This is a genomic window from Thermococcus sp. 4557, assembly GCF_000221185.1.
In the GTDB taxonomy this organism is placed as follows: domain Archaea; phylum Methanobacteriota_B; class Thermococci; order Thermococcales; family Thermococcaceae; genus Thermococcus.
Map to the genome: position 1 here is coordinate 169,343 of NC_015865.1, position 55,448 is coordinate 224,790.

Sequence of the window (55,448 nt, forward strand, 5' to 3'; positions counted from 1 at the left end):
GAGTATCTTCTTGAAGTGGTCCATGTTGATTCCGATGGTTTCCTCTTCCTCCACCTCGTACTTGGAGAAGATGCTCTCCGGGAGGTTGAGGTCGATGAGAACGACCCTGCTCGGGTCCATCGCGCGCATTCCAATTCCTTCCTCGGTTATCTTGAAAGCCGCCTCGTCGATGAGGTTGCTTGCGGTGGCTATAAGATCGGCAAAATCCTTGGCACCATCGAAAACTATTTCGAACGGCATCTTTACCCCTCCTTCAGTATATCGAGCATCAGCCTAACCCTCTCTTTTCCGCGGAATAAATAAGCTTTTCCGTTGTCGGTGTCTGGAATCCTGCGGTAGGCCTCCTCAAGCTCCTTCAGGGCCTTCTCCGCGAGCTTCCTTAGGGTTTCGCGCTCAAGCTCGGAAAGCTCCCTCACTCGTAGGCCCTCCAGACGTGGCCGCACTTGGTGCACTTGTAGAATATGGTGCTCGGCTCATCGCCGGCCCTCGTCTGCATCTCCCACCAGTACGCAGTATCGTTGCCGCACTTCGGACAGGTGACCTTGGTGGTCGGCAGGGTCGTGACGTCCTGCTCGACGACGATGATTCCCTCGTCGGGCTTGTGCTCGACCTTCTGGGTAATCTTTGTTTTCTCCCTGTCCTTCTCTTCATCAAAGGGCTCCTCATAACCGCATGAGCGGCATACCCATACCTTCCTCTTCCTGTCCGGGAGCATGAGGTTACCGCACTTTGGGCAGAACTTCATTTTTTCACCTCCTTCAGCCGAGGGTTCGGTATGTGGGAGGAGAATAAAAAGTTTTGCCAGATGATGGAGATCAGAAGGAGCCACTCATTTTCATTCTGAGAGCCTTGTGTTCTGGGCGTTGTGGGCTTCGAGCTCCTCTAGATCCCATACCAGCCAGGTTTCCTTCTTTAAAGCCTCCTTCCCTTCAACTCTCTTGGCAATCAGCCCGTAGGATTTCTCCCAGCCTTCAAGCCCAACCAGCTCTGCTTTCCGCTCCAAGTCCTTCAAAATCCCTCTAGCTTCCCTCTCCCCCAGCTCCTTCCACTTCACCTCAACGAAGAGAGCCCTCTTTTCCCGTTCGTTCAAAGCGATGAGGTCAATCTCTTCGCCCTTATGCCACCACCTGCCTATTTTCGTAAACCTGAAAGGCAGCTTTCCCTTTTTGTTAAGCCTGATTAGAAACTCCCTCCCAATCTCCTCGAAAACCCAGCCAAGGTATTCGTTCAGGTCCTCCATCACAAGCTCCACCAAAAAATCGCCCTGTCCGGTCTCTATCAAATCCACGTTCGGGTGGACGTAGCGGAACCAGAAGGCAAAGTAGGGGTCCGCTATATAGTACCGTCCCTTCCGGCTTTTCCTGCTAGCGGTAACCGGAACTTCCCTCCTCACAAAACCGAGATCCGTCAGAATGCTGAGGTACTTGGCAACAGTGCCGCGCTCAAGCCCCGTCTCGTTCATTATCTCGCCGAGCGTCGTCTTTCCACCCGCCACCGCTTCCATCACCGCGAAGTAGTTCCTCGGTTCTTCAAGCTCCTCCATGAGGACGAAGCGAGCATCGCCATACAGGAAGGAATCCGGGCGGAAATAATTCCTAAGGTTTTCCTCGATGCCTTTCGAGTCCTCGAACTCTAAGAGATAAGCTGGCGTCCCTCCGAGGATTCCGTAGGCCTTCACGAACTCCTCAAGCGAGTATCCCGGTAGAAACTCCCTCGCCTCGAAAAAGCCCAGCGGATTAATTTTAAGCTGAGCGGTTCTCCGCCCATAGAGCGGACTCTTGTAGCCGAGCAGTTTCTCCATCATTGAGACGCTTGACCCGCAGATTACGAGGAAGATTTGACTTTTGGAAAGCTTTAAATCCCAGTACTCTTGGAGGATGGAGGGCAAGGCAGGGTTGGCCTTCACGAGATATGGAAACTCGTCGATGACGACGGCAAGTCTTTCATGGCTTTTCTGAACCAAATACTCGAAAAAGGCGTCCCAGCTCTGGAAGGGATTTTTGGCAAGAAACTCGTCGTTGAAGTGCTCGGCAAGCCTCTGGGAGAAACGTTTGAGGTTTTCAGTTTCGCTAGTTTCCCTCGCGAGGAGGTAGATTCCGCTGTTCCTCCTCAGGAACTCGAGGAGGAGTGCCGTTTTTCCAACCCTTCGCCTTCCGTAAACGACTGTGAACTCGGCCTTTCCCTTTCTGAGTCTCTCTTCGAGCAGGCCAAGTTCGGCCCTCCTGTTGATGAACATAATTTACTCACCAGTAATTTACTTGCAAGTAAATTATTTAAAGGTTGTGTTGAACTGGGGGAACATGGTGGAGTGAACACGCTGATCACGTGGAAGAGTTCTCCAAGGATGGTATCAACCTTTGATCTCGAACTCCACGCTCGCGTTCCTACAGCCGGCGAAAGGGCCGCAGATTTCCTTGACGAGCCTGTACCTGCCGGGAGGAAGGTCAGGGTAGGGACGGGGCTCCCCAGGGGATTCATTTTCCGGCAGGTATTTCAGGGTAACGCCCTGCCTCCAGGAGTGAAACGGCGGGAGGTCGTAGAGCATGTCGATGAAGATAAAGGGAGTTCTTACTCCAACCCAGCTCCCGTTCTCCCACCGGTAGATGAGGTAGCCCTGGCCGAAGTAGACGGGCGTTAGGCCGACGTTCCTTATCGTCAGTTTCGGCTCCTCTCCGGGGGAATACGTGGACTTGTCGGGGCTCATCATGAAGTGGGGGCCGGTGAGTCCCCAGAGGAGGAGCATCAGGACGACGATTCCGGCGCCGGTCTTCCACCTCATCCGACCACCTCGAACTCCGCCGAGAGAATTATCTCGTCACTCCTGCCCCCACAGCGCCCTCTGTCGATGATGACGGTCTTCGTAATCATGTACCTGCCGGGCGGCAACGGTTCAAGCTTCCTGGCACCGTCAGAAACGTGTGTAGCGAGGGGCACGGTTTGGCTCCAGTTGCCGCCGGAAGGTATCGTGTAGCCTATACCAGTGAACGAGAACCCGAGGTTGAGTTCTTCCCATCCTCCGTTTTCTAGGCGGTAGAGCCTGTACGAGGCACCCACGAGTAAGGTCTCGCTCCCGGTGTTGATTATTGTGAGGGTAAGGTCCTCACCCACGCGATACGTGCCTTTGTCGAGCCTCATGAGGGCGGTTCCGGCATCGGAGTGTGTGTTTTTGGCTGTCTCACGTGTTCCGGCGTAGAGAATTCCAAGAAGGAGAACGAAGACGGCGAAAGCGGCCAGGGTCCGATTCATCGGCCAGCCCCCTTCAGCCCCTCACGTCGAACTCGGCCCACGCTTCAATCCCCATGCTCATCTTGTTCACCGGGTCGGTAACCACTACGGTTTTCTCTATCCTGTAATGGCCCGGCTCGAGGTTGAGGTGGGCCAGGTTCACCCTCTGCTCCCAGCTCTTCCCGGGCTCTATTATGACCGCAATCTCTATGAACATCAGGTTCACCGGAACCTCCTTCCACGTCCCGTTCTCCAGTTTATAGAGCCTGAAGGCGTAGCCCGTCGTGAAGTTGGCGTTTCCGTTGTTAGTTATCGTTATGACCATCGTATCTGTGGGGGAGTAGACGGTCTTGTCGAGCTTCATAGGGTTTTCAGGGGGCGTTGTAACCGCAGGTTCGTCCTTTGGGGGAAGGTCCGAGGTCCCTCCCCCGTTGGGGGAGTCACTGACGGCGTTTCCCGATGAGGCAAGGTAGTATCCAACCGGAATCAGAAGGACTATCAGCAGAACGGGAATAATCTTCCTCACGCCGCACCACCAGATAAGAGTGCGCAAAAATCCTTTTAACCCTTCCCAACGCTTCAAACGGGATTGCAGCGAAAAGGAAGAAAAGAAATCACTCCCTGAGCGGGAGTCCGTGGTCGAAGGAGTAGTAAACCCTCTGGAAGTTCATCCTGAAGTAGAAGACGTCGCGCTCGACCTTCTTCGGGTCCTCCTTGTCGATGAGGACGCGCTTGATGAAGTGCGCTATCTCCTTCATGTCGTCCTCCATCATTCCAACGCGGGTCATCTCCTGGACGCCTATGCGCAGGCCGCTCGGCTTCTCGACCTTCTCGAGCGGGTCCCAGGGCAGGAGGTTCTTGTTGAGGATTATGCCGGCCTCCTCGAGGAGCGGAGCCGCCCAGCCTCCAGCGGCCTCGTGGAGGTCGCTGACGTCGACGATGACCTGGTGGCTCTCGGTGTAGCCCTTGTCCTCACCGATGACCTTGAAGCCCTCCTCGGCGAGGGCCTCGGCGAGGGCCTTGGCGTTCTTGACGATCTGGGCCGCGTACTTCTCACCGTACTCGAGCATCTCCGCCGCGGTGATGGTCTTTCCGGCCATGTGGTGGAGGTGGTGGTTGCTGAGGACACCCGGGAAGATGGCCCACTGGAGCTTGGCTATCTCCTCGGTCTCGCCGAAGCGCTTGTAGACTATGACACCGCCCTGCGGTCCCGGGAAGGTCTTGTGGGTCGAGGCGGTGATTATGTCAACGCCCTCCCTGAGCGGGTCCTGGAACTGCTTTCCGGCGATGAGACCGAGAACGTGGGCACCGTCGTACATGACGTAAGCGCCAACCTCCTTGGCGACCGGGGCGAGCTCCTTGACCGGGTGCGGGAACGGGAAGAGCGAACCACCGAAGACGACTATCTTGGGCTCGAGCTCGCGGATGAGCTTCTCGGCCTTGTCAACGTCGATGTTGAACTCCTCGTTGTCGAAGGGCCAGGTGTGGACCTCAAGGCCGCGCATTCCGGCGGCACCGAAGGGCATGTGGCTTATGTGGCCGCCGTGGCTGGTGTGGAGAACGATGGCCTTGTCGCCCGGCTGGGTGAGGCCGAAGAAGACCGCCTGGTTGGCGTTGGTTCCGGAAATCGGCCTCAGGTCGGCGAAGTCGCTTCCGAAGAGCTTGGTGAAGAGCTCAACGCCGATGAGCTCGACCTCATCAACGTACTTGCATCCCTGATAGTAGCGGGCCCTCGGCCAGCCCTCGGCGTACTTGTGCATGAAACCGCTCGCCACCGCGCGGGTGACGCTCGGAGAAGTCACGTTTTCACTGGCGATGAGGTTTATCGTGTGCTTCCTCCACTTCTCGTGGTCCTCAAGAAAGTCCATAACCCTGTCGCGGTATGCTTTGTATCCTTCAGCCATGTGGAACACCTCGATGGAGATTTGAGCGCTGGGAATATAAATCTTACCGCATGTGTTCACGTGTACAGAAAAGGACAGCCTGCTGCAGCTGATGAGGCAGGGATGGACCGGTTTAGAAAAGTTGGGGGGTCAGCGGCGGAGCTTCGCCGCCACCCACATCAGGATTGGAAGCACTATAAACGCCAGCATGTCCCCTGTGTCGCCCGCGAACGCGAGCACGTCGGCGAAGTTTCTGACGCCCGCGAAGTACACCGCGGCGGGGGGAACGACGGTCAGGGCCCAAGCCACGGGCTTCCTCAGCTTCACGAACTCCTCGGTGTTGCTCTGCTGTGCCAGTGCGATGCCTATGTAGCTCGTGGTTATAGCGAGGAGCGGGATGAGGTTGCCGATTACTCTGCCGAGGTGGCCGTAGAGCAGTTCGAGCCCCTGGGTGGCTATCTCCGGGGTCTCCTTTCCGAAGACCAGCAGGAAGGCCGCCATGAAGACCGCGTAGATGACCGTCGGGATGAGGAAGGCCAGCACGATGACCTTCTTCGTCTCCTTGTAGCTCCCCAGTCCCTTGTAAACGTCGGGGATTATCGTGTGGCAGCCGAGGGCGAAGATCGCCACACCGGTTATGCTGAGCAGTCCCGAGAGGTCGGTGTAGAGGCCGTTGCTGAGTTCGGCGTGGGGGACGAGCATCAGAGTGACGCCCATGAAGAGCGCCAGCATGACGTAGCTCATTATCAGCTCCGTCTTTCCGCTCGCCTCGAGGCCGCGGTAAACGACGAAGGATGCGAGGACCCAGAATATCGCCGCTCCGACTGTGTCGGTGACGCCAAAGAGGCTCGCGAAGACGCTTCCCATTCCAGCAATGTACGCCAGTATGGCCCCGAAGCTCATTATAAAGATGCTCAGGTACATCAGCCAGCCGCCGGCCTTTCCGAGGGTCCTGTTGGCGATGGTACTCATCTGCGCCCCGCCCATCTCCGCCGAGAACTTCAGCACGATAAAGGCCGTCGCGAGCATCAGGAGCATGACGCCCGTGAGAACCCCCAGTGCTGGGATGAGGCCGACCTTGCTCGCCGCGTAGGGCAGGCCGAGAACACCCGCCCCTATCTGGGTGCCGACGAGTATTGCCAGCGCCTCGTTCTTCGAGATGTGGGCCTTTTCAACCCGTATCGTGCTCGTCCTTATCGCCGCGGCCCCCTTTCGCTTCCTCATGAGCTGTATCAGTGCCGCCTTCCTCCTCAGCTTCTTCCGTCTCGCCAGTGCCTGCCTCTCGGCGTAGTACCTTCCGTGTGATGTGGTGACCTTTTTCCTTGGGGTTCCATCCGTTATGGGCATTCTCTCACCTCCCTGTTCCCGCGGATGTGTTCATGAATACAATTTAAACCCTCGCACGGAAACACGAAGTGTATTTCAAAGATTATTCGGACGGCGGCGGGAGGGCCCTAAACGGTGGGGAGAATTTTTAAGGATACCCGAGTAGGTTGGAACATGATAGAGGAGGCTGCCAAACTCCTGGCCCGTTCAAGGTTTGCGATTGCTTTTACCGGTGCTGGAATAAGCGCTGAGAGCGGCGTTCCCACATTCAGGGGATTCAACGGCCTTTGGAAGAAGCACAGACCTGAGGAGCTCGCGACCCCGGAGGCCTTTCGAAAGGACCCATACCTCGTCTGGGAGTTCTACCGGTGGCGCATGGGCCTGATACGAAAGGCCCGACCCAACAGGGCGCATTACGCGCTGGCGGAGCTTGAGGAGATGGGTATTCTGAAGGCAGTTATAACCCAGAATGTTGACGACCTCCACCGCGAAGCGGGGACGAAAAACCTCATCGAGCTCCACGGCAACATCTTCTGGGTCAAGTGTACCTCCTGCGGTTACGGCGAGTACCTCAAGGAGAGCGGAAGGCTGGAGGAGTTTCTCCGGGAGAAAGACCTTCCCAAGTGTCCGGACTGCGGCTCCCTCCTGCGGCCGGACGTCGTGTGGTTCGGGGAACCCCTCCCGAGGAGCGCCCTCGACGAGGCCTTCAGGCTCGCCGAGAGGGCGGACGTTGTTCTGGTCATAGGCACCAGCGGCGTCGTCTATCCGGCCGCGTACATTCCACAGATAGTGAAGGAGACCGGCGGGCGGGTTATCGAGATAAACACTGAGGAGAGCGGGATAACGCCCATAGCCGACGTTTTCCTGCGCTGTCCCGCCGGCGAGGCCATGGAGAAGCTCATGACGAGGATCAAGGGGCTGGTATGATGGGCGGCAGGGTTCTGGTTGTCGGGTTCATGCCGGACGAGGTGGAGAAACTGAGAAAAGCCCTCTCAGTTCCTGTTTTTGAGGTTCCTGAGTACTGCAGGGACTGGGCCGTGAGCGAGGTGGTTGATAAGGCGGCGGAGCTGAGCGGCTCGAGCTACTGGCACCTGAGGAAGTTCGTGATAATGCACGCTGTTGACAACGAGACCCTGAAAGAGGTAATCCGCTCCGTCAAGTCCCTCAACCTGGGCAGGGTTATCTTCGCCACGACCACCGGGACCTCGCTGACCTGGAAGCTCGAGGACCTGCTCAACGAGCTGATGGCCGAGGACGAGTACTTCAAAGCAGCGCGCTGGGCGCGCGAGGAGGCGAAGAAGCGGAAGGGGCCGTTCCTCGACATCGGGAAGAAGTGAACCCTCCCGAAAGGTTAAATATCCCGAACGAGTAGAGTGCGGTGGGTGAAGGGATGATAAAGGTCGTGTTCTTTGACCTGGACGACACGCTCGTGGACACGAGCAGGCTGGCCGAGATGGCGCGCCGAAACGCAATAGAGAACATGGTGCGCCATGGGCTTCCGGTTGACTTTGATACCGCCTATCAGGAGCTCCTTGAGCTGATATCCGAGTACGGGAGCAACTTCAGCAGGCACTTCGATTACCTTCTCAGGCGCCTCGACCTGCCCAGCAATCCGAAATGGGTGGCCGCCGGTGTCATAGCGTACCACAACACCAAGTTCGCGTATCTCAGGACAGTTAAGGGCGTGAGGAGGGTTCTCCTCGATCTCCAGAGGGCCGGCTACCGGCTCGGGATAATAACCGACGGCAACCCGATAAAGCAGTGGGAAAAAATCCTCCGGCTTGAGCTCGATGCGTACTTCGACGAGGTTTTCATATCGGACTACCTCGGCGTCAAGAAGCCTCACCGGAAGATATTCGAGAAGGCCCTGAGGAAGATGAAAGTGGAGCCCCATGAGGCCGTGATGGTCGGGGACAGGCTGTACTCCGATATCTACGGAGCGAAGCAGGTGGGTATGAAAACCGTGTGGTTCAGATACGGCAAATACGCCGACAGGGAGCTCGAATACCTTGAATACGCTGACTCGACCGTGAACTCTCTGGACGAGATTCTGGATATAGTCAGGGGGTTGAACCTTGAAGAGGAAGAGCGTTCAGATAAGGAAGTTCATGCTGATTGACTCCGCCTACAAGTCGAGGATTCTCAGGGGCGACAAGGTGACGACGATACGCTACGGGGACTACGAAGCGAAGCCGGGGAGCGAAATCTACATGGTCATCACCCCGAGCGACACGGCTATAGCGAAGGTCAGGATAACCCGCGTTGAAAAGAAAAAGGTCAGGGAGCTCACCAACGAGGATGCAAAACTCGACGGTTTCTCCGACGTCAAGGAGCTCCTCAGAGAGCTGAACAAAATCTACGGCGAGCTCTACGGCGACGACGAGGTCACCGTCATAGGGTTTGAAGTTATAAAGCGCTTTGAGGACGGAATCCCGCTCAAGTGGCTCAAGGGCCTGAACTACCGCGAGCCGGCTGAAATAGCGCGCCTCTACCTCGAGAACCGGGAAAAGCTCAACCTCAACCGCGAGACGGACTTCATAATGCGCCGCATCTACAACGAGGGCCTCGGGAGGGCCGTGAGAACCTTCGGGCCGAAGAAGGTTCAGGGAGCTCTCCTCAAGACCTACCACGCCCTCTACGCGGCGGGGGTAATCTGAGTCGTGAGGGAAAAGCTTTTTTACGGCGTCATCTTTCTTTAAACGCCATGGAGAAGGCTAAGTTCGACGCCAAATTCACCGCGCTCACGGCCGGAGTTTTCATCGTTCTGGTTCTCCAGGCTACAGGTTTAATCTACGGAATAAACGAGTGGGTTAATTCGCAGCTTCCCCTCGTGGATACGTCCATCATGCACTTCCTGACGGGGCTCGGAGGGTGGGCACCCCTTGCCATCTTCTTTTCTCTGGCTGCTCTTAGCGAACACAGGCACGGCGGCGTCACGGTTCGCACTGCTGCCTTCCTCCTCGCGGTGGCCTTTGGCCTTGCCGCCGTTGGGGCACTCAAGCTCATCTTTGCAGAACCGAGGCCGGGGCCGGACTACGGAACCTACGCCTTCCCCTCGGGCCACACCTTCCGTGCCGCGGTGATAGCGGCCTACGGCTCCGACAGGTGGAGGAAGTACGCTCCGGCCTTCTGGGCGTACGCCGTTGGAATAGCTCTCACGAGGCTCCTCCTCCACGTTCATTGGTTCAGCGACGTGCTCTTCAGCCTTCTCTTTGCCCCCTGGCTCTACCTCCTGCTCAAATCACTCCTCGGAGGGAAGTTCGAATGAACGGCTTCATCGAGGTGTTCCTCCTCTCGCTGATTCCAACCTTTGAGGGGCGCTATGCGATAGTTTACGGCATAGGCAGGGGCTATCCCCTGTGGGAGACGCTTTTGGCCGCTTCCCTTGGCGTTCTGCTCCTCTCGCTGGCCCTTCCGGCGGCCCTTCCCTACATAGACCGGCTGATGCTCTGGCTTGAGGGAACCTTCCTGAGGAAGATAGCCCACCTCTACCTCTACTACGTCGAGCGCGTGAGGAAGAAGGCCCACCCCTACGTTGAGAAGTGGGGTTTCATCGGACTGACGATATTCGTGGCGATACCTCTCCCCGGAACGGGTGTCTGGACCGGTGCTCTGGCGGCTTACCTCCTCGCCATAGAGAAGAGGCAGACGGTTCCGGCTTTAATCCTCGGCGGGCTTGTGAGCATGGCGATAACCCTGCTGCCGGCTCTGGGGCTGTTTGGATAAAAAGGAAACGGTCAGAGTTTCCGGGCAATAACCACCGCAACAGTCACGAGCGCGATGCCGCCGAGTACGTATACCACTGTGCCCGAGATGGGGAATTCCCCGGAATTCCCGTTGGTGGGATTCCCTTGGGGGATATCCTCATGGTTCTTTATCCGGGGGTCAAGCGTGTACCTCCTACCGCTCAAATCTGTGAGGGTCACAGAAATAACCCCACTATCTCCTCCCTTTACCCTGACCGTGGTCCTGTAATCCCTGAAACCTTCCTTTTTGAGGACCAGGGTGTGAGTTCCGGGTGTTAGGGTGATGTTGCAGGGAGTTATGCAAGCGGTGGAATTCCCATCGATGTAGAGGTGGGCCCCCTCTGGAACGGATACCACCTCAAACTTCGGGTACGGTGAAAGCGTGAGGTTTAGGACTAATCGCTCTCCCGGTGCGAGGATCACCCTCCTGTTCTCCGCAACAAAGCCGTCAGCGCTCCCTGTGATTTCGTGCTCCCCTGGAGTTACGTTCAGAACGCATTTTCCAGCACACACGGTTTTGCCGTCTATAGCCACCTTTGCGTTTTCGGGGTACGTCGTTATAACGAGTGTTGAGTTCCGGAGGGTGCCGTTTTCTTCATTCTCCTGATTTTCTTCTGCCCCGTGGCTGACCTCAGATGTGCTTTCCAGTCCGTTGGGAAGGTTCCTGTACTCTGGAGGGAGACCGTAGACAATCTTCAGCGATATCGCCTGAGTTAGCGCGGTGAAGTTAACGCCAATCTCGGCTTTGTTCATAGAGGGATTCACGATAAAGCTGATACGGGGAGCGAGTCCCTCAGTGATGGTAACGTTGGAGGCGAGTGTTATGTTGTACTCTGGAATCGGATCGAGCCTGAAGTCTACGCGCCTACCGTTCATATCAAAGCCATACCCTTGGGTAACGTTGGTTATTATTGGCACGAACAGCTTTATGGGCGTCCTCAGCACGTTGTAGCTGGCGCCGAAGACGAGAACGGCCGAGTCCTTGGGGTAGGAGTCTATTTCAATTTCTCTGTACTCCGGAACGTAGGTTGTCCAGTTGAGAAAATGACCAACGGATGCCCATCCATCCTCTACCCCGTACATCTCCACGAGGTAGTACTCGCCACAGATTTCAACGGGAGTTCCGTTGGGCAGGAGGAAGTAGCCATCTCCGTTGGGGTTTTTCATGAGTTCAAACACAAGTCCGCGTCCGTTTATCGGGCCGTAGGTTGCCACCATACATTCAAGGGCGGGTTCTGAGCCTTTGAGTTTTGGGGGAAGGCTGATGGGTGGACCGAACTGCACTTCAACGGCGCTGGCCCCTCTGGTCAATAGGGAGTCCTCTATTCTCTCACCTTTCACCTCCACTATTGTGGTCAGCCCCTCTTTGATCAGAACCGGGATTCTTACCCTCAACCCGTTTATCTCCATGATAAGGGTGTAGTTCTCACCCTCTTTCGATGCGGGGAGCTCCACCCACGCCGGTGCTGCGAAGTTTATCCGTTCTTCCACGATGAAAACACTCGCGCCGGAATCCGAGTCCACGACCAATAGGCCGTAACCGCTTTTCGGAAGCGCACTAACACTCCCAGCCGTGAGGGAGAGCAGAAACATCATGCTGAGCAGGATTGCGGTCTTTTTCATTACCCTCACCTCACAGGGGAAACGCTTTTTCCAGCAATGGGTAGACGTCCTCAGGAGAACCCGCGGCCTGTACCTTCCCAGCTGCTATTAAAACAGCGTAATCTGCTATTTCCATGAAGGGGCGCCAGATGTGGGCGATTACTACAAGATTCAGGCCGTTCTTGTGTTCTTCCCTTATAACCTCCATTACGTCCCTCATGCCTTTTAGGTCGAGATTGGCCAGCGGCTCGTCGAGGAACACCACCTCCGGGTCTCCCACGAACGCCTGGGCGAGGCTCACCCTCTTCCGCATGCCCGCGGAGTAGTCCCGAATCTTTTTTCCAATGAACCCCCCGGACCCAAACATCTCCGCGGCCTTTTGGACGCTCTCTCCGTCACCCCCTCTAGCCTCTGAGATGTATTCCAACCACTCCAGCCCTGTCCTCAGCGGTGGGAGGGCCGGCGGGTCGAAGGAGACGCCGATTCTCCTCTTTATTTGCTCGTTCTTCCAAGGGTCTTCTCCAAGGACCTTTATCCTTCCCGCAGTCGGCCTGTACGCTCCGGCGGCGATTTTCAGGAAAGTGGACTTGCCGCCCCCGTTGGGGCCAACTATGACCGTCAATCCCTCCGGAATCTCAACGTCAACGGAGTTCAGGGCGAGGACACTCCCGAAGCGCTTTGTAAGTTTCTCTGCCCTCACTATCATTGCTTCACCCCCACCCAGAGTAGAGCGGCGAGAACAAACGCCACCGTTCCGCCGATCAGGTACTCAATTTTCAGAACTCCTCTAGATGGATACATCGCGAGGGTTCCAACGGCTATCCTCGCAGTGCCGTTTCCACGGTACACGAAATAGTACGTGCCGGAATCGGGAAGTTCCAGCTCCCGGTACATGTTCCCCACTGCGGTCAGGTTCGTGATGAACCTGTTCCGGACGCCATCGAACACCTCGATTTCATACCTGTCCTGATTTTCCGTTACGACGCTGATGGCAACCTTTCTCGCGGTCGGGACAAACACCGAAACGGAGGAACCATCATCGCTGAAGAACCCGTAGGCCGTTGGGGTCTTCTGGTAGTACCTGGGAAGAAGTAGCGATTCTATGGTGAAGAGAAGGAGGGCAAGGAGAAAGAACGCCGCAAACCTCTTCACCGGGCATCCCTCCTTTCGCTGAGGATTATCGATGCCGCCAACAGCGTGGATGGGAGGAAAAACCCGACTCTGACCACATTCCCGTAGGCGGCAACTGTGTGTACCATTCCATAGGCCACCGAACTCAGATAGGATGACATGGCGGCAGAGATGCTGAACGGGGGCAGGCTGGATACCCCGAGAATAACCGGGACGTACAGTACTGAGAGTCCTCCCAGGATAGAGGCGAACGAATTGGGGGATAGCAGGGCTATGAAAAGGGAGACCGAGACCGTGTAGAAGACCGCAATCAGGAAAAACACCAGAACATTACTCCAAACCCCATCTCCAAGTATCTCGGCGAGGAGAGAAGGAGAGCCGGAGAGGACGTACCCCACGGCCAGGAAATAGGGGACCACGAACGATAGGGCTGTCAGAAGGAGGATTGAGGAAAATTTGATCAGGAACAGCTTCCACTTCCTTATCGGGAGTGAGTAAACGGTTAGAGCTGCCAGCGAGTCCATCTCGCCCCTTATTGAAAGAGTGGAGAGCATAACTGCAACGAAGACAAGAACGCTGTACGCTTCCTGGGACAAAACAGGTAGGGCGAGCCTTGGAATGGTCTTGGCGTAGTGAACGGCGGATTCCTGGCTGAAGGGGCTCAACATGCCGGTTGCCCCCATACTGAGGGCGTCCTTCAAGAACGCCAGCCCCGTCAGCAGGAACCCGAAGAGGAAAACGGCGAGCTTCAGCGGGTCGTTCAGCTCCCATTTCAGCTGGGTTCTAACGGTGCCCATTATTCCACCACCTCACCAGAAGTGAAGCCATCAGTGCCAGAATCCCGGAGTACAGGTAGTACCTCCAGGGGTTATCGGGAGGGGAAGAGTCTCCTTCGTCGGGAAAAGCGATGTTCGTGTCGTACAGTTTGATGCCGTCCGGCCACACACCATCTTCTGATTTTCCACGGATTCTTCTGTCCATACTGTCGATACCGAAAACTCCAAGGGCCATCAGCTCGGTGGAGTGGCTGAAGGTTCCCGCTATCATGACGCCGGTTAGGAAGTCGTAGGTGTATTCCTCCCTTCCACCCCCAGAGATTGACCAGTTCTTCCCGGCCTCGCTGAAGTAGAACCTCCGGGTTGTTATCCCAATGTGGGGCGGCCTGAAGGGTCTGTAGTACGTCAGAACCGTGCTGTTGCCGTAGGCGCTGTAGGTGACGTTCCCCACCGAGACGTTGATCTCCCTTGAAAGCCCCTCAAGTCTGAAGAGCACCTTCCCGGGTCTCGGTGGATCCGATGGGTTGATGAAGAGGGTGGCTTTTCCGATGGGGGTTCCGTTATCAAAGTACGTCATGGTTGTCAGGTTAAGGTCCAGCACCTTCCATATCGTCAAATTGGGGATTATTTCGAGATAATTGCCCTCGAGGGTGGCATTCACAAACGTCACGCTGACGTTAACGCGGGCAAGTTCTTTTTGGATAGTGACGATCTCAAAACGCAGAAATATTCTGGTGCAGTCTCCGATTACAAACGGGAATCCGTCTTTTTTCCACGGAGAATCGTCGCTCAAGCGGCTTATGATGTCGATTCTAACACTGGAAGGAAGCATTTCGGGATAAAGCTGAAACATGTACAGGTCCCTAATGTCCCTTGGGCCGCCTTCGGGTTCAGGGAGTGCATACGTTGCGTGGGTGCCTTCTCTGAGCCACCCGGCTGTTTCCCATGCCGAAGTGGTTGAGGGTACCCCTTGAAAAGCAATAATCAGTACGATTAGTGTAATAACTCTTCCGAGTTTTCCTCTAATCGGAGGTCACCAACAGGTGTGACGATTGAACGTCTTATAAATGTTACCTTCAAAAATAAAAATTAATGGTCCGCTGATGCCTCAAGCGAGTGCCTTTCCCATCGTCTCCTCCCCTAACGCTAAGACGTCCAGCGCGCCGATTATCGCCACCACGGCAATCACAAGTACTGCTAAAGCGCTCCCGCTCAGCTCCATTATCCTGCCGGCCAGGATCGGTGCGATTCCCCCGCCTATCCTCGCCATCGCCCCCGCCCAGCCGGTTCCGGTGCCCCTGACGGCCGTCGGGTAGAGCTCCGGCGTGTAAGCGTAGATGGCTCCCCAGGCACCGAGGTTGAAGAAGCTGAAGGCTATCGCACTCGCGATTATCGCCGCCTCGTTCCCCGAGCTGGCCGCGAAGTAGAAGCCGACTCCGGCTATTCCAGAAAGCAGGAGGTAGTAGGAGAGGGTCTTCTTCCGGCCGATTCTCTCAAGCAGGTATGCGGCGCTCCAGTAGCCGGGTAGCTGGGCGATGGCGGTGATGATGAAGTACTGGAAGCTCTTGAAGACGGTGATTCCCAGCGTTGCCGAGAGGAACTTCGGAAGCCAGATGAAGAAGCCGTAGTAGGCGAAGGCTATGCTGAACCAGGCTATCGTGAGCATAAGTGTAACCCTTCCGTACTTTCTCCAGAGGTCCATGACCGAGGCTTTCTTTTCCCCTTTCGGAACCTCAAGCTTAACGCTCACTCCGAGGGCCCTTCTTATGGTCTCCTCGGCCTCCTTAACGCGCCCCCTGACGAGCAGGTAGCGGGGTGATTCGGGAAGGGTGAGGAGCAGCGGAATGATGAGTATTATCGCGCCGCCGAAGAGCAGTATGCCCCTCCAGTCGGCCTTCACGAGGATGGCAACCACTCCTATGATTATCGTTCCTATCGCCCAGAAGCTCTCGAGGATTGAAATCATCGCACCCCTTATCGAGCGGGGCATGAACTCGGCGAAGTAGGAGCTTGCAACCGGCAGCGAGCCGCCGAGGCCGAGGCCGACGATGAAGCGCAGGGTTATGAGGGCGTCCAGGCTACCCGCGAAGGAGCTGACTATCGAGCCGATGGAGAATGTGGCAACCGCGAGGGTGAGGGTTTTCTTCCGCCCAATCCTGTCGGCTAGATATCCGAAGAGCCACGCGCCGAAGAGCATGCCGAAGAGCGCCGCCGAGCCGAGGGAGCCTAGCTTTGTGAGGCTGCCCTGGAAGGCGGGGTCGTTCTTGAGCAGGGCTATGACGAATCCTGCCGAGATGGTGTTCACGGCTATGAACGCCCATACGGTTCCGAGGATGGCTAAAAGCGTGTAGTGGAACTTATTCAACCGGGAGTTTTCGATGGCCTCCATTTTCCCAACCACCTGGTTTCATTTGCATGAAGAAGTTTTTAAGCGTTTTCTCGGTCGTTCCGTCTTGTTACACAGGTTTGGGGAATTTTCCGGGAGCCTTGGAGAATAACATGACCGGCTGTTCTGTTTTCAGCCCCATGTTTTCACAAGCTAACATCGAAGAAGAAAAGAGGGGAAATCACTTCGTCGCCCTCGTTATGCCAACATCCTCCACGAGAACGTAGGGCGTTGAAACCGGCGTGCTGACCTCCCACCAGTGGATGTGGTAGCTCTCCTTTCCGAGCGCCTTGATTCCCTCAAGGATCCTCTGGAAGTTGTCGCTGACGCGGATGTTCCTTATCGGCCTCAGCTCGCCGTTCTCGACGAGGAATATTCCGTCCCTCGGGATTGTGGAGAAGTCCCCTGCAACGTAGTTCTGGAAGCGGGTGTACCAGACGTTGGTGATGTAGATTCCCCTCTTGACCTCGCTGAACAACTCCTCCCTGGAGTAGTCGCCCGGCTCAAGGACGATGTTCCACGCGTGGGGCATTATGAGGCCCGCGTTGGCCGTTGTCTCGGTTCCGTACTTCTTTGCCATGCTCGTGTTGAGCAGGAACGTCTTGAAGGTTCCGTTCTCGATTATCGTTGTTTCCCTCGTGGGCACTCCCTCGTCGTCGAACTTCCTCGTTCCGTAGCCGTTGGGCATGTTGCCGACGTCCTTTATCGTGACGATTTCATTAGCGACTTTCTGGCCGAGCTTGTTCACCAGGAAGCTGAAACCGGCCTCCGCCGCGTAGGCGGATGTCATAAAGCTCATGTAGCTCAGCAGGTTCGCAAACGCCAACGGGTCGAAGATTACGTCAAACTTCCCCTCCGGCCCCTGCTCCGGGTTCTGTGCCATCTTGGCTATCTCGCCGGCCTTTCTTCCGGCGCTCTCGGGGTCGAACTTCTTGAGAACGCGAACCGAGTTCGTTCCGTGGCCGCTCTCAAGGTCTCCGATGAAGGCCCTAACGCTTATCTCTATCCCACTGCCCTCGTCGAAGGCCTCGACGCCGTTGCTCGTGGTCAGGTAAAGCCTATTGTGGTCGGTGTAGAGAACACCTGCTACCCTCTTAGCTCCCTCCTCAAGGGCGGCGTTGATGGCCCTTTCCACGTACTCGTTCGGCTCGTCGAGTTCGACTATGGCCTTGTCGAAGGTCTCCGGGATGTCTTTATACTGGAACGGCCCCTCAGCGATGCCGTAGTAGTCCTCCTTCGGTGCCATGCCCTTCATGTTGCTCAGGAGGGTTTTCAGAGTCCTCTCGATGTTCTCCTCGCTCAGCTCGGTGATGCTCGTTCCGGCAACGCGTTTCTCAAGCTCGACGAACAGCTCCACCTTCCTCTCGTGCCAGTTCTTGGCAACGGTTATCTCGTTGTTGGCGAAGCGAACCTGGCGCCTGTCCATCTCGTAGCCCAGAACGACGACATCGCCAAATCCAAGCTCCTTGGCCTTCTTCAGGATGAACTCATTAACGTCGAACATCTCCACCACCTCACGGCCTCCTCAGCGGTATGTCCCTGAGCCTCGCGTGTGCTCCGCCCATCCAGACCGGGACACCCTGTCCGGGTTCACCTTTGCCGCAGGTTCCCGGGTAGTACTCGACCTCTTTGCCCACTGCATCGACGCTGCTCCACAAGGCCCTGGTGGTTATCTCGAGGATAGGCCTCCTGACCGGGTGCTTTATCTCACCGTTCTCGATGAGGTAGGCCTCCCTGCCGATGTACCTCTGCTGATAGCGCCTGTCGTCGATGTTCCACTCGTTGAACGAGACCATGTAAACACCGAGCTTGATGTCCTCAATCAGCTCCTCGAAGGAGTGGTCACCGGGTGCTAGGTAGGTGTTGGCCATCCTGACTATCGGCTCGCGGTTGTAGTTTATCGCCCTCGCGGCCGCGTTGGAGCGCTGGCCGAGCTTATAGGCATACTCCCTGTTGGTGAGGAACTCGGTGATTATTCCGTCCTTGATGAGGTAGCGCGGCCTCGCTTTGACGCCCTCGTCGTCGTAGAGGTAGAAGCCCCAGCTGTTCGGCAGGGTCGGGTCCTCTATGACGGTGACGGCTTCACTTCCGATTCTCTCGCCGAGCATGTCTGGCTTGACGAAGCTCTCTCCTGCCTGCGCCGCTTCCCTGCCGAAAATCCTGTCCGACTCGTAGGGATGCCCGACGCTCTCGTGGACGGCTATGCCTGCCACCTCAGGGCTTATGACCAGGTCAACCTTGCCTTCGGGCGGCTTCTTGCCCTCGTAGATGAGCTTCTTCAGAGCTTCAACATCCTTAACCGCCCAGCTCCACGGCTCGTCCTTCTCGATGAGCTCCAGTCCACCGGAGAACGCCCTCTGGACGAACGGCGCCTGCTCCATCTGGCCGTTCTCGAAGACAACGAGGTTATAAGTTACCGAAACGCGCGGGATTTTGCTCTTCACGTAGGCCCCCTCGCTGTTGACGAAGACCTTCTTCCAGAGCTGGTCGGAGTACATTAGATAGCGCATGGGAACGTTCACGCCGGCGGCTTTAACCTCCTCCTCGATTTTCCGGAGGATTTCTAACTTCTCTTCCGGGGAAACGTCCCTGAAGTCCTTCTTCATCTTGACCTTGTAGGAAACGCGGTGGAAGTCCTCTTCTGAAAAGCGAATTGGCTCGTTTCTCACCTTGGAGGCCGCTCTGGCCAGCTTGACGGCCTTCTTGACGGCCTCGCTTACGCTCTCTTTCGTGAGGACGTTGGTGCTTGCGAAGCCCATGCCTCCCCCGACTAAAACCCTGATGCCAATCCCCCTGTCGGCGAGTATCTCAAGGCCTTCGGGATTGCCGTTCTTCATGGCCAGAGAAGTGCCGTTCTTCTCCTCAAAGCGGGCCTCGGCATAGCTTGCCCCCAGTTCGAGGGCCTTCTCAACCGCGAACTCTACGAGTTCATGCATGCACATCACCTCAGTTTACTGCATAGAATAGTGCGTCCGGAAGTATAAAAGTCTTTCCGTTAAGATGGCGGTCGAAAAGAGGGCACTGGACTTTTAGACAAGTTGAAATCAATGGACACGAGGCTCAAAATTAAACCCTATTGGAAGAAGGGGGGAACTGGAACCTCCAGAGGTCTTAAAACTTCTCCTCACATTCACACGGCTTCTTTCCGCAGTAGGGGCAGACGCCGGGATATTTCTTCTTCGCCGCTTCCTCAATATCGATATCGAGCAGGTTGGCCAAGCTGGCGAGCCACGCCAAAACGTCGGCGAACTCCTCCTCCATGGCCTCGCGGTCGTTCTTCCTTATTGCCTCGCTCAGCTCGCCAACTTCCTCTACGAACCAGAGGAAGGTTCTCTCCACTCCCCTCTTCGAGTCCTTGTGGAAGTAGATCTCCCTGATCATCTCCTGAAACTCGCGTATCTCCATGTTCTCACCTGAGGAAATGGGAAGAAAAGGGCTTAAAAATCACTCGCTGATAACAAACTATATAAGCATGATATACAACATATTTGTCGTACGACAGTTGTGTTGTACGACACCATAGTTGGGGATGATAGAATGGTTCAGATCGGCGGGCCGGCACTGGGAGAAGACTTCCATGACAGAGAACGGGAACTCTTAGAGCTTAAAAGGAAGGTGTTAAAGAACAATATCCTTATCACAGCCCCCCGACGGTTTGGAAAAACCTCTCTGCTCAGAAAGTTCGAGGGTGATATGAAGAAGAATGGGTATACTGTAATTTATCTCGACGTTATGGATGTATCGTCCCCTGAGAGATTTATCCATGAGCTAACTTTGGCAGCTTTTGATGAGGCTGATCTTAGAGATGACTTTTTCGAGAAACTTAAAAAGATATTCAAAGGCTTAACTATAGATGCGAAAACACCCGTTGCCTCTTTAAAGCTTGAGCTAAGCAAAGTTGTTGAAGACAATGTCAATGAGAAAACCTGGCATGACACTGGAAGGGAAATAGTTAAGGCAATCGTCGGCTCTTCTGAAAAGAAACCTGTCATTGTTATTCTCGATGAACTCCCGGAGGCAGTGTCCAATATGAAAAAGAAAGGTTCCGATGCCGTTGAGTTTCTCCAGTGGTTTAGGAAAGTGAGACAGAAAGTTCCAGAGATCAAATTCATCGTAGCGGGTTCCACGAGTTTTGAGAAAGTGGTAGAATCAATAAGTGGAAGAAATGCATACATAAATGACATGTACACCATTTCACTGAGTGGATTTTCAAAGGAAGACGCTCTGAAGTTTCTGGAAACAGCGTTCGAGGAGGATGATCTCCCATTCACAGGAGGAATTGGGAATAAAATCCTCGAACTTGTGGGGGAACCGTACGTCCCTTATTTCCTTGCAGTTTTTGTGGACATCTTATATGAAGCGACGGAAGAAGGAACGAGTCCTGATGAAATCTTTAACCGGCTTGAAGAGGTGTACTGGTCAAAACTACTCGGAAGTGAAGGTACTAGGTACTTCCGCGATTATGGTGATAGACTCAAGATATACTACTCCGAGTATCTTGAGCCAGTAAAGGAAATACTAAAGGAGGCCGCTGGTAGTGAGGAGGGAATTAATGTAGACCTTGCTAAGGAGATATTCCTAGAGCGCACGGGATGCAGTGAGGATGAGTTCAACCTCCTCCTTAGAGATCTAGAGAATGACTTCTATATCTCTGTGAGGGGTGATCGTATAATCTTCCAGTCAAAACTAATGAAGGATTGGTGGGGGCTGAACTATGGATGATGCCTTGTACCTTTTTAATCCCTCAGTCATGGAAAGAGAGATCCTTGAGAGGATATTTGTAGGGGAAGAACGGAGGAGACTCCTTGAAAGACTAAGGCGAGATATCCTTAAGGGGGCTAGAATAAACAGTCCTCGCTACTACTTGGTAATCGGACCAAGGGGTATAGGGAAGAGCCATTTTGTGACTCTCTTATACTATCGGCTCTTGGAGCATTCCGACGAGTTGCTCCCAGTAAAGCTCGCAGAGGAGGAGTACTCTATCTTTACCTTGGCGGATTTTCTTGTTAGGGTTTTGGAGGCGATGGGGAAACGTGATGTGGTCAGCAAACTTGAAGACCACACTGAAGAGGAGATAATTGAACTGGCCAAGGAATTCTTGAAGGAAAATAGAAAGATGATCGTGGTTATACTTGAGAATCTCAATCAAATACTTGAGGAACAAATGACGGAGGAAGAGGTCAAAAAATTCCGCTCCTTCCTTCAGGAGACAAACTTCATGAGCATTGTCTCGACGGCTCCCTCCATTTTCCCAGGGGTATCAAAGCACAGCGCTCCATTCTTCAACTTCTTCCGCATGATTCATCTTCACGAAATGAGCAGGGATGAAGTGTGGGAACTCCTCCGGAAACTCGCCGAGATAGAGGGAGACTCAGAACTGATTAGGAGAATAAATGAATCAAGAGGCCCAGTGAATGCCGTTATTAGAATTACCGGTGGCAACCCAAGGGCGGTTGTTTTACTCTACAACGTGCTGAAGAGCGGTGAGGTTGTAAGTGCTGAGAACCTTCTTTTCAAGATACTGGACGAGAGCACACCGTACTATCAGAGCATATACTCAATGCTCGATGGTAGGAAGAGAAAAGTTCTCGATACCTTAATCATGATTGGTCGGCCTGCAACGCCCAAAGAGATTGCACGAAAGGCAAGAATGGACGAAAGATCCGTTGCTACCTATCTCCGTAGGCTAGAAAGGGAGGGCTATATTCTCTCAAAGAGGGCAGGTAAAAACACATACTACTCAGTAAGGGACGTCCTCTTCAAGTTATGGCGGGAGCTGAGGATCAATCCCAGCCAGAGGGGGATGGTATCTTTGTTCATCGAGTTTTTGCAGGTTTGGTACACTCCTGAGGAGATCATTGAGAGGCTATCTAACCTATTAGAAGAAAAAGAACTTGACAAAAAAAGGGCAAAGGAAATTGCATACCTATTTTTCAGCCTGCCTAAGGACTATAAAATGATGATTGTGGAACCAGTCACCAGAAAACTTCTAGAAGCAGGATTTGTAGAGCTAATAGAAGAGAACCTAAGTGACATGGAAGTTAAGGAACAGGCACTTTTTGTGGAATTCATCGAACTTATGAAAAATGGGGAGTATGAGAAAATCCTCAAAAAGGCCAGTCGGCACATAGAGAGGGGCGAAAAAAGCCCCATCCCGTGGATGTTTAAGGCAGCAGCCCTAGACGAACTTGGGAGGGAGAAGGAGGCTGAGCAAGTTCTTAAAGATGCCATTAACATGTTCAGAGACAGCTGGCTTGTGCTGGCCACACTGGGCTTTTTCTACCTAGCAAAAGAAAAGCTCTCTGAGGCAATAGGTCTCTTTGAAAGAGTCATTGGAATGGCGCCTGAGCTACATATAGGATGGGCCCTGAAAGGGGAGGCCCTCATGGCCATGGGGAGGTACTCTGAAGCATTGGAAGCACTGAACAGGGCAATTTCTTTGGCTGCAAATATAGAGAACGCAGAGTTGTACTTAGACCGCGCTAGGTGCTATCTTAACCTTGGTAAATTCGAAAAGGCTGCGGAAGACGCTCAACGTGCTCTTGACATGGAGCCAGATCATCCGAGCGCGATAAGGATACTAGCTCTTTCCCTTATAGAACTCGAACGCTACGAGGAAGCGATTCCTCTGCTTGACCAATACTTGCAAAAACATCCCGAAGACTGGAGTGCATGGAGAATCAAATTAGGTTCCCTGGGCTTGGTAGGAAAAGGTGAGGATGCTATAAACACTGCAAATGAGATTGTAAAGAGGTATCCTATGATTACAGATGCCTGGCTGGTTCGTCTGGATATCTATCTCGGAGCTACTCTGGAAGCCCTCATTGAGGGAAACTTTGGGAATGCAAGGAACTACCTCTCAACTACGGTTGAGACTATAAACAGAGTTCTAACGCTTGATCCGACTAGAACAAAGGAAACAGTAAGTGCAATATCCGGTTTTCTGAGAAATGTTGTTGAATACTGTGATATGAATGCGCTCAAGCTCTCACTGGAATACCTTAGAGGCGTCAAGAACCTCAAAGAGATATTGGAACCTTTTGAGGTTGCAATTAATGTGCTGGAAACTGGAAATGAGAGAGCGTACCTAAAACTTAATCCCGAAAGTCGGAAAATTGCAGAGGAAATAGTTAAAAAAATGAAAGAGCAGAAGACTTTAGGGGAGACGGTAAGAAAACTGGGAACACAGAAGTAGCCTCTATCCATCATTCTTTATTCTCGCTCGCTACCTCGATGAGCTTCCTCATGTGGATCTCAACGGTATCAAAGACCTCGGCCTCAACGTCCCCCTGCTTCACTATCAGCGGGAGCTCGGTGCAGCCGAGGATGACGCCTTCGATTCCTTCCTTATCTATGTAGCGGTTGATGAGGTTGAGCACCCAGTCCCTGCTGGCGAAGTTCTCGAACATAAGCTCCTCGGTGATGATTCTGTTCAGCTCGTCCATCTCCCCCTCGTTCGGCGTGATGACATCGAAACCGGCCTCGCGGAGGGCGTTCTTGTAGAAGTCGGCGGTCATGGTGGTCTTAGTGCCGAGGAGGAGAACCTTCCTAACGCCCCGCCTCTCCATCTCCTCGATGAGCGCATCGATTATGCTCACCATCGGGACGCTTACGGCCTTCTGGATCTCCGGGAAGACGATGTGTGGTGTGTTAGCCGAGAGCGATATTATCTCCGCTCCAGCATTCTCAAGGGCCTTGGCGGCCTTTATGAGTATCTCCTTCCTCCCCTCCCAGCCGTTCGGGTTGTGGATGAACTCCTTGAAGTTTATGGAGTAGATTATCAGCTCGGGGAAAACGTAGGGCTCGAACTTTTCGCGGCTTATCTCCAGGTATTTCTTGTAGTAATAACACGTCGCCTCGGGGCTTGTTCCGCCTATTATTCCTATCTTCCTCATGAGAATCACCAAGAAACGGGACATCCCAGGGTTTATGAGCCTTTTGGAGTATTAGATGAAAATTTCTTCGAATGTATAAGAAAGTTTGGCTATCACACCCAGCTCGTCACTCCACGCACAAAGCGGGGCGCCGTTGTGGGTTCCCTCCAGTATCATCGGGTCGTACGGTACCGTGCCGAGAAGAGGGACCTCTAGTTCCTCGGAGACGAACTTTTCAAGGGCCTCCAGGTTCTTTTCTGGTATGAGCGGCTTGTTGAGAATCACCCAGAAGTCCTCGATTCCCAGGTGGAGGAATTTCCTGATCGCCGAGTCCACCCAGTCGTGAAGGTTCCTCAGGGGCACGGTGCTGGGATCTATGACGAGCACATGGTAATCGAGCTCCGGGATGAGCGGGTGGGCGTCTATCGGAAGGCCCGAGGGGAAATCTATGAGGACGGCGCCGTATGCAGGTTTAAAGTACTCGATGAGCGTCGTGAGGCTTTTGAAGGATAGTTTGTGTCGTATTGGGGCGTTGGGGTCGCCCAGGAGGAGATGTAGGTTCTTTATCTCCATGTACGGATACGTTAGCCACTCCAGGTCCATCCTTGGGTTCTCCAGATAGGAGTGAATCGTGTATTTGGGGGTAACCCCAAACTGAAACGCTAGGTTGGGGAAGTACAGGTCGGCGTCGACGAGAAGGGTTCTGATGCCTCTCATGGCTAGGCAGGCCCCTATGTTCGCAGTTAGGGCGGTCTTACCGCTGCCTTCAAAACCGGTTATTCCTATGACCACCATTCTGCTCACTTTGTAACGAGTTCTGATAATAATAAAACTGGGTGGCAAGGTTCAAAAATCTTTTCTTGAAAGTTAAAAAGAGGGAAAGGGCATCACTCGGGCATCTCCCTGACGTGAACGTCGAGCTGCGGGAACGGGATCTCGATGCCCTCTTTCGTGTAGAGCTCGTATATGCCCTTCGTGAGGTCGCCCTTTACGTCCCAGTAGTCGTCCGTCTTGGCCCATGCCCTGAGCTGCAGATTGATAGAGGAATCCGCGAGGGCCGTTATCACGACGCTCGGCTCGGGGTCATCGAGCACCTTTGGATGGCTCTTCATCAGGTCCATGGCAAGCTTTATCGCCCTGTCGAGGTCCGTGCCGTAGGCGACGCCTATATCGACGCCAACCCTTCTCGTTGGCATGCGGGTGTAGTTCACGATTATGCTTCCCCACACGAGCTTGTTGGGTATTGTTATTATCCTGTTGTCGGGGGTTTTGAGCTCGGTGCTCATAAGTCCGATGCCGCTGACGCTTCCGGTCTGACCCGACACCTCAACGACTTCCCCCAGGTCTATGGGCCTAAGGGCGGTTATCCAGACGCCCGCGGCGAGGTTGGTGAGCGTATCCTGCAGACCAAAGCCCAAGATCAAGCCTATGACCGCCGAGAGGCCGAGTATTAGCGGCGATACTGAGATGCCGACGGCACCGAGCGCCACTATGATGACTATGATGTAGAGCAGTATCGCCAGGAACCTCCCCAGAAACTCGATGACGAGCGGTGGGAGCTTCGTTTTCCGCATGCTCTTTTTGAAGAGCGAGACCAGAATCTTTGCCACGATGTAGCCCACTATCAGGATTATCAGCGCCGATACCAGCTGGAACGGCGTAACCCCTATGTAGGGCAGGGGCTCATCCAGAGCCGCCATGCTATCACCTCGAATAGTTTTAGAGAAAATTGGGTATCAAAGTAAAAAAGGTTTTCCTTTTTCACTCGAGAATCGAGGTTATTTCATCCCAGAGCTTCCCGGCCAGCTCGCGTTTGTCCATCCGCGGGAGCTTTTTGACGGAGTCCCTGCCCACGAGGATGACCTCGTTCTCCTCGCTTCCGAAGGCTTTGAGCGTGTTGGCCACAACGAGGTCGCTTCCCGCCCTCTCGATCTGTTTTCTGGCGGCGTTGATGAGCTCCTCCTCGCTGAGGCCGGTCTCCGCCTTGAAGCCGACGAGGAAAGCTCCCGGCTGAAGCTCCTTAATCCTGTCTATTATCTTCGGCGTCGGTTCGAGCTCGAGTGTTAGAGTTTTTCCGCTCTTTATTTTCACGCTGGCCCTTTCCTTGACGCGGAAGTCGCTCACCGCGGCGGCGAGGATAACGATGTCGTATTTCTTGGCCTTCAGCTCACTCTCTATCGCCTGGAGCATCTCCTCAACGGTCTCGACCTCGATCTGGTTCTCTACGAAGCTGGGAACGCTCCCCTTCGTCCTGATGAGCGTGACCTCCGCCCCTCTGAATTCCGCCTCCTCGGCTATTGCGACGCCCATCTTCCCGCTGCTCGCGTTGGTTATGTAACGAATCGGATCTAGGTACTCCCTCGTTGCGCCGGCTGTGACGAGAACGCGCTTTCCTTCGAGTGTCTTTGGATGGAGCTTTTTGATGACGCGGTAGACTATCTCGTCCGTTGTGGCCACCTTCGCCTTGCCCTCCTCGAAGCGGGGCCCTATAAACTCGACGCCGAGCCTCTTGAGCTTCTCGATGTTCTCGACGACTATCGGGTGTTCGTACATGGTGGAGTGCATCGCGGGGGCAATCATTATCGGTGTGTGGGCGAAGGCAGTCGTCACAACGGTTGTGACCGGTGTGTCATCGATTCCGCAGGCGATTTTTCCTATCGTGTTGGCAGTCGCGGGACAGACGAGGATCAGGTCGGCCTTGTTCTCGTGCTCCCCCGCGAGCTCAACGTGCTCGATGAAGCCGGTGATTTCAGTTACGACCGGGTTCCCTGTGGCGAACTCCATGGCGTAGGGGTGGATTATTTTGGTGGCGCTCTCGCTCATAACGGCGTGGACCTCGGCACCGTGCCGTATCAGCTCCCTGGCGAGCTTGACGCACTCGACGGCGGCTATACTCCCGGGAATCGCGAGAACGATTTTTTTGCCAACGAGCTTTCTGCTCTTCGTGGCATGGATCAGTTTGACGTGGTGAAGCATGGAAACACCTCCAGAAGGGGATTCGTTTAACTCATATATAATGTATTGGGAGAATCAAAGCTCCCTGACCGCATCGTCCTCAAATTTTTTCATCTCCTCCGACGTTCCAACCCAGACAACTATCGTCGGCTCGACGGTTATCATGCCGTCCTTTATCATGGGCTTTACCTCGTTTATGGCGTTCTCGATCTTGTATCCCCTGTCCACGACCTCTATCACGATGGGCAGGTCTGTCGAGAGCCTCATTACGTCGGCGGAGTGGACGCGGCTCTTCTTGCCAAAGCCGTAGATGCCGCGGTACACCGTTGCCCCGGCGATGCCCATCTCGCGGAGCCTCTCCACTATCGCCTTGTAGAGAGGCTTTCCATCAAAGCGGTCGTTCTCGCCGATGTATATCTTGAGTCTGAGCGTGTTCCAGTGCTCGACCTCGACCATGAAATCACCTCCGGGCCAGGATGAAGCCCGCAAACACTAGGGTGATCGTGATTATAACGTTTGCCGCGATGTTGAGGCCCGCTATAAGGTACTCCCTCTCGCGGAGGAGCGAAAGGGTCTCGTAGGAGAAGGTCGAGAACGTGCTCAATGCCCCGCAGAAGCCCGTCCCGAAGAACGCCCTCCAGTCGGCGGGGACGTCCATGCCCCAGAAGAGCAGGCCGTAGAGGTAGCCGAGGATCAGGCTGGCCAGGCTGTTGACCATGAGCGTTCCCACTGGAAACTCCCTGTAAACCGGCAGGATTCCCGAGATGTAGAACCTCGCCAGCGCGCCGAGTGCACCGCCGAGCATTATCGCGGTCATTATTCTGAAGTTCATTCTCCCACCCCTGTGGTTCTCGATTTCTGTCCTTCCCAGCATGCCTCCAGCAAACCCTACTTAAGATTTTGGGAAGGCTTTTCTGCCGGAGTGGGCCGCGTTGGCGGCAATACCCTTAAATAATTTCGCGCCGTCCTATGTGGTGTGACCGCCATGTCGGGCGTCCCCAGCTTTGAGTTTGGAATAGAGACAATCGCCCTCGCCTCCCTCCTGGTTCTCCTCTCGGGAATACTGGCGATGCTCATCAGCAGGAAGACGAAGTTCCCATACACCCCGCTCCTTGTTCTCTTTGGTGTTCTCGTGGGGCCGGTTCTGAGTCTGATTCTCCCCCAAACGGCCAGACTGCTGTTCTACTACGTCCGTGCCTTTGGACTCTTCCTGGTTCTCTTTGCGGCCGGGTTCAGCCTTAGACTCGCTGTTCTCAAGGAGCACAAGCTCGTCATAACCCTGCTCGATACTGTTGGCCTTCTGGGAACTGCCCTTCTCGCCGGCTGGTTTTTCTCGTGGGCCTTTGGCGTTCCATTCCCCGTCGGCTTCCTCTTCGGAGCGGTGGTCTCGGGCACCGACCCCGCGACGCTGATACCGCTCTTCCAGGAGCATAAGGTCCCGGAGGATGTCGAGACGATAATCATCACCGAGGCAATATTCAACGGCCCCCTCGCGATAATACTCACGATGGTGGCCCTGTTCCTCATAATCCCGGAGATTCCAGGCTACGCCCCCGTCGAGCCCGTCCTGGAGGGTGCCGGCCTCTACGTTGCGGCCATCGTCTACTTCCTCTACCAGATATTCGTCTCGGCCATTATCGGCGCGGTTATAGCGTACATATCATACCGGGCCATAGTGCGGCTCGGTCTCTACAAAAGCCCCTACACCCAGATACTCGGCCTGGCGATGGCCTTCGGCGGCTACGTTGTTGGAGAGTTCGTCGGTGCCTCGGGATTCCTCGTCGTCACCATCATAGGCCTCATCCTCGGGAACCACCACGATTTCTTCAAGAGGAAAAACAGTAAAGTGGACGATGCCGTGAAGAGGAACATGGAGTTCAACGACGTCCTCTCGACCTTCTCGGTGATATTCATCTTCGTGCTCCTCGGCGCGAGCCTCGACCTCACGGGCCTGCAGTGGGGGACGATAGCCACCTCGCTCTTGGTGGCACTGTTCGTGATATTCGTCGCCAGGCCGCTGGCCTCCCTCGTTGTCCTGCCATTCACGGGCTTCAAGCGGTTCCTCTTCATCTCCCTGGAGGGGCCGAAGGGTGCCGTTGCCGCGAGCATGGCGATACTGCCGGTCGTCCTCGGTAGGGTCTACAACAGTCCCGAGATGATCGCGTGGGGAGAGCTGATACTGAGCGCTGGGCTTATGACGGTTCTGCTCTCGATGCTGCTGGAGTCGGCGTGGGTTTCGCTCCTTAGGGAGAGGCTCCTGGATTAGCCTTTTAATCCTTGGATGTCTTGGAGTGGACTCATTCGCACCACTCAGAGGAACCTCTCCATGAAATCCAGCACGGCCAGGGCCCTGTAGGTGTTCTGGAAGTTCGAGATGCCCAGCTCCAGAGAGCGCCTGAAGCCGCCGTTGGGATTCTGCAGCTGGCGTATGAACCAGACGTGCCTCCTCGGACAGCTGGGGCTCTCGCCCTGAAGTTCCAGCCCCCTGGTAGCGTAGAAGGTCGGCTCAAGGTACGGGGGAAGGCTGTACGGAACCTCGGTGAAGCCGCCCCAGTCCCCGCAGAGCTCGCAGTTCCGGAAGTGAGGACTCCTTGGCGGACGATAGCCGAGTTTGCGGAGGCTGAATATCGCCTGATACGTCATCGTCGTCGTGGGTTGTTTGACTCCGTAGCCGTTACCGTTGCGGAACTTCATGATGAACTCCCTTATGGCTTCCCTCTCGTCGGGGTTGAACTTGATGCCAATTGCATCAAAGGCCTTGACCACCCAGTAGGTTGCCTCCAGCGGCGTCGCCGTCCCGAACTCCTCGCTCCCGCCTAGGCCGACGGCGAATTTGCCCTCCAGCGGGTTGTACTTGGTAAAAACGATGTCAAGGTGCTCCTTCGCAACGTCCTCTGCTCCCAGTATAGCCAGACCTTCAAGGACCATCGCTATCGCCACCACGGCCGTCTGGGGCTGAATTGCGTTGCTCAGAAACTCAATAGTTTTCTCCGGCTCGGGGAACTCGATGCCGAGGAGGTTGTAGATTTTAATCGCGTAGTACGTGTCGTTGACGTTGGTGTCGTTGAGGACGCTGACGAAGCAGTAACCGCCGTCCTTGTGGCGTCTCTCCTCGATGTATCTGATGAGCGAATCAGCGTTAATGAATCGCCCAATGTCATAAAGCTTCGAGCCCATTCTACCGCCTCCTTAAGGTTTTGACGGAGAACAGGCGTCATCAGCCCTCGGCGGGCGGTTCGGCTCGAAGCCCGGGCGGACGCCATCGCCCACGTGACCCTTCAGGATAGCGGTTAAAAATCTTTGTGGTGCACCGGGCTAATCACCTAAAAGCTTAATAAGTCTGGTGAGAGCCTTTTTCTGTGATGAAATCATGGAGTTCATAGCCTTCACATACGTCGGCAACTTCATAAGTGAGGAGTTGATAAAAGAAGTTGTCTTTGACGTATTCGACGGGGCTAACAGGTTCTTTGAAGAGAACGGTCTCCCACTGAGGTTTCTCTACGTTGGAAAGCTCAAGCTCGAGCCGGGTTATCTGATAGACATATACACCCCGGAAGGGAAGATCCGGGCCTATCCCCTTGAGGCCCTCGTCGATGTGCTCCATGCCAAGCTCATCCACGAGATTGAGGAGCGGCCGGATATCAAGATGGATAAGATGTTCGCCCTCACGACTTTTCCCCTGGTTTCCCGCAATCCGTACTTCGACTTCTACGAGAAGTTCCTCGGCATCCATGAAACGAGGCTCGGCCTCAGGATAATGGTGCTTTCGATGAACCCCTTTGAGCCGCCCGAACTCTCTGGGCTGCTGAGAAAGGCGGGTGGAGAAGACGGCCCGGAGAAGGAGTCGCAGGGCCGTCTGAGGGCTTCGCTGGAGCTATTCAAGGCAAGGCTTCTTAAAGGGGTTCTCCACGAGGTGGGCCACGGTTTCGGGCTGGAGCACTGCACCAACCAGTGTGTCATGAACCCGCCCGCCAGTATGGAGGAATGGGATTCGAGGGTGCCCGGCTACTGCAGAACGTGCCTCATCAAGTTGAAGTCGAATCTTTCTTCGGACCACCGGCGGTGAATTCCAACCCTGAATGTCCGGCTTCTTCCTTACTGCCCTCCGCCCACCAGCTTCCTCGCCTCTTCCAGCACCTTCGCCGCATGGCCCTTCGCACGGACGTTGGTCTTCTGCCAGATGATTTCTCCGTGGGGGTTGAATATGAACGTGCTCCGTATAACGCCCTCGTACTCCCTTCCGTAGCTCTTCTTCCTTCCCCAGGCACCGAGGGCCCGTATCAGCTCCGCGTTGGGGTCGCTGAGAAGGGTCACCTTTAATCCGTGCTTTTCCTTGAAGCTCAGGTGTCTCTTGACCGAGTCCTTTGACACGCCGACAACCTGGAAGCCAAGCCTCTCAAACTCCGGAAGGAGCTCGGTGAATTCATTTGCTTCCGTTGTACAGCCGGGCGTGTTGTCCTTTGGGTAGACATAGACGACGGTCCATTTTCCGCCGATTACATCCCGGAGGGTTACCTCCCTCCCGTTCTCATCGAAAACCCGAATATCGAGGGGGTTCATGCCACCACCCATGGAAGTATGGCATCCTAACTATTAATCCTTTTGGCAAAGGTTATTAGGAACCGCGCCGACTACCCGATTAGGTGAGAGAACATGAGGCTTCCCGCTCACAAGACGAAGATCGTGGCCACAATCGGGCCCGCGTCCCTCAAGAGCGAAACGATAGAGGCGATGATAAAGGCAGGAATGGGTGTGGCGCGTATAAACTTTGCCCACGGGGACCTGGAGCAGCACGCCCGCACCATTGAGCTGGTGAGGAAGGCGGCTCGGAGGCTGAACCGCCCCGTGGCGATCCTCGGTGATCTCCCTGGGGTAAAAATCCGCGTCGGCGAGATTGCTGGCGGTTCAGTGACCCTCAGAAGGTGGCAGACGGTAACGCTCACCACCAAGGATGTGGTCGGCAACGAAGGCCTTATTCCGGTCCAGTTCAAGGACTTTCCGAAGATGGTTTCCAGGGGAGACGTCATCTACCTGAGCGACGGTTTCATCGCCCTCCGCGTGGAGGAAGTCCGCGGCACCGACGTGGTCTGTAAGGTCCTGGTTGGGGGAACCCTCTTTTCCCACAAGGGCATAAACGTTCCGAAGGCAAGGATCGCAATAGACGCGGTGACCGAGAGTGACCTCAGGTTCATAGAGTTCGCCATTGAACACGGCGTCGATGCGATAGGCATAAGCTTCGTCGGCTCGGCGTATGACGTCCTCAAGGTCAGGCGCTTTGTTGAGGAAAAGGGCGGCAGGATGTTTATCATTGCAAAGATAGAGCGGCCGGATGCCGTCAGGAACTTCGACGAGATCCTCCGCGCCGCCGATGGTATAATGATAGCGCGCGGCGACCTCGGAGTGGAGATGCCCATAGAGAAGCTGCCCATCCTCCAGAAGAAGCTCATCCACAAAGCCAACGTCGCCGGCAAGCCAGCCATTACCGCGACGCAGATGCTCGAGAGCATGACCGAGGAGAAGCTCCCCACGAGGGCAGAAGTCACCGACGTCGCCAACGCCATCCTTGACGGTACGGACGCGGTGATGCTCTCGGAGGAAACGGCGGTCGGCAGGTATCCCGTCGATGCCGTGAGGATGATGGCCAGGATAGCCAAGGCGATCGAGGCGTACAGGGATTCCCTCTGGTCCGCGCGCATAGTGGAGTGGAAGATGAGCGAGTGGAAGGGCCGGATGCCCAGGAAAGGCACAATAAAGGACACGATAGCAAGGAGCATCATCGAGGCCCTGAACTCGATGGACATCAAGCACATCCTCACCCCGACGAGGACGGGCGAGACCGCGAGGCTCATCTCGCGCTTCAAGCCGAAGCAGTGGGTTCTCGCCTTCGTGCGGGACGAATGGGTCGGCAACACGCTGATGTTCTCCTACGGCGTCTATCCATTCGTCGTGGAGGAGACCAGCGAGGACGAGATACTGCGCCTGATAAGCGGTCTCGGCCTCGTTAAGGAGAACGACACTATCCTGCTAACGAAGGGAACCCCGATAGGGAAGACCGTGGGAACGAACACGATAAGGATTTTCACCGTTTGACTTTTTTTATTCAAGCCGATTTTGGGCCGCCTCGCCGCACGGCGAACGCTTCAGGCCTTCACCCGCTGGGCGGGGCTTCTGGAAGTGCCGAGGGTCCGTGAGACTTTGTGTTCACCGCAATCCTTTTAGCCTCCCGCGAATAACTAACCCGGGTGAGAAAAATGAACATTCTTATTTTTGGTCCGCCTGGAAGCGGAAAGTCCACCCATTCAAGGACGATAACCGAGCGCTATGGTCTGGTCTATGTCTCTTCTGGTGACATGATACGGGCCGAGATAGAGAGGGGCAGCGAACTGGGGAGGGAGCTGGAGAGATACCTTGCAAGGGGTGAACTCATTCCGGACACCGTTGTCAACACCCTCGTAATCTCGCGGCTCAGGCGGAACCGGAAGAACTTCATCATCGATGGATACCCCAGAACGGCGGAACAGGTTCTGGCGCTCGAGGACTACCTCTATGATCACGGCATGAAAATAGACGTGGCCCTGGAGATCTTCATTGAGAAGAAGGAAAGCATAGAGAGGATATCCGGCAGGAGGATATGCCCGAAGTGCGGTGCCGTTTACCACGTTAAGTACCGGCCCCCGAAGGTTCCCGGAAAGTGCGACGTCTGCGGCGCTGAGCTGGTTCAGCGTGAGGACGACAGACCCGAGATCGCCGGCAGCCGCTATGACCTGTACATAAAGAACATGGGGCCGATAATCAAGTTTTATCGGAAGCAGGGGATATACGTCAGAGTGGATGGGCACGATGGGATACCTCAGGTCTGGGAACGCATAAGGCCCCTCCTCGACTACATCAGCTCTCGCGAGTCTCTTTCCCCAGGACGCTCATGAGGTCCCGTATTTCATCCATCTCCGCCAATTCCTCAGCTTCCTTCTCTATCTGATCCAGGCGTTTCATGATGATCCCGACAGTTTTGTCCCCAGGATCGAGTACCCTTGCCCTGACGGATATGTACTCCGCGTTGAGGGTTCTTAGGTAGGAGGATGCCTTGTGGGTGAGGTCTTTCGCGAGGTTTTCCTTTACGCTCGACGGCTTCTCATCTGGCAGCAGCAGGGTGATGGTAAGCTGCGGCCTGCCGTCGGGGGGCATGTTGAGGACGATGGTTGAAAAGTCGATTCTCTTGTCCTTCAGGTATATCACAAGTCCCTTCCCCAGCCGCTCTATCGTTCTCTTGATATCATCAGGGCAGTTCACCACGAGGTTGATTTCTTCCTTCCGCGGCTTTCCGGCCGCCTCTATGGTTCTGAATCCCGCCACCTGAAACCTGGCGTCGTACAGCCTCCCAAACGTGCGGGTGGCGTCCTCGGCCAGCTTCTCAAGGAGGCCGGATATTATCGAGTCCAGCTCGCCGGGAAGAAACGTCTCGGGCCTGCGGATTTCGAAGAGGAATGCCAGCTTTATGACCCTCCCAACCGGCTTCACGCCGACCTTCATGCCAACGAGCTCCACGCCTAGGGTTTCGAGGGCGTCCCGGATGTTTCCGGCGAAGAGCTTCTCGACCACGGGATAATACTCGGGGGGTTCAACGGTTAGTACTGTCATTTGATGGTTCTACGGCGAAATCACTTTAAGGGTTTTGTTCAACTACCTCAGGTGACCATGATGAAGGTCATGTTCTACGCCACGTTCCGCGAGATAATTGGGAGGCGGGAGGTTGAGGTTCACGGGGTGAAGACCGTCCGCGAGCTCATAGATTACCTCGCCGAACATTATACCCCGGAGATAAAGAAGCAGCTCATTGAAACGCCCCGCGTCGGTCCGGATAAGCCCATAGACGGCATGGTCCTCGTCAACGGCCACAACGTCCTTCACCTCAAGGGCCTCGATACCGAGCTGAATGAGGAGGATGTGGTTCATATATTCCCTCCAGCGGGGGGTGGTTGAATGGCGGTTGCTGAGCTCTGCCTCTTCCCGCTCGGCACGGAGAGTCCCAGCGTCGGGGAGTACCTGCGTCCGGTTATCGACGTTATAGCCTCCAGCGGGCTGAAGTACCGGGTCTGTCCGATGGGGACGGTGGTGGAGGGCCCGGTGGATGAGATCCTAGAACTGGTTAAGAGCTGCCACCGGGCGATTCTGGAAGCGGGGGCAAAGCGCGTCGTGATAAGCCTCAAAATCGACGACCGCGTTGATAAGCCGCTGACAATCGAGGGCAAGGTGGGCGTCTGAATGGTCGAGTACTTTGACAGGATAGCCGAACGCTACGACGGGTGGTACCGGACGAAGACGGGCCGCTACGTGGACAGAACGGAGAAGTGGCTGATATTCTCCATGATGCGGACCAATCGGGGAAGGGCCCTCGACCTCGGCTGCGGGACGGGGAACTACACCCTGGAGCTCAAAAGGAGGGGCTTTGACGTCGTCGGCCTCGACGCCAGCGAGGGGATGCTGAGGGTAGCGCGCTCGAAGGGCCTGAACTGCGTCAGGGGAGACGCCTACAGCCTGCCGTTTCCGGATGAGAGTTTTGACCTCGTTCTGAGCGTCACGATGTTCGAGTTCATCCACGAGCCGGAAAAAGCCATCTCCGAAATCCACCGCGTCCTGAGGCCGGGGGGTGAGGCGGTCATCGGCACCATGAACGGACGCAGCGCGTGGTTCCTCTTCAAACGGCTTAAGAGCCTCTTCGTTGAAACCGCCTACCGCTACGCTCGCTTTTACACTCCCGGAGAGCTTGAAGAGCTCCTCCTGGGGGCGGGATTCGGGGAGGTTGAGAGTGCTGGGGTAATATTCTTCCCCTCGTTCTGGCCATTCACGGGGCTGGCCGAGGGAACGGACAGGAAGTGTCACAGGAAATGCAGGAACCTTGCGGCGTTCGTGGCGGTCAGGGGGAGGAAGGTTTGAGGAGGATACGGCTCATAACCCGGGAGGAGGCGTTTAAACGCGCGGAGCACATAATGAACGAATACAGGGCGGCCTACGGTATCGATTTTGAGATAGAGCATTCCTTCCTGCCTGTGGAGCTTCTCGTCCCAACACAGGCGGAGCTCAGTGAGGTGAAGCTTCTCGTGGTGCTGGAAGAGATAAAACACGGGTACGATGCCCCGATAACGGTCATACCCTACGGGGGGCGCTACTATATCCTCGACGGCCACCACAGGGCCTTTGCCCTCTGGAAGCTGGGCTTCAGGGAGGTGGAGGCGCTCGTGCTGCGGCCGAAGAGCCGGTTCCTGCCGGGGGTCGTGAGGACCGCGGAGAAGAGCGGGCTTAGGGGCCTTGGCGGAGTAAAAATAGTCAGGGATTAGGAGGGCTCAGCCCTCCCAGATTACGTACTCCTTCTTCGTTATGAACACCGGCTCCACGCGCTTCTTGACTATGACAACCTTGTCCTCTCCGTACTCCTGGTAGAGCTTCTCGATGTACGCACTGAAAACGTCGGACGGCATCGATGCCTGCGCCGTTATCACGTTGTCGCCGGCCTTGACGCTCAGCTCCTTGACCGGGACGTAGGTTACGATATCCTGGTGGGGCTCGAGGTAGAACTCGTCCTTTTCTATGTCCTTGCCGTTGGGGGCGACGTAGTAAACTATGCTCGCCCTGAGTGCAAGCTGCACATTGCTGTAGTCCTTTCTGAACGCGGCTTTGAGCTCGAGCTGGCCGCTCTGACCCTCATCCAGGAGGTAGCTTGGATTGGCGACCTCTCCGTTTACCTTCGGCTCGCCGTTGAGCACTCCAACCGGGCCGTCCTGAACGAGGACGAAGCGGTAGTCGGTGGCGTTCGGGACAAAGACGCTGACCTCCACGGGGGTCTCGTTGAGGTGGTTTATGCTGAGGCCCTCTGCGAGGGTCTCCCTCTTGATGAGCTCGGTTCCGTTGTAGGCCTCGAAGATCAGGGTCGCGTCCTTGACGTCCCTGCCGAAGGCAGAAATCCAGAGTCTGAGCTTCTGCTCTCCGAGCGGGAGTTTTCCTCCACCCGTGGCGCTGTAAAAGGCCTTCCAGGTGCCGTTCTCATACTTATCGATCCTGTACACTGCGAATGGCCTGAACTCGTAGGTTGAGACGCCTCCGTCGTTGTGGACCGGCTTGAAGTTGGCGAAGAGCTTCTGAGCGTCCCACGGCTCGAAGGAGTACGGGATGTGGAACGCGAGCCTGACGAAGTTGCTGAAGGCCACCTTCTTGTAAGCCAGAACGCCGTAGTTGCCGAACACGTAGAGGACGTAGGGTATATCCCCGCCGCCATTTATGATCATCCCTTTCACGAGATCGACCGTCATAACTGGCTGATACGCTGCCTGGCCGGTGTTTATGTACACGACGGTCTTTCCGCTCTCATTGACATACTGGATGTACTGCATGGGCACGACCTGGAACATTGGGATGTGGCTGTATTCGTAGTAGTTTATCGCACCGCCGAGGTAGCTTATGGCGTTGAACTTGTATATGTCCTGCTGCCAGACTATCATGTAGTTGAGCTCCCAGGCCTCGAAGTCCTGCTCGCTCTCGTTGCCGTAGTGTGAGAAGAAGTCCGCGACTATGTAGCGCCTGTCGTATGCGTGACCACCGTCCGTGGCGGAGCGTCTGTTACCGAGCAGACTCGACTCGATCCAGTAGCCGTAGTCCCACCAGCTCGTGGCGCTGTCGAGCTCGTTGGTGTTCTCTTTGAGCCAGTTGAGGGTGTTTATCCAGTCCGCGGGTACGGAACCCTGGGCCTTGGCGGTGTTCGTCGCGAGGGCCTTGCTGTACTGTGCACCGATTATGGGGAGCGGGAGGAACAGGATTATCAGAAGGATTGCGTAGAGGGCCTTGGTCGTGGTGCTCTCCTTCATGTTCTCCACGAAGAGGAACGCCTCACCGATTGCAACGCCCGCCAGGAGGAGTATGGCTCCCGAAGCCTGGAACACGAAACGAACCGCTGTGAGGAGCAGGTACAGGGAGCCAATGTAGTAACTGACCAGGAATACCTCTTTGTAGCCCGTAAGGTCGTTCCTGACAAGCTTGATCACAAAGCGGGCCAGAACCATGACAAAGCCCGCCAGCGAGAGGAGGAATATAAGGCCGTCCTTGGATTTGACGCTGTAGTAAGCGGCTATCGTCTTCCAGTCCGTCCTGGCGAGCTCGGCTACCGTCTGGTAGAGGGGGTTGGACTGGGAGGCGCTTCCGAGGAACTTGAGCAGGTCCGGTCCAAGGTAGAAGTAGGCCGCGACGAAGCCGAGAACTCCAACGACCGCCACCACTCCAAAGCGGTGTTTCTTGTCCGAGTAGTTGAGTCTGAGCCGCTCGCCGTAGAGCATTATCGCCGCGAGGATTGAAAGCCCAACGAACGCCTCCAGAGAGAACATCAGGAAGCCCTTTATCTTTACGAAGCCGGTGGTGTTGAGGGCCAGTCCGAGCAGGAGTGAGAGTGCGTACATGGGGTAGAACTCCCTGACGAAGCGCTTGAGCTCGTCAATTTTGCCGAAGATGAAGAGCACTACCGTGTGGACCGCGGCGAAGAGCAGGAGTATTCCGACACCGAACTGGCTTCCCAGCCAGACTCCCATGTAGAGGACGCTCGTTATGAGGAAGAGGACCCCTCCCGCTACCTTCTTCCAGTTCCACTCCTTCTCATCGAGGTATATCAGGAGGAAAAGCACCGCGTAGAGGAAGAACATCATGAACGGGCCTTCACCACGGTTGTTTCCTGACATGGTCTTGGTGAAGTTGGCGTAGGAGAACATCATAAAGGCTGCTCCCCAGATGCCCGCCCAGTTGGAGTGGAGCTTCTTTCCGAGGAAATAGACCGCTATAATGGTCATTGCTCCAACGAACGGAGGCCAGAGCTTGAAAGCCCCAAGCACGTCGGTGCCTGAGATGGCGTGGACTATCTTGTAGAAAGCGGCCTGAACCGTGTAGAGGCCGAGCGATTCGCTTATCTTAAGGCCCGCGGGGGGATTGGCCAGCGGGAAGTACTTGGGCAGCCACTCCCTTATCGCAAGGCGGTAAATTTCGTAGTGGTAAAATGTGTCCGGGTCAAGGAAGGTCTTGTAGTTCGAGGTTATGTTCCTCAGTTTGAAGCCCAGATACGCGAGCAGGAGTGCTATCAGCGGAAGGCCGTAGCTCTTGAACATCAGGTAGTATTTTCCAAAGGAGGAGGTTTTTTCCTCCTTTTTCTTCTTTCGCTTTTCCTTAATCTCTGTTTTCACCATTCGGATCACCTCATTCAACGGTAACGGACTTTGCCAGGTTCCTCGGCTTGTCGGGGTCGTTGCCCCTCAAAACCGCTAGGTGATACGCGATGAGCTGGAGCGGTATGATATATACGATGGGGGTCAGCAGTTCGTCGATACAGGGCATCTCGATAAAGGCGCTGGAGACGCGCCTCAGCTCCTCCCTGTCCCCCAGGCCGATTATGAAAGCTCCCCTCGCCCTCGACTCCTCCACGTTGCCCACCATCTTGTCGAAGGTCTTTCCGCTCGGGGCCACCGCGACGACCGGGACGCCCTCCTCGAGGAGGGCAAGCGGGCCGTGCTTCAGCTCGCCGGCACTGAGACCCTCTGCGTGGATGTAGCTTATCTCCTTGAGCTTGAGGGCCCCCTCAAGGGCGGTTGGCACGTTTATGCCTCTTCCAATGTAGAAGAAGTCCCTCCTGTCCGCAAGATTCTCGGCGAGTTCCCTGAGGGCCGCGTCGTGCTTAAGGACGCTCTCCACGAGGTCGGGAACCCTCTTGAGGCCGTCCTCCAGGGAGGAGAGGTACGCCTCATCCGCCGTTCCGAGAACCCTCGCGAGTTCGATGGCGAGCATGGTCAGGACGGTGAGCTGGGTGGTGTAGGTCTTGGTCGCCGCCACGCCGATCTCCGGTCCGGCGTGGGTGTAGAGGGTCATGTCCGCCACGCGGGTGGCCATGCTGCCGACGACGTTGACTATCGCGAGAACCTTAGCGCCCCTCTTCCTCGCCAGCTTCATCGCCGCGAGGGTGTCGGCGGTTTCCCCGCTCTGGGTTATCGCTATTACGAGGGTGTCCTCGTCTATCAGGTCCTCGAACTCGTAGCGGAACTCGCTTGCGTCTTCAACGATCGGAATCTTCTTTGCGAGCCTCTGGAAGAGATACCTGCCCACGAGACCGGCGTGGTAGGAGGTGCCCATTGCGATTATGAATATCTTCTCATAGCGGGCTATCTCCTCCGCCGCCCTCTTCACGGCGTCGATGTTACCGTGGATTGCGTCCTTTATCGCCCTCGGCTGTTCGTATATTTCCTTGAGCATGAAGTGTGGGTAGCCGGACTTCTCGGCCATTTCCAGCGTCCATTCAATCTCCTGGACCGGCTGTTCAACGACCTCGCCGGTTGCGAGCTTTTTAATAACGTAGAAGTCCTTTCCTATGACCGCGTACTCCCCGTCGTCGAGGAAGATAGCCCTGTTTGTGTACTCGAGGAAGGCCGGCACGTCGCTGGCCGCGAAATTCTCGCCGTCCCCTATTCCAAGGACGAGGGGACTTTCGTTCCTCACGAAATAGAGCCGGTCCGGTTCTTCGGCGTAGATTATGCCAAGCGCGAAGGAACCCCTAAGCTTCAGAAGGGCATTCCTCATGGCGTCTTCGAAGCTGGGGGCGCTCTTAAGCTCCTCCTCTATCAGGTGGGCTATAACCTCCGTGTCGGTATCGCTTTTGAAGGTGTGCCCCCGGGAGAGCAGGTACTCGCGAATCTCGGCGAAGTTCTCGATTATACCGTTGTGGACGAGTGCGATCTTCCCGGTGCAGTCGGTATGGGGGTGAGCGTTAATCTCGTTAGGAACGCCGTGGGTGGCCCAGCGGGTGTGGCCTATTCCCCTCTTCCCAGGCATCTCAAGGAGGCCGAGCTTTTCGGTGAGCTCGTCTATGGCGCCGGCCCCTTTCTTTATAAAGAGCTTTCCTCCGTCCTCCGTCACAACGCCGGCAGAATCGTATCCCCTGTATTCGAGCCTCTTGAGCCCCTTGACTATTACCTCGCACGCGGCCCTATCCCCGATGTAGCCTATTATTCCACACACGGCAACCACCCGCTTTATTACTCTCTTCCCTGATAAACCGTCGAGAGTTAAAAGCCTTTCTCAGGGGGGGCTGTTTTCAGGCATTAATATGCTCTTTGGTTCATCCACCGATTGGGAAAAGTCTTTATAGGTGCTTGGGTCATCTACTCAGGGTGGCCGGATGAACAGGACGCTCGATGAGTTCCTTGAGGCGGCTCTCCCGAAGGCTCCGGGGAACGGGGATGGTGGGGAGCGGAGGAGAAAAAAGAAGCGGCTGAAATCAACCAGCCTGGAGTCTTTTCTTCCACAGGAATACGTGGACTACTTCAAGGGGCTCCGCATAGGGTCGAAGAAAATAAGGAACGCCAGGGTGGAGGAGTTATAGCGCCTCGGCTACCACGGCCTTCCCGCCGACCCTGAAGACGAAGGCCCTTCTGTCCCCGCTCAGGTTGGCCTCTATCCTCTTCCTAACCCGCCAGTACTCCTCCTGGGGGATGCTGAGCTTGAGCGTGGCCCTTCCGAAGCCCTCCCTCCTGAGGAAGTCGTTTATCCTCACCGGGTGGAACGGGAGGACGCCGACCACGGCGTAGGTTCTCTTGAGGTACGGGCTTTTCAGGGGTGCGTCGCCCGTTGCAAGAACGCGTCTCTTTTCGCGGAGGAGCATTTTGGCCTCCCCGTTTAGAACGTGGAGCAGCTCGTTCAGCAGGTCGGCGTAGTCAACGGCCTGCGGGACCTCGTAGAGGTACTCGCCGGGCTCGTCCGTCCACTCGAGGATGTTCTCAAGGTCCGGATTGCTCTCCAGCCTTGCCCCCGCTGGAAGAACAACCGCGCTCCTCTCCGCACTGGCGAGGGGTTCGGTGTAGAAGGTCAGCCTGTTGAGGGCCCCGAAGAGGTCTATGTACTCAAACTCCCCCTTCCAGGGTATCCTCTCGCGCCTTATCTGCGGCGGGAGGTCGAAGATGAACGCATCGGCCCGGGATTTGTACGCTTCGTAGATTCTCAGCGGGCTGGGCAGGAGGTCTTCCAGCCGCCTTTCGGGCATTTCCGGGGGCCTGGCGGGGTCTGAGAAGACCACCTCGGCGTCGATCCTCCCGACCGTCTCGGGGGCGAGCGAGTCGGCGTTGATGAACTCGATGTTCGAGACTCCGTACTTTTCGGCGTTTCTCCTGGCGAACTCAACCTTTGCGGGGTCTATGTCGATCCCGTAGGCCCTCTCAACCTTCATGGCGTAGAATATGAGCTGGATTCCGATACCGCAGGAAACGTCCGCTATGCTCCTCACGCCGGCCTTCTCAAGGCGCTCCGAGCGGTACCTCGCGACCATCTCGTGGGTTGAGTAGCGCAGACCCTCGAGGTCCATCCAGAGGTCGTCGCGCGAGAACTTGTCCTTCGCCTTGATCCGCGCCCTGGCTAGCTCCGCGATGATTTCCCAGTCACTGCCGAGCCTTGCGCGGAGCTTCCTCTCGTCGTAGCCCTTTCTAATCAGCTCTACAGCTTCCCTGACCTTCTCCTCGCTTATCCCTTCGAGCATGTTTTCGCCTAAGGGGAGAGGCTTAAAAACGTTGCCCGCGATATTCCTGCCTGGTGGTATAATGCAGTGGCGAAGGATAGCCTTCATTCTGATAGTTGCCGTCACTATCATCGGCTCCATGTGGTACCTCTACGATTTTGCCTCTCAGCCCGTTTTTCGTGACTACGTGGGGGATGAGGTCTGGTACGTCCCCGCGGCCAGGAACATCCTCCACAGGCTCGGTGTTGACCTGACCTACGTGAACGAGACCACTGGCTCCCGGGGTGTAAACGTCATCTTCTCCAACCAGAGCATGCGGATAAAATACCAGTACAGAGTGGAGAAAATCGCCATGGGGCACGGGGCGACCTACGAGAGGGAATACCTCAAGTTCCCGGGCGTTTACTTTGAGCTTCCCCCCGACGAGTTCGGGCCCTTCCTTGAGGAAGTCAGGAGGGAAATACCCGAGGGGGCTTACTACACGGTTCCCGGCTACTGGTATCCCGACAAGGACAACATCCAGAACTACCTCAACACCGAGCATCCTTTCCTAGGGAAGGACCTCATAATGCTCGGCATGCTCTTGGAGGATAAGCCGATAAACTGGCGCGTCCCCGGCATCATAGCCTTCGCCCTCATCGAACTCCTCGTCGTCCTCGCGACTTACCGGGTGAGCGGGAGCTATCTGGCGGCCCTCATAGCCCTGGCCTTCACCGTGGCTGACCCCACCCTCCAGGCGATGTCTGTGGTGGCCATGCTTGACATCCACGTCGCCCTGTTCGTCGCCCTGTTCGTGTTTTTCCTTGCCTACGACAGAGACCGCCTCGCGGCCTTTGCCATCGGACTCGCCGGCTCCACCAAGCTCAGCGGCGCCTTCGGGTGGCCCGTCCTTCTTGGGAGGGCCCTCAAAAGGGGGAAGAACCTCATCGGCTTTCTCGTGACGATAGCGGTTCTTCCGGCGGTCGGATTTCTCCTGCCGAACGTTCCGGCGATGGTGGCGATCGGACCGAAGAAGTGGTTCGACGAATTCCTCGGAAGCTTCAGGTGGCATCTCTCCAACAAAGGCGGCCATCCCGCCGCCTCTCCCGTCTGGGAGTGGTTCATAAACAAGAAGGCCTTCGCCCTGCACTACAACCCGGACATCTTCGCCCAGACCGATCCCTTCCTCCTCCTGGCGATGGTGCTCTTCATCCTTGCCCTCCCGTGGCTTTACAGGAAAAAATCTGGAATCCTGGCATCTTTTGGAGTGTTCTGGAGCACCGTGGCCGTATTCCTCCTCCAGTACGCGCTTGGGGGCACGACACAGTTCAGCTTCTACGCAACCGCCCTGGTTCCCCCCGCGGCGGTGGTCATGGGCGTGGCCCTCAACGAGCTCCTCCGCTGGGAGGCCTTCAGGGAGTCAATCTGGCTCTACCTGGAGTGGCTGCTGGAGGTAAAGGACAGGATAAGGCTGAGGCTGGGGAGGTGAGGACTCCCAATACTAATCCAGAGTTAGTACTAATCATGTTTAGGAGAAACGGCATCGACATAGAGCCAGAACTCGAAGAGTCCCGGCAGTTCTTGGTAGAATTCCGCTACTGGGGAGAGAAATTTGGGGAACCAGGGAGTTCCTGAAAGGGGTTGCTGATTGGGTTATCTCACTTCTTCAAAAACTCGTCCAGGCTGACCTGTCCTTTCTTCTTCGATTTTCTGGCCTCCATCTCTGCCCTCAGCTTCTCCTCGATCTTCTTCAGCGTCTTCCAGCTCCTCCTGACTATCGGCGGGAACTCGCCGTGCTCGCGGTAGTAGTTCTCCAAGAACGCCCTCGTCCTCGGGTCGCTGGGATAGCCGCTCCCGATCTCGCCGTACTTCTCCTTCAGCTTCTCTATCGCCCTGTCGCGGGTTACCTTCGCTATTATCGAGGCCGCTGAGACTGGCACGAACTTGTCGTCGGCCTTGTGCTCCGCTATTATCTCCGCCTTAAAATCCAGCCTCTTCCCGATGTCCTCGCCGAAGCGGGCCTCCTTCACGTCGGCGGCGTCAATGTATATTACGTCGGGCTTCACCTTGAGCGAGTTGAGAGCCTTGACGAAGTTCTCCACTTCGAACTCGTTTAAAGTTCCCTCACGGGAGTCTATCTCCTCCGGCCAAAGCTCCAGAACCACGTAATCGTCCAGCAGAGATATTATCTCGTCGAACAGCCTCTCACGCCGCCTGGGGGTGAGCTTCTTAGAGTCCTTAACCCCAAGCTCCTCGAGCTTTGGAACGTTCCGTTCATCCACAACAACCGCCGCTATGGCCATGGGGCCGATTACGGGGCCCCTGCCGGCTTCGTCGATTCCAGCGAGCTTCAAAGTCTCACCTCCTGAAGAGCAGAGCGCCGTAGATGACGCCTAGCATTATCGTCGCCAGGCCGCTGGGGGGTATGTCGGTAAAGTAGGCGAGGATCACGGAGGACACCTGGACGCCCAGGGTGAGGAACAGGCTGGCCCCGATGACCTTGCGCAGGTCGCTGCTGACCATCAGCGCTATCGCGCCCGGAAGAACGGCTACCACCTGGAGGGTTATGAGGCCGACGGTCTGGACGATGAGGGCGCCGATGGCACCGACGAGGACGTAGAGGATCATGAGGTAGGCCCTCGCGTTGCCCCCGTAACTCTCCATGCCCTCCGGGTCGAAGCTGAGGTAGAGGAAATCGCGGTACAGGAAGAGGACGACGAAGAAAAGAAGGGCACCCCCGAGGACGAGGACGGTAAGGTCGTCGAGGGTTATCAGGAAGATGTCCCCAGTGAGGTAGGAGACTATGCTCTCGCCGAGCGGGAAGTATGGCCTGGTCGCCATCACCTTGTAGAGCACGCCAAAGCCGAGAACCGTGAGGCCGGCGACAAAGCTGGCCACTATTCCAACCGCGGAATCCGGGGAGAACCCGAGCTTCTCAAGCTCCGCTATCGTGAGCACGACAATGACTGTGACGACGAGTGCAACGAGCATGACCAGGGAGAGGTTCTCGAACAGCAGGCCGAGTATCATTCCGAGAACCGCACCGAAGAGCAGGGAGTGGAAGAGGGCGTGGGTTAGGAAGGCCAGTCCCTTCGTGTTGATGAGCGGGCTGAGCATGCCGAGCAGGACGCTTACCATGACGCTGGCAAGGAGGGCCCTGATCAGATACTCCGGAATCACCGCCCGCCACCCCCGTGCCTGTGCAGGTGGACGTCGCCGGTTATGCAGAAGAGCTTGCCCTCAACGGGTATGACCCTTGCCAGCGGGCCGTATACGGATTTGATTATCGGGTCCTGAAGGACGTTCTCCGGACTTCCGAAGGCTATCAGGCGTCTGTTGAGGAGCATGATTTTGTCCCCGACCTCGATTAGGGGGTTGATGTCGTGGGTTGTGATGACCATCGTCACCCGTCTCTCGCGCTTTATCTTGGCCAGAACGCTGGCGACCTCCGCCCTTGCGCTGGGGTCCAGGGCGGAGAGCGGCTCGTCGAGGAGGAGCAGTTTGGGGTCGCTCATCAGGGCCCTCGCGAGGAGGACGCGCTGCTTCTGACCGCCGCTCAGCTCGCTGAAAAGCCTGTCACCCACTTCCGCGAGCCCGACGAAGCCGAGGACTTCCCCCGCCTTCTCCATAGTCTCCGGCGGGAGCTTGAAGTGGACGAAGCCGCGGCGGTAGACGCCGCCCATCGCAACGACCTCCAGGGCGGTGAGAGGAACCCTCTCGTTGAGGCTGTGGCTCTGGGGGACGTAGCCTATTAGCTCCTTCGCCTCGCAGGGCGGTTTCCCGAAGACCTCCAGCCGTCCGGTGTAGTCCCTGTGGAAGCAGGCGATTGCCTTGAGCAGGGTCGTCTTGCCGGCCCCGTTGGGGCCGAGCAGGAGGAGCGTCTCGCCATCCTCGAGAGTGAAGTCTACCCCCTCCACAGCGGGCTTTCCGTCGTAGAGTATCGTGAGGCTTTCGGCGGTTATTGCCTCCATGGTCATCTCCAGACTCCAGTTTAAGCGGTGCGTTTTTAAACCTTAATGTGCCCTTACTGGACAGATATGGGCAATGGAAGGGCAGGGTTTTTTTCTCTGCCTTGGACTTGTGCAAAAATTTTAAAAGCACATGCCTGTACTCTCGTTAGAAAATTTTTGCAAGGCTCAGGTTTATAAGGGCTCGAGCCTATCCGCTGGAGGTGATGATCATGGCGTACCACAGAGGAAGAGGCAGAAGAAGTGGGGGAAAGAAAAAGAACAGGCAGGTTCAGGGTGACGAGGTCATCCGCGTTCCCCTCCCGAAGGAAGGACAGCTGTTCGGTGTAATCGAGCAGGCCCTGGGGTCCGGATGGATGGACGTGAGGTGCTCCGACGGGAAGATCAGAAGGTGCAGGATACCGGGCAAGCTCAAGAGGCGCATGTGGATGCGCGTGGGCGACGTCGTCATAGTCCAGCCCTGGGACGTGCAGACCGAGGAGCGCGGAGACATAGTCTACCGCTACACCAGGACTCAGGTGGACTGGCTCCTGAGGAGGGGCAAGATAAGCCAGGAATTCCTCAGCGGCGGCGAGCTCCTGTTCTGAGCCCGCTTCTTCTAAAATTCCGGCTGTCAGCGAGTGATGGGGAATGCGCGAGGATGTAATAGAGCGCGAAATCGAGGGAATGCTAGGCCTCCGGGAGAGGCGCGAGAAGGACAGCGACCTCTATAAGATAGCCAATGAGGTATTCGACAGAACGACGAAGGAGACCCTCGCCTACCTCCACAGGAGGGGAAAGATCGAAACCCTCTACGGCGTCATCAGCACGGGCAAGGAGGCCAACGTCTTCGCCGGCGTGGACGCCGAGGGGAACAGGATAGCCGTTAAGATATACCGCACGTACACGACCGAGTTCCGGCGCATCTGGGAGTACCTCGCGGCAGACCCCCGCGTCGGCTACCTGCCCAAGGATATGCGCAAGCTGGTCTTTGTTTGGACAAGGAGGGAGTTTAAGAACCTCCAGCGGGCGATAAAATATGCGGTTCGCGTTCCCGAGCCGGTTATCTTCCGCAACAACATCCTTGTGATGGAGTTCATTGGGGACGAGCTCCCCGCACCCCGCATCAAAGACGTTGAGCGTTCGCTCGAGCCTTCGGACTTTGAGGAGCTTTACGACTTCACGATGGGCGTCATCGAGAGGCTCTGGAAGCGCGGGGACATGGTGCACGGCGACCTGAGCGAGTACAACATACTGCTCCACGACAGGCCCGTCGTGATAGACTGGTCGCAGGCAACGGTGAAGAGGAACAGGATGAGCGTGGAGCTGCTCAGAAGGGACCTTAGGAACGTCATAAACTACTTTGGGCGGAAAGGCGTTGATGTTGATGATTTCGACGATAAGTTCCGTGAGCTGGTTGGGGTTTAGAGGGTGAGAGCATGGACGAGTTTGAGAGACTGCTGAAGAAGTATGAGCGGATAGACAAGGACGGCCGGCCCGCCAGGGGCGGTCGCGATGAGGAGATCACCTACGCCGCGGAGGGCGAGCAGGAGGAGTTCATAAGAATCCCCCGCGACAGGGTTGCGGTCGTCATAGGCAGAAAGGGACAGACCAAGAGGGAGATAGAGGAGAGGACCAAGACCAGGATAGAGGTGGACAGCGAGACCGGCGAGGTCTTCATAACCTCCACGGAGGAGACCAGCGACCCCCTGGCCGTCTGGAAGGCGCGTGACGTGGTAATGGCCATAGGCAGGGGCTTTTCTCCCGAGAGGGCCTTCAGGCTCTTCAACGAGGGGGAGGTTCTTGAGGTCGTCAACCTGACGGATGTAATAGTAGGCAACGATAAGAACGCCCTTCCCCGCGTCAGGGGGAGGATAATCGGAAGGAAGGGAAGGACGCGCGAGATAATCGAGGAGATGAGCGGTGCGGATGTGAGCGTTTACGGAAAAACCGTCGCGATAATCGGCAACCCGATCCAGGTCGAGGTTGCCAAGACCGCCATAGAGAAGCTCGCCAGGGGCTCCCCGCACGGCGTCGTTTACAAGTACCTTGAGCGCAGAAAGAAGGACCTCGAACTCGAGAGCACGACCTACTACGAGGCCCTTGAAGGGGAGCCGGGCGATTTCGGGGAGAACTACGAGGGCCCCGATGAGGACTACGATGACGAAGACTTTTGGGAGGACTGAATATGGCCGAGGCGAATCAGCTGTTTAAGGAGTTCAAAATCCAGAGCGTCAGTGAGTTCTTCAGACGGAACGCGGCAATGCTCGGCTACACGGGCAAGATACGCTCCCTCACCACGGTGATCCATGAGGCCGTGACCAACTCACTCGACGCCTGTGAAGAGGCGGGCATACTTCCCTACGTCCGTGTTGAGATAGAGGAGCTTGGAAGGGAGCACTACAAGGTCATAATCGAGGACAACGGACCGGGAATTCCCGAGAAGTACATAACCCACGTCTTCGGTAAGATGCTGGCCGGAACCAAGGCCCACAGGAACATACAGAGCCGCGGCCAGCAGGGTATCGGTATAAGCGGCGCCGTTATGTTCGCCCAGATAACGAGCGGAAAGGCAACGCGCGTCATCACATCCACGGGCGACGACAAGATCATCGAGGCATGGGTTAAGATAGACGTTGACAGGAACGAGGGCAAGATTGTGAAGAAGGAGAAGCACCCCAACCCGAAGGGCTGGCGCGGCACCAGGATAGAGCTGGAGGTGAAGAACGTCCGCTACGTGCGCTCAAAGCAGGGCGTTTACTGGTACCTCAAGCTCACCGCGATAGCCAACCCGCACGCCCACATAGAGCTCATTGAACCCGACGGGAGGCTCATAGTATTCCCGCGCTCCAGCGAGGACGTTCCCGAGCCCCCGGTGGAGATGAAGCCCCATCCGCGCGGCGTCCTCACCGACGATGTTTACAGGATGGCCAAGAAGACGAGGAGGAGTTCCGTCAAGCGCTTCCTCGTTGGGGAGTTCTCGAGGATAAGCGACAAGAAAATCGACGAGCTCGTTGAGTACATCGCGGCGCTGAGGCTCATAAAGACGGAGGACGACAAGAATGTCCAGGAACAGCTCTACGAGAGGCTCATGAAGGGCGAGGTAAAGGCCGTCCTGCGCTCGTTCAGGGGCTACACGAAGGTCGTCAAGCAGGTTGCGAAGCTCATGGAGAAGCCGCCCGAGAAGCTGAGCTGGCACGAGGCTGAGGAGATAGTCGAGGCCTTCAAATACATGAAGTTCCTGGCCCCGCCGACCCACGGCCTCAGGCCCATCGGCGAGGAGAACATAGAGAAGGGCCTCACCAACATCCTCAAGCCGGAGTTCGTCACCGCGGTCACCAGGTCGCCGAAGGTCTACTCCGGAGGTATACCGTTCCAGGTCGAGGTCGGTCTCGCTTACGGCGGCGAGATTCCCGGAGGTTTCGAGCTCCTCCGCTACGCCAACCGCGTGCCGCTGCTCTTCGATGCCGGCTCCTGTGTAACGACGCTGGCGGCGCGCTCCGTTGATTGGAGGCGCTACAAGGTTGATGACCTCGACCGCGCACCTCTCGTGCTCATGATAAACGTCATCAGCGTTCATGTGCCGTATACCGGCACAGGAAAGCAGAGCATCGCCAACGTGGAGGAGATACAGAACGAGATAAGGCTTGCAATAATGGACGCTGCAAGGAGACTTCAGACGTACCTCAGCGGAAAGCACCGCAGACTCCACCAGGCCAAGAGGAGGAGGACCTTCGAGAAATACGTGCCCGAGATAGCGAGGGCCCTGAGCGTACTCACCGGGGAGCCCGAGGAGGAGGTTAAGAACTACTTCCTGTCCTACATAGAGGGCCACTTCGCGGCCAAGGAGGCAGGTGGCGCGGAGGAGGTGAGCGAGAATGCCTAAATCCAAAGCAGTCAGGCGCGAGAAGCCGAGGGAGCGCTTTTCCTATGACCCGACCAAAGTGCTCACCAGGCTCGAGGAGTACGGAAAGAAAATCCTTGAGGACATAAAGGCCGGAAAGAACCCCTACTTCGACATCCCCATGCGCGGCATCGGCAACGTTTACTTCGACGAGAAGAGGCGCGTCATCAGGATGGGCGACAAGCTCTCAAGGCGCTACTTCCTCAACGTTGCCCACGCTAGGAAGTTCATGCAGACGCTCCTCATAATGGCCTACGTCAAGCGCCTCGTGAGCGAGAACAAGCACGCGAGCCTTCGTGAAGCCTACTACGCCAACAAGCACACTATCCCGGGAACGAAGGAGAACACCTTCGAGGACCAGCGCGAGAGCGACCCCATCATAGAGGACCTCGAGAGGATGATGGGCGTCCTTCGTGAGGAGATGCACCTCACGGCTGACAGGCGCGGCTACATCTACGGCGACATAGTCATTCGCGACGGCGAGGATGAGTTCAACACCAGCAAGCTCGGTATGGGCGGCTGGGCCGTCCCGGGAACCGTCGAGCACCTTCAGTTCGTTGAGGTCAACGTCGACTACGCCCTCGTTGTCGAGACAGCCGCTATGGCCGACCGTCTCATCGAGGAAAAGTTCCCGAAGAAGGAGAACGCCCTCATCATAGCGACCCAGGGGCAGGCCTCGCGTGGCGTCAGGAGGCTCATTCACAGGCTCCACTACGAGGAGGGTCTTCCGATAATAGTCTTCACCGATGGCGACCCCTACGGTTGGTACATCTACTCCACCATAAAGCAGGGCTCCATCAACCTCGCCTACCTCAGCGACAAGCTGGCGACGCCGGAGGCGAAGTTCGTTGGAATGACCATGGACGATATAGAGCGCTACGGCCTCAAGAACGTCACCGAAAAGCTCAAGGGAATCCCGCCGAACAAGAAGGGCGGCCCGACGGCGGATTACAAGAGAATCCTGGAGGAGATGGAGTACCCGTGGTTCCAGAACAAGGAGTGGCAGAGGCAGCTCAAGATGGCGATCAAGATGGGGGTCAGGATAGAGCAGCAGGCCCTCGCCAACAAGAGCCTCGAGTTCGTCGCGAAGAAGTACCTCCCCGAAAAGATAAACAACGGTGAGCTCCTGCCATGACGACGACTGAAGAGCTCGTCGCACAGGTTAACAAGATACTGGACGATATCGGGATAGACATGGACGGGTTATTCGAGACCTTCGACATCCCGTCCATCTCCTTCCGTTTAAAGGAGAACCTCTCGCTCCTTCGGGAGCTTGAGGACGACCTCTCAAGGCGCGTGGGTGAGACCACACCCTCGGCTGGATTCTCGGACAAAAAGAACAAGGACCCCCACATCCAGTGGATATACAAGAAGAAGCGCAACCGCGTCCTTGCCCTTGAGAGGCTCCGCTCGGCCATAACGGCTCACAAGATGGCCCTCGCACTCATCTCCGCCAACTACACCTTCTTCATGGGGAAGAAACTCGTGAGCCTCAGGGAGCTCACGAGGGAGAACGTCGAGCGGATCAAGGCCGTTCCCAACCCCGTTCAACTCGGGCGCGTTGAGGTTCTTCCCCACTTCGCCTACTCCGGCGACGTCCTCCGTCTGCTCGCCAGGGAGAGCGTGGACGTCAGGGAGTCGTTCAAGTTCATAAAGGGCAAGCTCCGCGAGAAGGGAACCGTCAGGAACCGCGGGATCAGGATAGAGGTTGAGTACTGGGAGAACAACCGCCTGAAGAAGGCCCGCCTCGACCTGCCCACGGATGCGGACATAGAGGCTGAACTCCGCCAGAGGTACGGGAGGCGCTTCCGCTGGCGCGTTCTGAGCTTCGTCAAGACGCGTGGGGTGCTCATAAACAACCACTACACGGTGGACAACCTGGCCCTGGCATACTCCATCCTTGATCCTGAAAACGGCGCCAGGAAGCTCGGCCTCGACCTCTTCCGCTACTACTTCCTGACCTCCGAGAACGAGAGGGAGAGCCTGGGCCTCTATCCGGACATAAGGCTCTGCATCGACTGCCACTATTCGATATTTGACCTTCCCTTCGCCGACGAGAAGGGATTCAGAACGGGCCACGGCAGCATGTTCCTCATCAGGAAGTGTGAGATGGAAAAGGCCCTCGTGGGGAGGAGGAAGGACATATCCAACGTTCCCAACCACCTCCTTGGCGGAGTGCTCCTCTACGGAATGAGCGAGTACAGCGAAGACAAAGTCGCGGAGCTTCTCGGAATTCCTGCCGACGAGCTGGTTGAGGCCGTGAAGAAGTTCGTCATCTCCGGCCTGCACAAGAGGCTCTTCGCCGACACGAAGAAGTTCGAGAAGTTCATGCCCAAGAGCGACAAGGCCAAACAGTTCCTGGCCCTCCTCCAGGGGTGAGGGTATGAGGGTGGAGATAAAAGCGCGCAACAACGCGGAGCTGATAGCAAAGCTCAGGGAGTCCCTGAATGAGGAGGTTACAGAGGTCTACATCAACCTCCGCCCGACGAAGGAGATACTCGTCAGGATACTCGAGCGGGCCCCCAACGTGCGCAAAATCTCCTGCCCGCCCAGCCTCTACCCCAAGGTCTCCAAGAGGGTCATCGCCGCGCTCGCCCAGATGGGCATAGAACTCGTCCCCGAGGGCTACCCCCGCGGAAGGCCGCGGAAATACAACGAACGCACCATCCGGGAGGTTCAGAACCTCCTGATGAAGGGGGTGCCGGCAAAGGAGATAAGCACCCGCATGGGCATCCCCCTGAGGACGGTCTATTACCTCCTGGAGCAGACCGGGATGAAACCCGACCGCAGGGGCACCTGAATTCCCTCTCTCCGTCAGTTTTTTACCAAAGATTTTTATACTCTGGCATATAATTCCGTTGGGTGGTCGTAATGGCGAGTATAGAACCTTTGAGAAATTCTATTTACTCCATCAACACATTTCTGAAGGGGGAGTACGAGGAATTTGGCTTCGTCATCGAAGAGGCTATCCTCTTCCCGTCAGGGGAGCATATGGCGGTCATGGTAAGGCTTGAAGACGATTCCCGGTTTCTCCATGTTTTCAACACTGAGGGCACCATCATGCCCGGCTGGGAAAAGGGAATCTCTATTCCCTGCGCCGACGAAGCCATACTTTTCCCGGGAAGGAATGGACTGGCGGTTTTCACGAAATGTGCCCCTGGTAAGGTGACCATCTACCCCGTGGTTGCCAAGGATCCGGAGGGGGAGTCGATCACCGTGACCTTCTCAAAGCTTCCCCTCTACGTGAACTTCACTCCAGAGGGGAGGCTGCTTTTCTTCGGCGACCATCACCTCGAGTACTTCGCTCCCGAGGGCCTTGGGGTTGTCAAGATACCCACTCCTCCTAATGGTTACGCCTACATTCACACCGTTGTGGACAGTAAAGAGGCACTTTACATGCTTTACACTTGGAGAAACGAGGGGAAACAAAGGCTAATGGTGGGAAGAATAAAGATTCCGGTTTTCCCCTACTACTCCCCCCGGGAGTTCTGGAACGGTATTGAAACAGTGTCCGCTGCATCGATGGTTTTGGGGAGCGGTAAGCCCGTGGGCGATCTGTACCTGCAAGAGGACGGTTCCTTCGTGGCTGTTCTCGGAACTAAGGGGGGTAGGGAAATCTACCTTCTAACACCCAGCCGGACAGGAGTCGTACTTATTCCCGGCGAGCTTATATACCTCCGCTTCACCTCGCGGGGGCTGTTCTTGATAACCGGGGTATACGGGGGCAGTATAAGTGCGGGCATCGTGCCACTGGAGCGCCTTCTCGAGTCCAGGGAAATCGGACGGGACGACCTTGAGGGCGTGTTCTCCCTCGGACGGTACGTGCCGAGCGTGGTGGATCCCAAGTATGCCGGCGTTTCAGACGACTGCGAAATCCTCTACCTGGGGAGAACGGCCTACCGCGCGGCAGGCCAGAAGCATTACTACTACCTCCGCAGGGACGTGGACTACCTCTACAGAATACGCTGGGAAACAGGAAGTGAGGAGCGCGAGGAGGCAGAGGCCCGGGAGGAAGAGGAGAATGCTGAGGAGGTGGGGTCTATAAGAACCCTCCTCCGGAGGTTCAGGCAGGTCATACTCTATGGCCCTCCCGGTACCGGGAAGACTTACCTCGCCCGGAAGGTTGCGATTAAGCCGGAGTTCGTATCCTTCCACCAGTCCTTCAGTTACGAGGACTTCGTTGAGGGCTTCCGGCCGGCGAAAGGCAGGGACGGCGTCGTTTACGACGTGGTGGACGGGGTTTTCAAGAGAACAGCCGTGGAGGCCATCTACGACTCCCTCCCCGAGAAGTTCAGGAGGAGGAACGCCACCTACGCGGAGAAGAAGAGAGCGGTTTTAGATTTCCTCGAAAGGAGGAAGGCGGGGGAGAAGGTGAAGCTGACCCCGCGGAGGGAGTTCTACCTCGTCATAGACGAGATAAACCGCGGCAACATAAGCAGGATTTTCGGAGAGCTTATAACTCTCCTTGACCCCGACAAGAGGCTGGACGGACCCAACGAGACCATCATGAGACTCCCATACTCTGGGGAACTGTTCGCGGTTCCACCAAATCTCTACATAATCGGCACAATGAACTCCGCCGACAGGAGTATAGCGTTGCTTGACATCGCCCTGAGGAGAAGGTTCGCGTTCTACGAGGTCCTACCAAGGCCTGAACTGCTGTCCGGAATGGGAGTCGGCGGAGTGAACTTGGAGCATCTCCTCTCGAGGCTCAACGCCATCATAGAGAGGGAGAAAGGCAAGGATTACACCATAGGGCACGGCTACTTCATGGACATCGCATCGTCCGAGAACCCGGAGGAGGATCTCTACCTGGTGTTCTACCACAAGATACTGCCCCTCTTCCAGGAGTACTTCTACGGCAACTGGGAGCAATTGGGGTCATTCTATCCTGGCTTCGAGTTCATAGACGACAGGGGCAGGATAGTGAAGATGGACCAGAAGTCTTTCATGGAGGCCCTTCGCCGGCTGGTGAGGGTGGAATGAAAAGGATTACCCTCTACGAGTTCCAGAGGAAGTACCTGAGCACTATCCGTATGGAGGGCATGGACGTTACTCCCGAGAGCCTCCAGAGGTTCTTCGAGGTCATAAACAGCCTCTACGGTAGAGAACATGAGGTCCTGAGCCTCAAGTACGACACGAGGCGGGGCGAGTACTACATCAAGGCCCACGGGAGTGTCGGCTTCGCCTA

60 protein-coding genes and 1 riboswitch (2 of these 61 running past the window's edge) are annotated in these 55,448 nt (G+C 56.0%); of the genes, 27 read left to right on the plus strand and 33 right to left on the minus strand.

Going from position 1 to position 55,448, the window contains the following annotated elements; all coding sequences use genetic code 11:
• The 9 genes from GQS_RS00765 to GQS_RS00800 all read right to left on the minus strand — a co-directional run.
• A protein-coding gene (locus GQS_RS00765) for a DNA polymerase sliding clamp (protein ID WP_014011747.1) crosses the window boundary here: on the minus strand, nt 1-240 show its start. Its footprint begins 510 nt before the window's first position; the window shows 240 of its 750 coding nt (coding positions 1-240); it begins with the start codon at nt 238-240; its stop codon lies beyond the left edge, outside the window.
• 2 nt (nt 241-242) lie between these two features.
• A complete protein-coding gene (locus GQS_RS10985; protein ID WP_014011748.1) occupies nt 243-416 on the minus strand; it encodes a hypothetical protein in 174 nt (57 codons plus the stop codon).
• A complete protein-coding gene (locus GQS_RS00770) occupies nt 413-745 on the minus strand; it encodes a transcription factor S (protein ID WP_014011749.1) in 333 nt (110 codons plus the stop codon). The genes GQS_RS10985 and GQS_RS00770 overlap by 4 nt, the downstream gene beginning before the upstream one ends.
• Before the next feature lie 90 nt (nt 746-835).
• On the minus strand, nt 836-2,236 hold the full coding sequence (locus GQS_RS00775) for an ATP-binding protein (protein WP_014011750.1): 1,401 nt from the start codon (nt 2,234-2,236) through the stop codon (nt 836-838).
• Nucleotides 2,237-2,350: 114 nt separating this feature from the next.
• The gene (locus GQS_RS00780) at nt 2,351-2,779 is read right to left on the minus strand and encodes an immunoglobulin-like domain-containing protein (protein WP_014011751.1); all 429 of its coding nucleotides are present in this window, start codon (nt 2,777-2,779) and stop codon (nt 2,351-2,353) included.
• Entirely contained in the window at nt 2,776-3,246 is a 471-nt protein-coding gene (locus GQS_RS00785) for an immunoglobulin-like domain-containing protein (RefSeq protein WP_014011752.1), read from the minus strand. The genes GQS_RS00780 and GQS_RS00785 overlap by 4 nt, the downstream gene beginning before the upstream one ends.
• 13 nt (nt 3,247-3,259) lie before the next feature.
• Nucleotides 3,260-3,751 (minus strand): immunoglobulin-like domain-containing protein, encoded by a 492-nt coding sequence (locus GQS_RS00790; RefSeq protein ID WP_014011753.1) that lies wholly within the window; start codon nt 3,749-3,751, stop codon nt 3,260-3,262.
• A gap of 88 nt (nt 3,752-3,839) precedes the next feature.
• Nucleotides 3,840-5,129 (minus strand): serine hydroxymethyltransferase, encoded by a 1,290-nt coding sequence (gene glyA / locus GQS_RS00795; protein WP_014011754.1) that lies wholly within the window; start codon nt 5,127-5,129, stop codon nt 3,840-3,842.
• Nucleotides 5,130-5,258: 129 nt separating this feature from the next.
• Entirely contained in the window at nt 5,259-6,455 is a 1,197-nt protein-coding gene (locus GQS_RS00800) for an aromatic amino acid transport family protein (RefSeq protein ID WP_014011755.1), read from the minus strand.
• A gap of 153 nt (nt 6,456-6,608) precedes the next feature.
• Between GQS_RS00800 and cobB the strand changes: the two genes are divergently transcribed.
• From cobB to GQS_RS00830, 6 genes are read left to right on the plus strand one after another with little or no spacing between them, the layout of a single operon-like run.
• Nucleotides 6,609-7,361 carry an NAD-dependent protein deacetylase gene (gene cobB / locus GQS_RS00805; protein WP_014011756.1) on the plus strand — a complete coding sequence of 251 codons (753 nt, stop codon included), beginning with the start codon at nt 6,609-6,611 and terminating at the stop codon, nt 7,359-7,361.
• Entirely contained in the window at nt 7,361-7,771 is a 411-nt protein-coding gene (locus GQS_RS00810) for a DUF3783 domain-containing protein (protein ID WP_014011757.1), read from the plus strand. The genes cobB and GQS_RS00810 overlap by 1 nt, the downstream gene beginning before the upstream one ends.
• Nucleotides 7,772-7,824: 53 nt before the next feature.
• Nucleotides 7,825-8,553, plus strand: a complete 729-nt coding sequence (locus tag GQS_RS00815) for a TIGR02253 family HAD-type hydrolase (protein ID WP_014011758.1) — start codon at nt 7,825-7,827, stop codon at nt 8,551-8,553.
• Nucleotides 8,510-9,091, plus strand: a complete 582-nt coding sequence (locus GQS_RS00820) for an ASCH domain-containing protein (RefSeq protein WP_014011759.1) — start codon at nt 8,510-8,512, stop codon at nt 9,089-9,091. Before GQS_RS00815 ends, GQS_RS00820 begins: the two co-directional genes overlap by 44 nt.
• 47 nt (nt 9,092-9,138) lie before the next feature.
• The gene (locus tag GQS_RS00825) at nt 9,139-9,702 is read left to right on the plus strand and encodes a phosphatase PAP2 family protein (RefSeq protein ID WP_014011760.1); all 564 of its coding nucleotides are present in this window, start codon (nt 9,139-9,141) and stop codon (nt 9,700-9,702) included.
• Nucleotides 9,699-10,160, plus strand: coding sequence for a COG2426 family protein (locus tag GQS_RS00830; protein ID WP_014011761.1), 462 nt, complete (start codon nt 9,699-9,701; stop codon nt 10,158-10,160). Before GQS_RS00825 ends, GQS_RS00830 begins: the two co-directional genes overlap by 4 nt.
• 11 nt (nt 10,161-10,171) lie before the next feature.
• Here the strand turns inward: GQS_RS00830 and GQS_RS00835 are convergent, their stop codons facing one another.
• The 9 genes from GQS_RS00835 to GQS_RS00875 all read right to left on the minus strand — a co-directional run bounded on the left by GQS_RS00835 (nt 10,172) and on the right by GQS_RS00875 (nt 19,480).
• Complete coding sequence (locus tag GQS_RS00835; protein ID WP_014011762.1) at nt 10,172-11,803, minus strand: PEGA domain-containing protein; 1,632 nt, start codon at nt 11,801-11,803, stop codon at nt 10,172-10,174.
• A gap of 10 nt (nt 11,804-11,813) precedes the next feature.
• Nucleotides 11,814-12,488, minus strand: a complete 675-nt coding sequence (locus GQS_RS00840; RefSeq protein ID WP_014011763.1) for an ABC transporter ATP-binding protein — start codon at nt 12,486-12,488, stop codon at nt 11,814-11,816.
• A complete protein-coding gene (locus GQS_RS00845; protein ID WP_014011764.1) occupies nt 12,485-12,934 on the minus strand; it encodes a hypothetical protein in 450 nt (149 codons plus the stop codon). Before GQS_RS00845 ends, GQS_RS00840 begins: the two co-directional genes overlap by 4 nt.
• The gene (locus GQS_RS00850) at nt 12,931-13,710 is read right to left on the minus strand and encodes a hypothetical protein (RefSeq protein ID WP_014011765.1); all 780 of its coding nucleotides are present in this window, start codon (nt 13,708-13,710) and stop codon (nt 12,931-12,933) included. Before GQS_RS00850 ends, GQS_RS00845 begins: the two co-directional genes overlap by 4 nt.
• A complete protein-coding gene (locus tag GQS_RS00855) occupies nt 13,697-14,542 on the minus strand; it encodes a hypothetical protein (protein ID WP_014011766.1) in 846 nt (281 codons plus the stop codon). Before GQS_RS00855 ends, GQS_RS00850 begins: the two co-directional genes overlap by 14 nt.
• A gap of 255 nt (nt 14,543-14,797) precedes the next feature.
• A complete protein-coding gene (locus GQS_RS00860) occupies nt 14,798-16,078 on the minus strand; it encodes an MFS transporter (RefSeq protein ID WP_014011767.1) in 1,281 nt (426 codons plus the stop codon).
• A 178-nt stretch (nt 16,079-16,256) separates the two neighbouring features.
• Nucleotides 16,257-17,579, minus strand: a complete 1,323-nt coding sequence (locus tag GQS_RS00865; protein WP_014011768.1) for a TldD/PmbA family protein — start codon at nt 17,577-17,579, stop codon at nt 16,257-16,259.
• A 10-nt stretch (nt 17,580-17,589) separates the two neighbouring features.
• Nucleotides 17,590-19,011, minus strand: coding sequence for a TldD/PmbA family protein (locus GQS_RS00870; protein WP_014011769.1), 1,422 nt, complete (start codon nt 19,009-19,011; stop codon nt 17,590-17,592).
• A gap of 175 nt (nt 19,012-19,186) precedes the next feature.
• Nucleotides 19,187-19,480, minus strand: coding sequence for a MazG nucleotide pyrophosphohydrolase domain-containing protein (locus tag GQS_RS00875; RefSeq protein ID WP_014011770.1), 294 nt, complete (start codon nt 19,478-19,480; stop codon nt 19,187-19,189).
• Between the two features lie 102 nt (nt 19,481-19,582).
• On the opposite strand from GQS_RS00875, the gene GQS_RS00880 reads away from it, so the two are divergent.
• Entirely contained in the window at nt 19,583-20,797 is a 1,215-nt protein-coding gene (locus GQS_RS00880) for an ATP-binding protein (protein WP_148236344.1), read from the plus strand.
• A complete protein-coding gene (locus GQS_RS10750; protein WP_014011772.1) occupies nt 20,790-23,270 on the plus strand; it encodes a tetratricopeptide repeat protein in 2,481 nt (826 codons plus the stop codon). The genes GQS_RS00880 and GQS_RS10750 overlap by 8 nt, the downstream gene beginning before the upstream one ends.
• A 10-nt stretch (nt 23,271-23,280) precedes the next feature.
• Here the strand turns inward: GQS_RS10750 and GQS_RS00890 are convergent, their stop codons facing one another.
• The 6 genes from GQS_RS00890 to crcB all read right to left on the minus strand — a co-directional run bounded on the left by GQS_RS00890 (nt 23,281) and on the right by crcB (nt 27,736).
• On the minus strand, nt 23,281-23,970 hold the full coding sequence (locus GQS_RS00890; RefSeq protein ID WP_014011773.1) for an aspartate/glutamate racemase family protein: 690 nt from the start codon (nt 23,968-23,970) through the stop codon (nt 23,281-23,283).
• Nucleotides 23,971-24,021: 51 nt separating this feature from the next.
• Nucleotides 24,022-24,744, minus strand: coding sequence for a MinD/ParA family protein (locus GQS_RS00895; RefSeq protein WP_014011774.1), 723 nt, complete (start codon nt 24,742-24,744; stop codon nt 24,022-24,024).
• Nucleotides 24,745-24,836: 92 nt separating this feature from the next.
• Nucleotides 24,837-25,649, minus strand: coding sequence for a mechanosensitive ion channel family protein (locus GQS_RS00900; protein ID WP_014011775.1), 813 nt, complete (start codon nt 25,647-25,649; stop codon nt 24,837-24,839).
• A gap of 61 nt (nt 25,650-25,710) precedes the next feature.
• A complete protein-coding gene (coaBC, locus tag GQS_RS00905) occupies nt 25,711-26,925 on the minus strand; it encodes a bifunctional phosphopantothenoylcysteine decarboxylase/phosphopantothenate--cysteine ligase CoaBC (RefSeq protein ID WP_014011776.1) in 1,215 nt (404 codons plus the stop codon).
• A gap of 54 nt (nt 26,926-26,979) precedes the next feature.
• Nucleotides 26,980-27,360 (minus strand): DUF190 domain-containing protein, encoded by a 381-nt coding sequence (locus tag GQS_RS00910; protein ID WP_014011777.1) that lies wholly within the window; start codon nt 27,358-27,360, stop codon nt 26,980-26,982.
• A 4-nt stretch (nt 27,361-27,364) separates the two neighbouring features.
• A complete protein-coding gene (crcB, locus tag GQS_RS00915) occupies nt 27,365-27,736 on the minus strand; it encodes a fluoride efflux transporter CrcB (protein WP_048056497.1) in 372 nt (123 codons plus the stop codon).
• 153 nt (nt 27,737-27,889) lie between these two features.
• Here crcB and GQS_RS00920 point away from each other — a divergent pair, with 153 nt between their 5' ends.
• On the plus strand, nt 27,890-29,170 hold the full coding sequence (locus tag GQS_RS00920; protein ID WP_014011779.1) for a sodium:proton antiporter: 1,281 nt from the start codon (nt 27,890-27,892) through the stop codon (nt 29,168-29,170).
• Nucleotides 29,171-29,214: 44 nt separating this feature from the next.
• Here GQS_RS00920 and GQS_RS00925 read toward each other — a convergent pair whose 3' ends face one another.
• Nucleotides 29,215-30,081, minus strand: a complete 867-nt coding sequence (locus GQS_RS00925; RefSeq protein WP_014011780.1) for a hypothetical protein — start codon at nt 30,079-30,081, stop codon at nt 29,215-29,217.
• A gap of 24 nt (nt 30,082-30,105) precedes the next feature.
• Nucleotides 30,106-30,180, minus strand: a riboswitch (Fluoride riboswitch).
• 94 nt (nt 30,181-30,274) lie between these two features.
• Here GQS_RS00925 and GQS_RS00930 point away from each other — a divergent pair.
• Nucleotides 30,275-30,970 carry a peptidase M54 gene (locus GQS_RS00930; RefSeq protein ID WP_014011781.1) on the plus strand — a complete coding sequence of 232 codons (696 nt, stop codon included), beginning with the start codon at nt 30,275-30,277 and terminating at the stop codon, nt 30,968-30,970.
• Nucleotides 30,971-30,999: 29 nt separating this feature from the next.
• On the opposite strand, the gene GQS_RS00935 is transcribed toward GQS_RS00930, so the two are convergent.
• Nucleotides 31,000-31,464, minus strand: a complete 465-nt coding sequence (locus GQS_RS00935; protein WP_014011782.1) for a peroxiredoxin — start codon at nt 31,462-31,464, stop codon at nt 31,000-31,002.
• A gap of 93 nt (nt 31,465-31,557) precedes the next feature.
• Here GQS_RS00935 and pyk point away from each other — a divergent pair, with 93 nt between their 5' ends.
• Complete coding sequence (pyk, locus tag GQS_RS00940; protein ID WP_014011783.1) at nt 31,558-32,994, plus strand: pyruvate kinase; 1,437 nt, start codon at nt 31,558-31,560, stop codon at nt 32,992-32,994.
• Between the two features lie 161 nt (nt 32,995-33,155).
• Complete coding sequence (locus GQS_RS00945; RefSeq protein WP_014011784.1) at nt 33,156-33,830, plus strand: adenylate kinase; 675 nt, start codon at nt 33,156-33,158, stop codon at nt 33,828-33,830.
• Here the strand turns inward: GQS_RS00945 and GQS_RS00950 are convergent.
• Nucleotides 33,793-34,542 carry a hypothetical protein gene (locus GQS_RS00950; protein WP_014011785.1) on the minus strand — a complete coding sequence of 250 codons (750 nt, stop codon included), beginning with the start codon at nt 34,540-34,542 and terminating at the stop codon, nt 33,793-33,795. The two genes, GQS_RS00945 and GQS_RS00950, sit on opposite strands and share 38 nt — an antisense overlap.
• A gap of 57 nt (nt 34,543-34,599) precedes the next feature.
• On the opposite strand from GQS_RS00950, the gene GQS_RS00955 reads away from it, so the two are divergent.
• The 4 genes from GQS_RS00955 to GQS_RS00970 are packed head-to-tail and all read left to right on the plus strand — an operon-like array spanning nt 34,600 to nt 36,239.
• On the plus strand, nt 34,600-34,884 hold the full coding sequence (locus tag GQS_RS00955) for a MoaD/ThiS family protein (RefSeq protein WP_369782828.1): 285 nt from the start codon (nt 34,600-34,602) through the stop codon (nt 34,882-34,884).
• Nucleotides 34,885-35,166 (plus strand): MTH1187 family thiamine-binding protein, encoded by a 282-nt coding sequence (locus GQS_RS00960; protein WP_014011787.1) that lies wholly within the window; start codon nt 34,885-34,887, stop codon nt 35,164-35,166.
• Entirely contained in the window at nt 35,167-35,838 is a 672-nt protein-coding gene (locus GQS_RS00965) for a class I SAM-dependent methyltransferase (protein ID WP_014011788.1), read from the plus strand.
• Nucleotides 35,835-36,239, plus strand: a complete 405-nt coding sequence (locus GQS_RS00970; protein ID WP_014011789.1) for a ParB/RepB/Spo0J family partition protein — start codon at nt 35,835-35,837, stop codon at nt 36,237-36,239. The genes GQS_RS00965 and GQS_RS00970 overlap by 4 nt, the downstream gene beginning before the upstream one ends.
• 6 nt (nt 36,240-36,245) lie before the next feature.
• On the opposite strand, the gene GQS_RS00975 is transcribed toward GQS_RS00970, so the two are convergent.
• Nucleotides 36,246-39,119 (minus strand): STT3 domain-containing protein, encoded by a 2,874-nt coding sequence (locus GQS_RS00975; RefSeq protein ID WP_014011790.1) that lies wholly within the window; start codon nt 39,117-39,119, stop codon nt 36,246-36,248.
• 10 nt (nt 39,120-39,129) lie between these two features.
• Nucleotides 39,130-40,938: a glutamine--fructose-6-phosphate transaminase (isomerizing) gene (gene glmS, locus GQS_RS00980; RefSeq protein WP_014011791.1), complete on the minus strand. Its 1,809-nt coding sequence runs from the start codon at nt 40,936-40,938 to the stop codon at nt 39,130-39,132.
• A gap of 160 nt (nt 40,939-41,098) precedes the next feature.
• Here glmS and GQS_RS00985 point away from each other — a divergent pair, with 160 nt between their 5' ends.
• Nucleotides 41,099-41,302 carry a PCNA-inhibitor gene (locus GQS_RS00985; RefSeq protein WP_014011792.1) on the plus strand — a complete coding sequence of 68 codons (204 nt, stop codon included), beginning with the start codon at nt 41,099-41,101 and terminating at the stop codon, nt 41,300-41,302.
• Here GQS_RS00985 and GQS_RS00990 read toward each other — a convergent pair.
• Nucleotides 41,297-42,448, minus strand: a complete 1,152-nt coding sequence (locus GQS_RS00990) for a methyltransferase domain-containing protein (RefSeq protein ID WP_014011793.1) — start codon at nt 42,446-42,448, stop codon at nt 41,297-41,299. The two genes, GQS_RS00985 and GQS_RS00990, sit on opposite strands and share 6 nt — an antisense overlap.
• Nucleotides 42,449-42,509: 61 nt before the next feature.
• Between GQS_RS00990 and GQS_RS00995 the strand changes: the two genes are divergently transcribed.
• Nucleotides 42,510-43,895 (plus strand): membrane-bound dolichyl-phosphate-mannose-protein mannosyltransferase, encoded by a 1,386-nt coding sequence (locus GQS_RS00995; protein ID WP_014011794.1) that lies wholly within the window; start codon nt 42,510-42,512, stop codon nt 43,893-43,895.
• 169 nt (nt 43,896-44,064) lie between these two features.
• On the opposite strand, the gene rnhB is transcribed toward GQS_RS00995, so the two are convergent.
• From rnhB to GQS_RS01010, 3 genes are read right to left on the minus strand one after another with little or no spacing between them, the layout of a single operon-like run.
• Complete coding sequence (rnhB, locus tag GQS_RS01000) at nt 44,065-44,760, minus strand: ribonuclease HII (protein ID WP_014011795.1); 696 nt, start codon at nt 44,758-44,760, stop codon at nt 44,065-44,067.
• A gap of 4 nt (nt 44,761-44,764) precedes the next feature.
• Entirely contained in the window at nt 44,765-45,586 is an 822-nt protein-coding gene (locus GQS_RS01005; RefSeq protein ID WP_014011796.1) for a metal ABC transporter permease, read from the minus strand.
• Nucleotides 45,583-46,377 carry a metal ABC transporter ATP-binding protein gene (locus GQS_RS01010; protein WP_014011797.1) on the minus strand — a complete coding sequence of 265 codons (795 nt, stop codon included), beginning with the start codon at nt 46,375-46,377 and terminating at the stop codon, nt 45,583-45,585. The genes GQS_RS01005 and GQS_RS01010 overlap by 4 nt, the downstream gene beginning before the upstream one ends.
• Before the next feature lie 209 nt (nt 46,378-46,586).
• Between GQS_RS01010 and eif1A the strand changes: the two genes are divergently transcribed.
• From eif1A to GQS_RS01055, 9 genes are all read left to right on the plus strand, one after another.
• Entirely contained in the window at nt 46,587-46,961 is a 375-nt protein-coding gene (eif1A, locus tag GQS_RS01015) for a translation initiation factor eIF-1A (protein WP_014011798.1), read from the plus strand.
• Between the two features lie 43 nt (nt 46,962-47,004).
• Complete coding sequence (locus tag GQS_RS01020) at nt 47,005-47,781, plus strand: serine protein kinase RIO (protein WP_014011799.1); 777 nt, start codon at nt 47,005-47,007, stop codon at nt 47,779-47,781.
• A gap of 11 nt (nt 47,782-47,792) precedes the next feature.
• Entirely contained in the window at nt 47,793-48,539 is a 747-nt protein-coding gene (locus tag GQS_RS01025; protein ID WP_014011800.1) for a KH domain-containing protein, read from the plus strand.
• Nucleotides 48,540-48,541: 2 nt separating this feature from the next.
• Complete coding sequence (top6B, locus tag GQS_RS01030) at nt 48,542-50,239, plus strand: DNA topoisomerase VI subunit B (protein WP_014011801.1); 1,698 nt, start codon at nt 48,542-48,544, stop codon at nt 50,237-50,239.
• Nucleotides 50,232-51,392: a DNA topoisomerase IV subunit A gene (locus GQS_RS01035; protein WP_014011802.1), complete on the plus strand. Its 1,161-nt coding sequence runs from the start codon at nt 50,232-50,234 to the stop codon at nt 51,390-51,392. The genes top6B and GQS_RS01035 overlap by 8 nt, the downstream gene beginning before the upstream one ends.
• A complete protein-coding gene (locus tag GQS_RS01040; RefSeq protein WP_014011803.1) occupies nt 51,389-52,636 on the plus strand; it encodes a DUF530 family protein in 1,248 nt (415 codons plus the stop codon). Before GQS_RS01035 ends, GQS_RS01040 begins: the two co-directional genes overlap by 4 nt.
• A gap of 4 nt (nt 52,637-52,640) precedes the next feature.
• Nucleotides 52,641-53,057, plus strand: a complete 417-nt coding sequence (locus GQS_RS01045; protein ID WP_014011804.1) for a DUF1699 family protein — start codon at nt 52,641-52,643, stop codon at nt 53,055-53,057.
• A gap of 71 nt (nt 53,058-53,128) precedes the next feature.
• On the plus strand, nt 53,129-55,243 hold the full coding sequence (locus GQS_RS01050; protein ID WP_014011805.1) for an McrB family protein: 2,115 nt from the start codon (nt 53,129-53,131) through the stop codon (nt 55,241-55,243).
• Nucleotides 55,240-55,448, plus strand: the 5' end (the start) of a protein-coding gene (locus GQS_RS01055; RefSeq protein ID WP_014011806.1) for a restriction endonuclease. 1,195 nt of this gene lie beyond the right edge of the window; the window shows 209 of its 1,404 coding nt (coding positions 1-209); it begins with the start codon at nt 55,240-55,242; its stop codon lies off the right edge, out of view. Before GQS_RS01050 ends, GQS_RS01055 begins: the two co-directional genes overlap by 4 nt.

Excerpts from the sequence above, each read along its gene's own strand:
- GQS_RS00895 (WP_014011774.1), bottom strand. The coding sequence starts at position 24,744 with ATGGTGGTCATAGGAATAACCGGTTTTGAAGGCAGCGGTAAGACCGCC.
- GQS_RS00960 (WP_014011787.1), top strand. The coding sequence starts at position 34,885 with ATGGCGGTTGCTGAGCTCTGCCTCTTCCCGCTCGGCACGGAGAGTCCC.
- GQS_RS01040 (WP_014011803.1), top strand. The coding sequence starts at position 51,389 with ATGACGACGACTGAAGAGCTCGTCGCACAGGTTAACAAGATACTGGAC.
- GQS_RS00985 (WP_014011792.1), top strand. The coding sequence starts at position 41,099 with ATGAACAGGACGCTCGATGAGTTCCTTGAGGCGGCTCTCCCGAAGGCT.
- GQS_RS00815 (WP_014011758.1), top strand. The coding sequence starts at position 7,825 with ATGATAAAGGTCGTGTTCTTTGACCTGGACGACACGCTCGTGGACACG.
- GQS_RS01050 (WP_014011805.1), top strand. The coding sequence starts at position 53,129 with ATGGCGAGTATAGAACCTTTGAGAAATTCTATTTACTCCATCAACACA.
- GQS_RS00990 (WP_014011793.1), bottom strand. The coding sequence starts at position 42,448 with ATGCTCGAAGGGATAAGCGAGGAGAAGGTCAGGGAAGCTGTAGAGCTG.
- GQS_RS00900 (WP_014011775.1), bottom strand. The coding sequence starts at position 25,649 with ATGGCGGCTCTGGATGAGCCCCTGCCCTACATAGGGGTTACGCCGTTC.
- crcB (WP_048056497.1), bottom strand. The coding sequence starts at position 27,736 with ATGAACTTCAGAATAATGACCGCGATAATGCTCGGCGGTGCACTCGGC.
- eif1A (WP_014011798.1), top strand. The coding sequence starts at position 46,587 with ATGGCGTACCACAGAGGAAGAGGCAGAAGAAGTGGGGGAAAGAAAAAG.
- GQS_RS01010 (WP_014011797.1), bottom strand. The coding sequence starts at position 46,377 with ATGGAGGCAATAACCGCCGAAAGCCTCACGATACTCTACGACGGAAAG.
- pyk (WP_014011783.1), top strand. The coding sequence starts at position 31,558 with ATGAGGCTTCCCGCTCACAAGACGAAGATCGTGGCCACAATCGGGCCC.
- GQS_RS00810 (WP_014011757.1), top strand. The coding sequence starts at position 7,361 with ATGGGCGGCAGGGTTCTGGTTGTCGGGTTCATGCCGGACGAGGTGGAG.
- GQS_RS00865 (WP_014011768.1), bottom strand. The coding sequence starts at position 17,579 with ATGTTCGACGTTAATGAGTTCATCCTGAAGAAGGCCAAGGAGCTTGGA.
- GQS_RS00935 (WP_014011782.1), bottom strand. The coding sequence starts at position 31,464 with ATGAACCCCCTCGATATTCGGGTTTTCGATGAGAACGGGAGGGAGGTA.
- glyA (WP_014011754.1), bottom strand. The coding sequence starts at position 5,129 with ATGGCTGAAGGATACAAAGCATACCGCGACAGGGTTATGGACTTTCTT.
- GQS_RS01025 (WP_014011800.1), top strand. The coding sequence starts at position 47,793 with ATGGACGAGTTTGAGAGACTGCTGAAGAAGTATGAGCGGATAGACAAG.
- GQS_RS00800 (WP_014011755.1), bottom strand. The coding sequence starts at position 6,455 with ATGCCCATAACGGATGGAACCCCAAGGAAAAAGGTCACCACATCACAC.
- coaBC (WP_014011776.1), bottom strand. The coding sequence starts at position 26,925 with ATGCTTCACCACGTCAAACTGATCCATGCCACGAAGAGCAGAAAGCTC.
- GQS_RS00945 (WP_014011784.1), top strand. The coding sequence starts at position 33,156 with ATGAACATTCTTATTTTTGGTCCGCCTGGAAGCGGAAAGTCCACCCAT.
- cobB (WP_014011756.1), top strand. The coding sequence starts at position 6,609 with ATGATAGAGGAGGCTGCCAAACTCCTGGCCCGTTCAAGGTTTGCGATT.
- GQS_RS00965 (WP_014011788.1), top strand. The coding sequence starts at position 35,167 with ATGGTCGAGTACTTTGACAGGATAGCCGAACGCTACGACGGGTGGTAC.
- GQS_RS00910 (WP_014011777.1), bottom strand. The coding sequence starts at position 27,360 with ATGGTCGAGGTCGAGCACTGGAACACGCTCAGACTCAAGATATACATC.
- GQS_RS00850 (WP_014011765.1), bottom strand. The coding sequence starts at position 13,710 with ATGGGCACCGTTAGAACCCAGCTGAAATGGGAGCTGAACGACCCGCTG.
- GQS_RS00995 (WP_014011794.1), top strand. The coding sequence starts at position 42,510 with ATGCAGTGGCGAAGGATAGCCTTCATTCTGATAGTTGCCGTCACTATC.
- GQS_RS01020 (WP_014011799.1), top strand. The coding sequence starts at position 47,005 with ATGCGCGAGGATGTAATAGAGCGCGAAATCGAGGGAATGCTAGGCCTC.
- GQS_RS00835 (WP_014011762.1), bottom strand. The coding sequence starts at position 11,803 with ATGAAAAAGACCGCAATCCTGCTCAGCATGATGTTTCTGCTCTCCCTC.
- GQS_RS10750 (WP_014011772.1), top strand. The coding sequence starts at position 20,790 with ATGGATGATGCCTTGTACCTTTTTAATCCCTCAGTCATGGAAAGAGAG.
- GQS_RS00920 (WP_014011779.1), top strand. The coding sequence starts at position 27,890 with ATGTCGGGCGTCCCCAGCTTTGAGTTTGGAATAGAGACAATCGCCCTC.
- GQS_RS00785 (WP_014011752.1), bottom strand. The coding sequence starts at position 3,246 with ATGAATCGGACCCTGGCCGCTTTCGCCGTCTTCGTTCTCCTTCTTGGA.
- GQS_RS00870 (WP_014011769.1), bottom strand. The coding sequence starts at position 19,011 with ATGCATGAACTCGTAGAGTTCGCGGTTGAGAAGGCCCTCGAACTGGGG.
- GQS_RS00950 (WP_014011785.1), bottom strand. The coding sequence starts at position 34,542 with ATGACAGTACTAACCGTTGAACCCCCCGAGTATTATCCCGTGGTCGAG.
- GQS_RS00775 (WP_014011750.1), bottom strand. The coding sequence starts at position 2,236 with ATGTTCATCAACAGGAGGGCCGAACTTGGCCTGCTCGAAGAGAGACTC.
- GQS_RS00825 (WP_014011760.1), top strand. The coding sequence starts at position 9,139 with ATGGAGAAGGCTAAGTTCGACGCCAAATTCACCGCGCTCACGGCCGGA.
- GQS_RS00875 (WP_014011770.1), bottom strand. The coding sequence starts at position 19,480 with ATGGAGATACGCGAGTTTCAGGAGATGATCAGGGAGATCTACTTCCAC.
- GQS_RS00855 (WP_014011766.1), bottom strand. The coding sequence starts at position 14,542 with ATGTTTCAGCTTTATCCCGAAATGCTTCCTTCCAGTGTTAGAATCGAC.
- GQS_RS01035 (WP_014011802.1), top strand. The coding sequence starts at position 50,232 with ATGCCTAAATCCAAAGCAGTCAGGCGCGAGAAGCCGAGGGAGCGCTTT.
- GQS_RS01045 (WP_014011804.1), top strand. The coding sequence starts at position 52,641 with ATGAGGGTGGAGATAAAAGCGCGCAACAACGCGGAGCTGATAGCAAAG.
- GQS_RS00975 (WP_014011790.1), bottom strand. The coding sequence starts at position 39,119 with ATGGTGAAAACAGAGATTAAGGAAAAGCGAAAGAAGAAAAAGGAGGAA.
- GQS_RS00830 (WP_014011761.1), top strand. The coding sequence starts at position 9,699 with ATGAACGGCTTCATCGAGGTGTTCCTCCTCTCGCTGATTCCAACCTTT.
- GQS_RS00930 (WP_014011781.1), top strand. The coding sequence starts at position 30,275 with ATGGAGTTCATAGCCTTCACATACGTCGGCAACTTCATAAGTGAGGAG.
- GQS_RS00890 (WP_014011773.1), bottom strand. The coding sequence starts at position 23,970 with ATGAGGAAGATAGGAATAATAGGCGGAACAAGCCCCGAGGCGACGTGT.
- GQS_RS00770 (WP_014011749.1), bottom strand. The coding sequence starts at position 745 with ATGAAGTTCTGCCCAAAGTGCGGTAACCTCATGCTCCCGGACAGGAAG.
- GQS_RS00840 (WP_014011763.1), bottom strand. The coding sequence starts at position 12,488 with ATGATAGTGAGGGCAGAGAAACTTACAAAGCGCTTCGGGAGTGTCCTC.
- GQS_RS00860 (WP_014011767.1), bottom strand. The coding sequence starts at position 16,078 with ATGGAGGCCATCGAAAACTCCCGGTTGAATAAGTTCCACTACACGCTT.
- top6B (WP_014011801.1), top strand. The coding sequence starts at position 48,542 with ATGGCCGAGGCGAATCAGCTGTTTAAGGAGTTCAAAATCCAGAGCGTC.
- GQS_RS00780 (WP_014011751.1), bottom strand. The coding sequence starts at position 2,779 with ATGAGGTGGAAGACCGGCGCCGGAATCGTCGTCCTGATGCTCCTCCTC.
- GQS_RS00955 (WP_369782828.1), top strand. The coding sequence starts at position 34,600 with ATGATGAAGGTCATGTTCTACGCCACGTTCCGCGAGATAATTGGGAGG.
- GQS_RS00925 (WP_014011780.1), bottom strand. The coding sequence starts at position 30,081 with ATGGGCTCGAAGCTTTATGACATTGGGCGATTCATTAACGCTGATTCG.